Annotated in this window: 51 protein-coding genes (2 of these 51 only partly in view); 24 read left to right on the forward strand and 27 right to left on the reverse strand. The window is 72.6% G+C overall.

The annotated features are described in order from the left end of the window. From AB0H83_RS10385 to AB0H83_RS10400, 4 genes are all read right to left on the reverse strand, one after another. On the reverse strand, position 1 holds a 1-nt sliver of the coding sequence (locus AB0H83_RS10385; RefSeq protein WP_360090126.1) for a hypothetical protein. The gene continues 740 nt to the left of window position 1, outside the view; only 1 of the gene's 741 nt is visible here; only part of the start codon is in view: it crosses the left edge, with 1 base visible at position 1; its stop codon lies beyond the left edge, outside the window. A 41-nt stretch (positions 2-42) separates the two neighbouring features. Further along, positions 43-699, reverse strand: coding sequence for a hypothetical protein (locus AB0H83_RS10390; protein WP_360090129.1), 657 nt, complete (start codon positions 697-699; stop codon positions 43-45). Between the two features lie 70 nt (positions 700-769). Continuing rightward, positions 770-1,600, reverse strand: coding sequence for a hypothetical protein (locus AB0H83_RS10395; RefSeq protein WP_360090132.1), 831 nt, complete (start codon positions 1,598-1,600; stop codon positions 770-772). Next, positions 1,600-2,199, reverse strand: coding sequence for an RNA polymerase sigma factor (locus AB0H83_RS10400; RefSeq protein ID WP_360090135.1), 600 nt, complete (start codon positions 2,197-2,199; stop codon positions 1,600-1,602). The genes AB0H83_RS10395 and AB0H83_RS10400 overlap by 1 nt, the downstream gene beginning before the upstream one ends. Before the next feature lie 116 nt (positions 2,200-2,315). Here AB0H83_RS10400 and AB0H83_RS10405 point away from each other — a divergent pair, with 116 nt between their 5' ends. Beyond that, complete coding sequence (locus AB0H83_RS10405; protein WP_360090138.1) at positions 2,316-2,666, forward strand: STAS domain-containing protein; 351 nt, start codon at positions 2,316-2,318, stop codon at positions 2,664-2,666. A gap of 97 nt (positions 2,667-2,763) precedes the next feature. Here AB0H83_RS10405 and AB0H83_RS10410 read toward each other — a convergent pair whose 3' ends face one another. Continuing rightward, positions 2,764-3,423: a DUF3159 domain-containing protein gene (locus tag AB0H83_RS10410; protein ID WP_360090141.1), complete on the reverse strand. Its 660-nt coding sequence runs from the start codon at positions 3,421-3,423 to the stop codon at positions 2,764-2,766. 211 nt (positions 3,424-3,634) lie between these two features. Then, positions 3,635-4,843 carry an aromatic acid exporter family protein gene (locus AB0H83_RS10415; protein ID WP_360090144.1) on the reverse strand — a complete coding sequence of 403 codons (1,209 nt, stop codon included), beginning with the start codon at positions 4,841-4,843 and terminating at the stop codon, positions 3,635-3,637. Between the two features lie 39 nt (positions 4,844-4,882). On the opposite strand from AB0H83_RS10415, the gene AB0H83_RS10420 reads away from it, so the two are divergent. Both AB0H83_RS10420 and AB0H83_RS10425 read left to right on the forward strand, forming a co-directional pair. Further along, the gene (locus tag AB0H83_RS10420) at positions 4,883-5,614 is read left to right on the forward strand and encodes a tyrosine-protein phosphatase (protein ID WP_360090147.1); all 732 of its coding nucleotides are present in this window, start codon (positions 4,883-4,885) and stop codon (positions 5,612-5,614) included. A gap of 88 nt (positions 5,615-5,702) precedes the next feature. Beyond that, positions 5,703-7,184, forward strand: a complete 1,482-nt coding sequence (locus tag AB0H83_RS10425; protein WP_360090150.1) for a DUF2252 domain-containing protein — start codon at positions 5,703-5,705, stop codon at positions 7,182-7,184. Between the two features lie 546 nt (positions 7,185-7,730). On the opposite strand, the gene AB0H83_RS10430 is transcribed toward AB0H83_RS10425, so the two are convergent. Next, on the reverse strand, positions 7,731-9,629 hold the full coding sequence (locus tag AB0H83_RS10430; protein WP_360090153.1) for a transposase: 1,899 nt from the start codon (positions 9,627-9,629) through the stop codon (positions 7,731-7,733). A gap of 397 nt (positions 9,630-10,026) precedes the next feature. Here AB0H83_RS10430 and AB0H83_RS10435 point away from each other — a divergent pair, with 397 nt between their 5' ends. The 3 genes from AB0H83_RS10435 to AB0H83_RS10445 are packed head-to-tail and all read left to right on the forward strand — an operon-like array spanning position 10,027 to position 12,702. Then, positions 10,027-10,920: a septum formation family protein gene (locus AB0H83_RS10435; RefSeq protein ID WP_360090156.1), complete on the forward strand. Its 894-nt coding sequence runs from the start codon at positions 10,027-10,029 to the stop codon at positions 10,918-10,920. A 1-nt stretch (position 10,921) separates the two neighbouring features. Then, positions 10,922-11,809: a septum formation family protein gene (locus tag AB0H83_RS10440; RefSeq protein ID WP_360090159.1), complete on the forward strand. Its 888-nt coding sequence runs from the start codon at positions 10,922-10,924 to the stop codon at positions 11,807-11,809. Between the two features lie 2 nt (positions 11,810-11,811). After that, positions 11,812-12,702 (forward strand): septum formation family protein, encoded by an 891-nt coding sequence (locus AB0H83_RS10445; RefSeq protein WP_360090163.1) that lies wholly within the window; start codon positions 11,812-11,814, stop codon positions 12,700-12,702. Positions 12,703-12,719: 17 nt separating this feature from the next. On the opposite strand, the gene AB0H83_RS10450 is transcribed toward AB0H83_RS10445, so the two are convergent. Together AB0H83_RS10450 and AB0H83_RS10455 are read right to left on the reverse strand one after the other, a co-directional pair. Then, entirely contained in the window at positions 12,720-13,793 is a 1,074-nt protein-coding gene (locus AB0H83_RS10450) for an FAD-dependent oxidoreductase (RefSeq protein ID WP_360090166.1), read from the reverse strand. A 57-nt stretch (positions 13,794-13,850) separates the two neighbouring features. Beyond that, positions 13,851-15,758, reverse strand: coding sequence for a hypothetical protein (locus AB0H83_RS10455; protein ID WP_360090169.1), 1,908 nt, complete (start codon positions 15,756-15,758; stop codon positions 13,851-13,853). A 216-nt stretch (positions 15,759-15,974) separates the two neighbouring features. Between AB0H83_RS10455 and AB0H83_RS10460 the strand changes: the two genes are divergently transcribed. From AB0H83_RS10460 to AB0H83_RS10470, 3 genes are all read left to right on the forward strand, one after another. Then, on the forward strand, positions 15,975-16,967 hold the full coding sequence (locus AB0H83_RS10460) for an aminoglycoside phosphotransferase family protein (RefSeq protein WP_360090172.1): 993 nt from the start codon (positions 15,975-15,977) through the stop codon (positions 16,965-16,967). A gap of 27 nt (positions 16,968-16,994) precedes the next feature. After that, positions 16,995-18,764, forward strand: coding sequence for a PAS domain S-box protein (locus AB0H83_RS10465; protein WP_360090175.1), 1,770 nt, complete (start codon positions 16,995-16,997; stop codon positions 18,762-18,764). A 99-nt stretch (positions 18,765-18,863) separates the two neighbouring features. Beyond that, entirely contained in the window at positions 18,864-20,045 is a 1,182-nt protein-coding gene (locus tag AB0H83_RS10470; RefSeq protein ID WP_360090178.1) for a metallophosphoesterase, read from the forward strand. Between the two features lie 694 nt (positions 20,046-20,739). On the opposite strand, the gene AB0H83_RS10475 is transcribed toward AB0H83_RS10470, so the two are convergent. From AB0H83_RS10475 to AB0H83_RS10505, 7 genes are all read right to left on the reverse strand, one after another. Further along, positions 20,740-21,180 carry a universal stress protein gene (locus AB0H83_RS10475; RefSeq protein WP_360090181.1) on the reverse strand — a complete coding sequence of 147 codons (441 nt, stop codon included), beginning with the start codon at positions 21,178-21,180 and terminating at the stop codon, positions 20,740-20,742. Positions 21,181-21,256: 76 nt separating this feature from the next. Beyond that, complete coding sequence (locus AB0H83_RS10480) at positions 21,257-21,637, reverse strand: GtrA family protein (RefSeq protein WP_360090474.1); 381 nt, start codon at positions 21,635-21,637, stop codon at positions 21,257-21,259. 3 nt (positions 21,638-21,640) lie between these two features. After that, positions 21,641-22,711: a PQQ-dependent sugar dehydrogenase gene (locus AB0H83_RS10485; RefSeq protein WP_360090184.1), complete on the reverse strand. Its 1,071-nt coding sequence runs from the start codon at positions 22,709-22,711 to the stop codon at positions 21,641-21,643. A 54-nt stretch (positions 22,712-22,765) separates the two neighbouring features. Further along, entirely contained in the window at positions 22,766-24,049 is a 1,284-nt protein-coding gene (locus AB0H83_RS10490) for a cytochrome P450 (protein ID WP_360090187.1), read from the reverse strand. Between the two features lie 554 nt (positions 24,050-24,603). Beyond that, complete coding sequence (locus AB0H83_RS10495; RefSeq protein WP_360090190.1) at positions 24,604-26,094, reverse strand: MFS transporter; 1,491 nt, start codon at positions 26,092-26,094, stop codon at positions 24,604-24,606. 124 nt (positions 26,095-26,218) lie between these two features. Further along, positions 26,219-28,429: a choice-of-anchor J domain-containing protein gene (locus tag AB0H83_RS10500; protein WP_360090194.1), complete on the reverse strand. Its 2,211-nt coding sequence runs from the start codon at positions 28,427-28,429 to the stop codon at positions 26,219-26,221. A gap of 207 nt (positions 28,430-28,636) precedes the next feature. Next, positions 28,637-29,842, reverse strand: a complete 1,206-nt coding sequence (locus AB0H83_RS10505) for a hypothetical protein (RefSeq protein ID WP_360090197.1) — start codon at positions 29,840-29,842, stop codon at positions 28,637-28,639. 149 nt (positions 29,843-29,991) lie between these two features. On the opposite strand from AB0H83_RS10505, the gene AB0H83_RS10510 reads away from it, so the two are divergent. The 4 genes from AB0H83_RS10510 to AB0H83_RS10525 all read left to right on the forward strand — a co-directional run bounded on the left by AB0H83_RS10510 (position 29,992) and on the right by AB0H83_RS10525 (position 32,515). Beyond that, entirely contained in the window at positions 29,992-30,144 is a 153-nt protein-coding gene (locus AB0H83_RS10510) for a winged helix DNA-binding protein (protein ID WP_360090200.1), read from the forward strand. 77 nt (positions 30,145-30,221) lie between these two features. Further along, on the forward strand, positions 30,222-30,914 hold the full coding sequence (locus tag AB0H83_RS10515) for a carbon-nitrogen hydrolase family protein (protein WP_360090203.1): 693 nt from the start codon (positions 30,222-30,224) through the stop codon (positions 30,912-30,914). Beyond that, complete coding sequence (locus AB0H83_RS10520) at positions 30,911-31,594, forward strand: FCD domain-containing protein (protein WP_360090206.1); 684 nt, start codon at positions 30,911-30,913, stop codon at positions 31,592-31,594. Before AB0H83_RS10515 ends, AB0H83_RS10520 begins: the two co-directional genes overlap by 4 nt. Before the next feature lie 78 nt (positions 31,595-31,672). After that, positions 31,673-32,515: a fumarylacetoacetate hydrolase family protein gene (locus AB0H83_RS10525; protein ID WP_360090209.1), complete on the forward strand. Its 843-nt coding sequence runs from the start codon at positions 31,673-31,675 to the stop codon at positions 32,513-32,515. Here the strand turns inward: AB0H83_RS10525 and AB0H83_RS10530 are convergent. Further along, on the reverse strand, positions 32,512-33,336 hold the full coding sequence (locus AB0H83_RS10530; RefSeq protein WP_360090212.1) for a class I SAM-dependent methyltransferase: 825 nt from the start codon (positions 33,334-33,336) through the stop codon (positions 32,512-32,514). The genes AB0H83_RS10525 and AB0H83_RS10530 overlap by 4 nt on opposite strands. Before the next feature lie 83 nt (positions 33,337-33,419). Between AB0H83_RS10530 and AB0H83_RS10535 the strand changes: the two genes are divergently transcribed. After that, a complete protein-coding gene (locus AB0H83_RS10535) occupies positions 33,420-34,124 on the forward strand; it encodes a helix-turn-helix domain-containing protein (RefSeq protein WP_360090215.1) in 705 nt (234 codons plus the stop codon). A 362-nt stretch (positions 34,125-34,486) separates the two neighbouring features. On the opposite strand, the gene AB0H83_RS10540 is transcribed toward AB0H83_RS10535, so the two are convergent. The 7 genes from AB0H83_RS10540 to AB0H83_RS10570 all read right to left on the reverse strand — a co-directional run bounded on the left by AB0H83_RS10540 (position 34,487) and on the right by AB0H83_RS10570 (position 44,317). Beyond that, positions 34,487-34,840, reverse strand: a complete 354-nt coding sequence (locus tag AB0H83_RS10540; protein ID WP_360090218.1) for a DUF4406 domain-containing protein — start codon at positions 34,838-34,840, stop codon at positions 34,487-34,489. Continuing rightward, positions 34,837-35,712 (reverse strand): DeoR/GlpR family DNA-binding transcription regulator, encoded by an 876-nt coding sequence (locus AB0H83_RS10545; protein ID WP_360090220.1) that lies wholly within the window; start codon positions 35,710-35,712, stop codon positions 34,837-34,839. The genes AB0H83_RS10540 and AB0H83_RS10545 overlap by 4 nt, the downstream gene beginning before the upstream one ends. A gap of 76 nt (positions 35,713-35,788) precedes the next feature. After that, positions 35,789-36,820, reverse strand: coding sequence for a lysylphosphatidylglycerol synthase transmembrane domain-containing protein (locus AB0H83_RS10550; RefSeq protein WP_360090223.1), 1,032 nt, complete (start codon positions 36,818-36,820; stop codon positions 35,789-35,791). Positions 36,821-37,128: 308 nt separating this feature from the next. Further along, complete coding sequence (locus AB0H83_RS10555; protein ID WP_360090226.1) at positions 37,129-41,166, reverse strand: glycoside hydrolase family 38 C-terminal domain-containing protein; 4,038 nt, start codon at positions 41,164-41,166, stop codon at positions 37,129-37,131. Continuing rightward, positions 41,163-42,026, reverse strand: a complete 864-nt coding sequence (locus AB0H83_RS10560; RefSeq protein WP_360090477.1) for a carbohydrate ABC transporter permease — start codon at positions 42,024-42,026, stop codon at positions 41,163-41,165. The genes AB0H83_RS10555 and AB0H83_RS10560 overlap by 4 nt, the downstream gene beginning before the upstream one ends. Before the next feature lie 26 nt (positions 42,027-42,052). After that, positions 42,053-43,030, reverse strand: coding sequence for a sugar ABC transporter permease (locus tag AB0H83_RS10565; RefSeq protein ID WP_360090229.1), 978 nt, complete (start codon positions 43,028-43,030; stop codon positions 42,053-42,055). 18 nt (positions 43,031-43,048) lie between these two features. Beyond that, positions 43,049-44,317, reverse strand: a complete 1,269-nt coding sequence (locus AB0H83_RS10570) for an ABC transporter substrate-binding protein (RefSeq protein WP_360090232.1) — start codon at positions 44,315-44,317, stop codon at positions 43,049-43,051. Positions 44,318-44,809: 492 nt separating this feature from the next. On the opposite strand from AB0H83_RS10570, the gene AB0H83_RS10575 reads away from it, so the two are divergent. After that, complete coding sequence (locus tag AB0H83_RS10575; RefSeq protein ID WP_360090235.1) at positions 44,810-45,571, forward strand: UDP-galactose-lipid carrier transferase; 762 nt, start codon at positions 44,810-44,812, stop codon at positions 45,569-45,571. On the opposite strand, the gene AB0H83_RS10580 is transcribed toward AB0H83_RS10575, so the two are convergent. Then, positions 45,534-45,809 (reverse strand): SDR family oxidoreductase, encoded by a 276-nt coding sequence (locus tag AB0H83_RS10580; RefSeq protein ID WP_360090238.1) that lies wholly within the window; start codon positions 45,807-45,809, stop codon positions 45,534-45,536. The genes AB0H83_RS10575 and AB0H83_RS10580 overlap by 38 nt on opposite strands. 29 nt (positions 45,810-45,838) lie before the next feature. Beyond that, positions 45,839-46,348: a hemerythrin domain-containing protein gene (locus tag AB0H83_RS10585; protein WP_360090241.1), complete on the reverse strand. Its 510-nt coding sequence runs from the start codon at positions 46,346-46,348 to the stop codon at positions 45,839-45,841. 47 nt (positions 46,349-46,395) lie between these two features. Here AB0H83_RS10585 and lysX point away from each other — a divergent pair, with 47 nt between their 5' ends. From lysX to AB0H83_RS10625, 8 genes are all read left to right on the forward strand, one after another. Continuing rightward, complete coding sequence (gene lysX, locus AB0H83_RS10590; protein ID WP_360090244.1) at positions 46,396-49,644, forward strand: bifunctional lysylphosphatidylglycerol synthetase/lysine--tRNA ligase LysX; 3,249 nt, start codon at positions 46,396-46,398, stop codon at positions 49,642-49,644. A gap of 43 nt (positions 49,645-49,687) precedes the next feature. After that, positions 49,688-50,416 (forward strand): IclR family transcriptional regulator, encoded by a 729-nt coding sequence (locus tag AB0H83_RS10595; protein WP_360090247.1) that lies wholly within the window; start codon positions 49,688-49,690, stop codon positions 50,414-50,416. A 33-nt stretch (positions 50,417-50,449) separates the two neighbouring features. Next, the gene (locus AB0H83_RS10600) at positions 50,450-50,932 is read left to right on the forward strand and encodes a cation:proton antiporter regulatory subunit (RefSeq protein WP_360090250.1); all 483 of its coding nucleotides are present in this window, start codon (positions 50,450-50,452) and stop codon (positions 50,930-50,932) included. Positions 50,933-50,940: 8 nt separating this feature from the next. Continuing rightward, complete coding sequence (locus AB0H83_RS10605; RefSeq protein ID WP_360090253.1) at positions 50,941-52,116, forward strand: cation:proton antiporter; 1,176 nt, start codon at positions 50,941-50,943, stop codon at positions 52,114-52,116. 158 nt (positions 52,117-52,274) lie between these two features. Next, positions 52,275-53,012 carry a hypothetical protein gene (locus tag AB0H83_RS10610; RefSeq protein WP_360090256.1) on the forward strand — a complete coding sequence of 246 codons (738 nt, stop codon included), beginning with the start codon at positions 52,275-52,277 and terminating at the stop codon, positions 53,010-53,012. 92 nt (positions 53,013-53,104) lie between these two features. After that, positions 53,105-53,530, forward strand: coding sequence for a MarR family transcriptional regulator (locus AB0H83_RS10615; protein ID WP_360090259.1), 426 nt, complete (start codon positions 53,105-53,107; stop codon positions 53,528-53,530). Continuing rightward, complete coding sequence (locus AB0H83_RS10620) at positions 53,527-55,248, forward strand: MFS transporter (RefSeq protein ID WP_360090262.1); 1,722 nt, start codon at positions 53,527-53,529, stop codon at positions 55,246-55,248. The genes AB0H83_RS10615 and AB0H83_RS10620 overlap by 4 nt, the downstream gene beginning before the upstream one ends. 860 nt (positions 55,249-56,108) lie before the next feature. Then, entirely contained in the window at positions 56,109-56,258 is a 150-nt protein-coding gene (locus AB0H83_RS10625) for a hypothetical protein (protein WP_360090265.1), read from the forward strand. Between the two features lie 58 nt (positions 56,259-56,316). Here the strand turns inward: AB0H83_RS10625 and AB0H83_RS10630 are convergent, their stop codons facing one another. Further along, positions 56,317-57,273: a helix-turn-helix domain-containing protein gene (locus tag AB0H83_RS10630; protein WP_360090268.1), complete on the reverse strand. Its 957-nt coding sequence runs from the start codon at positions 57,271-57,273 to the stop codon at positions 56,317-56,319. Between the two features lie 62 nt (positions 57,274-57,335). Between AB0H83_RS10630 and AB0H83_RS10635 the strand changes: the two genes are divergently transcribed. Next, positions 57,336-57,457: the beginning of an amino acid permease gene (locus tag AB0H83_RS10635; protein ID WP_360090271.1), read on the forward strand. The gene runs 1,159 nt beyond the window's last position; only the first 122 of its 1,281 coding nucleotides appear in the window; it begins with the start codon at positions 57,336-57,338; its stop codon lies beyond the right edge, outside the window.

Consider the following 57,457-nt stretch of genomic DNA (forward strand, 5'->3'; position numbering starts at 1 on the left):
TGACCGCGGACCGTAGCAGAAACGATCACCGCGGGCGGTCCCTCACGGCTGGGGCTGGAACACCGGCAGCATCCTGGCCAGCTCCTCGCGCATCAGCGCGGCCGCCTCGTCGAAGGTCTCCACGACGGTGGCGGTCTCGCCGGTACCCTCGCTGCCGGCGAAACGCCACGAACCGTCGGTCGCCGAGGCGAGGGTCGCCCGGGACGGGGTGGTGCCGCGGGCCACGTCCTGCGCGGTCGAGGCGTTGAACGTGGCGACGGCCGGGCGGTGCCGGTGCAGGAACCGGTCGGCGATCGCCAGCAGCGGCTCCCGCACGTCGACGTCGGCGCCGATCGGGGTGATGTCGTAGCAGCGGTACGCCCGCGCCGCGACCAGGAACCGGGTCATCTCCGCCTCGAACAGCAGCGCCCCGTCGGCGTGGTCCTCCGCGGTGAGCCCGACCTGGACGAACGCGCGGGGCCGGTGCAGCCCGGCGGCGACCGCGGCGACCGCCGGCGCCATCTCCAGCTTCTGCCCGTCGACGGGCGCGGCGAGGTGGCGCAGCAGCAGCGACCCGAGGCCTGCGCTGAGCACCGCGTCGGTGCGGTCGGCGTCGGTGAGCCCGAGCAGCCGCGGCGCCTCCCCCGCTGGTCCCCCGCTGGCCAGCAGGAACGACAGTTCGGCCGCGGTCATGCTGAGCTGTTCGGTGGTCCCGTCCATGGCGTCCATCCCGTCGCGCGTCGTCCGTCGTCGTGGTGCTCAACGCCGGGCGCGCGCTCACGTCACGCGTTCAGGGGCGGCTCGCCTTTTTCGACTTGGTACCCGACGGCGGCCCCTGCTGCGCGGGCGCGGATCCGGTGGGGGTCAGCCCGCAGAACCCCTCGATCCGGTCCGCCCCGCCCGCGGCGGCGGTGAGGGCCCGCAGATCTTCCGGGTCCATCGGCTTGCGGCGCGGGTCGTCGCGGGTCTTCTCCCACTCCTTGCACAGGCGTTTCACGTCCACGGCGGCGGCGGTGATGGTGGTGGTGGTAGGGGCGGGGGCCGGGGTGACCGCCGGCGGCTGCACCGGCGGCGAAGTCGGCGACCCGGCGCGTCCCGTCCGCCCCGGTCCGGGCTTCTTCTGGTCCTTCTGGTCGTCGCCGGGCTGCGGGACCTGGTCGATCCAGTCGTGCGCGGCCTGCTGCAGCGGCGCGGGCAGCCGGCCGGCGCCCGCGGCGACCCCGGTGCCGGCGACGACGCCGACGGTGAGGGCGGCGGCGAGCAGCCCCGCCCGGGCCCGGGCCGGGCGCGACCGCCGCGGCCGCCCGCCGGGGCCCCCGGCTGCGCCGGTGCCGGCATCAGCGCCGGCCCGGGCGCCCGGCCGGGCCTCAGCCTGGGCGTCCGTCCCGGCCTTGGCGTTCGTCCCGGCCTGGGCGTTCGTCCCGGCCTGGGCGGTGAACTCGGCGATGTACGCCTGGCGGAACGCGGCGACCGCCTCCCGCTCCCCGGCCAGTTCGCCCGGGCGGGCCGGACCGGCCGCCGCGCGCAGCAGGGCGGCCACCGGCGAGTCGCCGGCGCGGCCGTCGAGCAGCGCCTGCGCCTGCGCCCTGGCCTGGGCGCGGCGCCGCCACCAGGCGCGCATCAGGCACCTTCCAGGTGCGGATGTGGCAGGTCGGCGCCGGTCGCGCCGACCGGGACCCGGCGGGAACGCACCTGCGGGTGCGCGGCGAGGCGGCGCAGCCCCCGCATCGCGGCGATCCGGACCGCGCCGGGGCGCTTGCCGAGGACCTCGGCGGTGCCGGCGACGTCGAGGCCCGCCACGACCCGCAGCAGCACCGCTTCGGCCTGGTCGGGTGGCAGCTCGCCGATGAGCCGCAGCGCCCACTCGGTGCCGGCGTGCTCGATGACCTCCGCGGCGGCGTCCGGCGCGGGCCGGCCGGGCTCGATCTGGTCGCGGCTCTCCTCCCGGCGGCGCCACGCCCGCCGTCCGTCGTCGATCGCGCGGTGCCGGGCGACGCGGAACAGCCACACCCGGAACGCCGTCGCGTCCCCGGCGAAGCGGGGCAGGTCGCGCACCACCTGGAACCACGTCTCGGAGGCGACATCCTCCGCCGCGTCGCCGCACACGGCGTGCAGGTACCGTAGGAGCGCCGGCTGGAGGGCCCGCCACAGCACGGCGAAACCGGTCTCGTCACCGCCGGCCGCGGCCCGCAACGGCGCGGCGAGGTCGGCGTCATCCACCGGCGTCACCGTCCGGGTGTAACGCGCCGTGAGCGCGGTCCGCCCCTTCGGGGACGAGCACCATCCGCACGGCACCGAAGGGGACCACCATTGACGCACCGACTGCAGGAGCGGACATGACCGACGCCATCGCGACCGGGACGGTCGACGGCTGTGTCGTGGTCACGCCCACCGGCGCACTTGACGTCGCCACGTCGCCCGCGCTGCACACGTGGGTGCACCGCTGCCTGGACGAGGGCGCGACGCTGCTGGTGCTGGACCTGTCGGAGGTGGAGTTCATCGACTCCACAGCATTGCGGGTCCTCGTGTCCGTGCACAAGCGGCTGCGGGAAACCGAATCGGGTGGTTTCGCCGTGGTGTGCCCGCATGCCCGGATCCGCCGGATCTTCGACCTGACGGCGCTGGACCGGGTCCTCACCCTGACCGACACCGTCGACGAGGCCGTCATCGCCCTCAAGGCATCCTGACCAGGCCTGGCCCGCTCAGGCCGCCCGGGGCACAACGGGCCGCCCTGGGCCGCACCGTCTCCGGCGGTGCGCCGACCGGAGCCGGCGCGCTCGGCGGTCACTGGCCGCCGATCCCTGCCTCCGACGGCACGGGCCGGGGGTGGCGGATGCCCGGGTGGCCCGGTGGCAGGCTGCGGCGCAGCACCCACCAGCTCGCCGCCAGACACGCCGCGACCAGCGGCCAGGTCAGCACCACCTGCGCGGTGGCGAGCCACACCACCTGCCCCGCCCACCACAGCGGCACGAAGACCAGCAGGCGGATGAGGTACTGCACGACCCAGACCCAGCTCGCCGCCTGGTACGCCCGCAGCAGCCCCGGATCCCGGCGCCACCTGGTCTTCTGGCCCAGCACGGTGCCGGCGATCAGCCCGAGGAACGGCCACCGCACCAGGACGCTGCCCGCCCAGGCGAGCGCGCTCGCGGCGTTGGTCAGCAGCCGCACCAGGAAGAAGTCCTCGGCCCGGCCGGTGCGCAGCGCGACGATCGCGCCGAGGCACACCAGCAGCAGGCTGACCACGGTCGCGGCCGGTGCCCTGCCCTGCCGCAGCCGCCACACCGCGACGGCCGCGCCGGTGAGCACCGCGATCCCGGCGCCGAGCGCGATCGACCGGCCGCCGGCGAGCCACCCCGCGGCGAACCCGGCGACGGGCAGGACGCTGTCGAGCGCGGCCCGGCGCCCGCCGAGCAGGTCGGCGAGTGACTCGTCCCTGTTGCGCACGTCCACGCCCTCCAGCAACCGTCCGCGCCCACCGGACCAGGGCGACCCGGCACCCTGCCACGACCCGGTAGCCCAGGTTAGCCTGCCCTACCGCACCCCGCGCGACCCGGCGGACCGGCGCCGTGCCGCGGGCTGCTACCGCGCCACGGGCCGCGACCGCGCCGCAGGTCGAGCCGGGCCGGGACCGTGCCGCGGGCAAGCCGCCGGCGGGTCACGACCGGGGCAGGGTGTCCGGGTCGATCAGGGCCTCGGCGTCCTCGCCGACGATGTCCTGGCGCAGCTGGTCGAGCCGGCCCAGCAGGCTGACGGAGTCCAGGACTGCGACCGCGCTCGGGAACACCGTGTGGGCCCGCTCGGCGGCGGCGATCAGTGCCTCCCGCAGCACCGCGTCGTCGAGCTCGGTGCCGTCGAGCCGGTCGCTGAGCAGCGCCGCCAGGGCCCGCAGCAGCGCGGCGAGGGCCGCCCGGTCCAGCACCGGCGGCTGCCCCGGCCGGTCGTACAGCCGATCGGTGGCCAGCGACACGGACCGGATCTGCAGCGTGACCCGGACCAGGAACACCTGGTCGTCGCGCAGGGCCGCGACCTGCTCCCGGTGCCGGCCGGCCGTGACGTTGAGCCGGACCGTCTCCTCGACCCCGGCGATCTCGGCGGCGGCGGCCGCGCTGAGGTTGGTCAGCTCCCGTGCCTCGGCGACCCAGTCGTGCCGCTGCGCCTGCGTCGCCATGGGCGGCTCCCCGCCGCGGTGGTCGAGCTCGTCGGCGATGTCCAGCAGGGTCGTCACGCACGCCGCCGCCCACGTCCGCAGCGCGTCGCCGGCGTGCCGCAGCCGGGGGCGCTCCGGCACGACCACGGCGACGAGCAGCCCGACGACGCTGCCGATGGCGACGTCGGCGAAGCGCCACTGGCCGTACCCCTTGGCGACCGGGGCGATCACCAGCACCGCCACCATCGCGATGGTCACCTGGTTGCGGGCCAGCGACGTGTTGGTGACCTGCCGCGCGACGGCCAGCGCGGCGAACGCGCCGAGCGCCAGGGACCACCAGGTGAGCCCGAGCAGCCGCACCCAGCCGACGGCCAGGGCCGTGCCGATCAGGTTTGCGAACAGCAGCTGCAGGCCGGTGGCGATCGAGCCGTACACGCTGGCCTGCAGCGTCAGGATGGCCACGATCGGCGCGAACAGCACCGCGACGTTGTCCCCGAGCTGCCGCGCCAGGGTCCATGCCAGGGTCGCCGCGACCGTGGTCTTGACGACGGTCAGCCAGCTCGGCCGGCTCTTGGGCACGCTCGTCAGCAGCGCCCCGAGCGGCTCCGTGACCAGCGCCCCGGGTCTGGCCAGGGACTGCGGCAGCGGCTTGCGCCACGGCTTCGTCCAGCGTGCCGCCGGCGGCTTCGGGCTGGGCTCGGACGGGGCAGGATCCACGTCCGCCAACGCTACTGCGACACCCGGTAGGGTCGCAGCGTGCGCAGCTACGACCACCCGAACCTGTTCAACTTCCGCGACCTCGGCGGCTACCGGGGGCGCGGCGGCCGCACGGTGCGCTGGCGGCGGCTGTTCCGCTCCGACTCGCTGAGCCGCATCGACCCGGCCGACGCGGCGTCGTTCACCGCGCTCGGCGTGCGCACCGTCATCGACCTGCGCCGCCCCCGGGAGGTCGCCCGCGACGGGCGGGTGCCCGAGTTCGCCGGGCTCAGCTACCACCACCTGCACCCCGAGCACGCCGAGTGGGAGGACGCCACCGACCACGACGAGCCCAGCGACGCGCGCTGGTTGGCCAACCGCTACCTGGACATCGCCGGCTCGGGTGCCGCCGCGGTGGTCGCCGCGGTCGGGGTCATCGCCGAGGCCGACAACGCGCCGCTCGTCGTGCACTGCGTCGCCGGCAAGGACCGCACCGGGGTCGTGGCCGCCCTCACGCTCGCCGCGCTCGGCGTCGCCGAGGAGGACATCGCCGAGGACTACGCGCTGACGGCCACGGCGACCGGCCGCGCCATGGAGCACCTGCGCCGCAGCAACCCGCACCTGGCGACGATGCCGGAGCGGTACCTGGTGTGCCCCGCCGAGGCGATGCTGCTGTTCCTGCGCGACCTGGACCGCCGGCACGGCTCCGTCCGCGGCTACCTGCTGGAGCACGGCCTGACCGGCGCGCACCTGGAGGCGCTGGACGCGCACCTGCTGGAGGATCCTGCGTGAGGGTGGGCACCTGACCAGGCTCGCCGCCCGGGGACGTGGCCTGTATCCGACACCTGCGTGAGGGTCTCCGGCCGTTACCGTGAGGAGCATGATCGGCTCCACCGGATCGCCGGCACCGCTCGACTCCGCGGCGCCTGACATCGCCTTCGCCACCGCCCCGGCCGCGCTCTCGGGCCGCGCCGTCGGGCCGGCGGTGCCCGACGTGGTCCGGGCCACCGGGTGGTCGGCGCCCGAGGCGCTGCGCTCCGAGGGGGCCCGGCGCCGCGCCGCTACGCCTGTCAAGGCGCTGACCGAGCTGCGCCCCGCCGCCGGCCGCGACCCGGTCGCCGTCACCGCCGCGTCCAACGCCGAGCGCGTCGCGGAGCTCGTACCGATCCGCATCGGCCGCATGATCAGCTCGCCCTTCGCGTTCCTGCGCGGCTCCGCCGCCGTGATGGCCGCCGACCTCGCCGCCGTCACCGCCGGCACCGGCCTGCACGGCCACATCTGCGGCGACGCGCACGCCGCCAACTTCGGCTTCTACGCCTCCCCGGAACGCCGCCTCGTCATGGACGTCAACGACTTCGACGAGACCGTCGTCGGCCCCTGGGACTGGGACCTCAAACGCCTCGTCGCCAGCATCGTCAGCGCCGGCCGCGAGGCGGGCCTGCCCGGCGACGAGTGCCGCGACGCCGCCCGCGACTGCGCCACCGGGTACCGCACCGCCCTCGCCGAGCTCGCCGGCATGCCGTTGCTGGACGCGTACTACCTCACCACCGACCACTCCACGCTGGAACACTTCGGCATCGGCGACCTCGCCGACACCTTCGACCGGGTCCGCAAGAAGGCGAAGAAGAACACCAGCCGCCGCCTGGCGCAGAAGTTCACGCAGCGCCTCGACCACGACGCGTGGCACTTCACCCCGGACCCGCCGGTCCTGATCCCGCTGGGGTCGGCCGACGCGTACCCGGTCATCGAGTCCCTCGACGGCTACGCCGCCACCCTCGACGAGGAGATCCGCGCCCTGTTCGGCCGCTACGCCGTCGTCGACGTGGCGCACCGCATCGTCGGCCTGGGCAGCGTCGGCTACCGCTCGTACGTCGTGCTCCTGCACGGCAACGGCGACGAGGCCCTCGTCCTGCAGGTCAAGCAGGCCCGCGCCTCCGCCCTCGCCCCGTTCCTGCCGCCGGCTCCCGACCAGCACGCCGGCGAACGCGTCGTGCGCGGCCAGCGCTGGATGCAGACGGTCAGCGACGTCCTGCTCGGCTGGACCAGCATCGACGGCCTGCCGTACCTGGTCCGCCAGTTCCGCGACATGAAGGGCAGCATCGACCCGACCACGCTGCGCGCCGGGCAGCTCGACGACTACGCCCGCGTCTGCGGCGTCGTCCTGGCCCGCGCCCACGCCCAGTCCATCGACCCCCGCATCCTGTCCGGCTACTGCGGCGCCCCCGGCACCGCCGACGGCGAGGAGTTCGACGCGGCGTTCGCCACGTTCGCGGTCGCCTACGCCGACCAGACCGAGGCCGACCACGCCGCCCTGGTGGCCGCCGTCGCGGCCGGCACCCTGCCCGCGACGACCGGCATCTGAGCAGTTACTAGCTTCGGCGCGGCTGCCGCCGCGGGCCGGCCGAGGGGTTCCCACCCCGGAGCCCCCCATGCTCGCTGGCGCTCGCACTGCCTGCGCTGCGCGCGGCAGCCTCACGCGCGTGCGCGCGGCATCGCCGGTGGTCGCCGCCCACCCGGCCGGATCACCGTGGTGATCGAAGGCGCGGGGTGGTCGCCAGGACGACCACGACACGACTTCGATCAACCAGGCAAGATCACCAGCGAGCCGGTCGCGGCGGATGCGCTCGCACTGCCTGCGCCAGCGCACGGCAGCCTCACGCGCGCGCAGCATCCGGAGGCCGCCACCCCGCTCACCGAACCACCATGATGATCCAAGTCGCGTCTTGGCCATCCGGGGACGGCCACGGGGCGACTTGGATCACGAGATCCTTGATCAAAGGCGCGGAGTGGTCGCCCGGGAGCCTGTCGCAGGATTGGTGTGGCGGTGGGTGGGTGTGGTGATGGTTTGAAAGGGCGGTGGGGGTTCAGCGTTCTGCGCTGGACCGTCACCGTCCTTTGTCTTGTGGTGTTAGGTCTGGGTGGTGAGGTGGGTGTGGAGGCGGAGGAGGTTGGTGACGGCGGCGGCGAGGTGGAGTTCGGCGTTGGCGGCGGTGAGGCCGCGCATGCTGTGGCGGCGTAGGCCGCGTCGGTCTTGGAGGTGGGCGTTGACGGGTTCGACGGTGGCGCCGCGTTTGCGGTAGAGGGCGCGGGTTTCGGGGTTGGTGAGGCGCCAGGCCATGTGGTCGCGGGGTGTGGCGGTGTCGGGTGGTGGTTGGGTGGGTGGGGTGGTGCCGGCGGTGTGGCGGCGGTCGCCTTGGGCGATGAGCCGGTCGGGGCCGGGTAGTTGCAGGTTGGCGTCGCTGTTGTAGCCGTTGTCGAACAGCAGGGTGCCGATGCGCAGGTCGGGGTTGCGGGTGGTGTTGCGCAGGACGGCGGCGCCGGTTTCGGCCTTGGCGATCATGGTTTCGGCTTGTTCGGCGTCGTTGGGGTCCTGGCAGGTGTGCACGGCCAGGACGAGGTGGTCGGCGGTGACGGCGTTCTGGCTGTTGTAGCCGGCGGTGTAGGCGCCGTCGTGGCGGAGCATGAGGCGGCAGTCGGGGTCGGTGGTGTTGATGGAGCGGGTGGCGTGGGTGGTGGTGGTGACGGCTCGGTCGAGGCGGGCCTGCGCGGCGTTGACCCGGGCGGTGGCGCGGCGGACGCGGTTGTGTTGCTCGGTTGGCACGGGTCGTGGCCCGGGCTGGCCCTTGCCGCCGGCGTCGATCAGTGCCTGGTGCCGCTGCTGCCAGGCGGTGTGTGCGGTGTTGAGCTGTTCGATGGTGCGGGTGAGCGCGGTCAGGGCCTGGTGCAGGCGGGCCCGGAGCGGGGCCAGGATCGGCTCTGCCGCGGCTGCCTGCCGGGCCAGCAGCGCGTCGTAGCATTCCAGGGTCCGGCGCAACGCTCGGACCGCCCGCAACCGGCGTCCCCGCCGGTCCGGGTCCGGATCCGTCCGTGCCAGCCCGGCCAGCCGCGCCAGTTCCACCGCCCGCGCCCCCTCCACCTGCACCGGCTCCACCGGCTCCACCGGTTCGGCTGCCCGGCCGGTGACCGCCTCGACCGGCTCGACCGCCGCGGCTGGTTCGGCCGGCTCGACCGCCGCGGCTGGTTCGGCCGGCTCGGTCGCCGGTTCGGCTGGTTCGGCTGGTTCGGTGTTCTGGCCTGTGGTGGTGGGTGGCGTGTGCTGCAGCAGTTCGGTGATGCGTTGCTGTCGTTGCCGGGGCTCGCGCAGGTCGGGCGGCAGGTCGTTGCCGGAGTCCGGGCCGTGACGTTCGTCCTCGGCGGCGTCGTCGGCCTCGGCCTGCGCGACCAGCCGCCGCACCGTGCGCCGCAGTCCGTCCACGTCGCTGAACGCCGCTTTCGACGCGTTCGCAGCGGTTTTGAACCCGTCGATCGCCACATGCGCCAGCCCGCCCATCCCGGCCCGCCCGCACAGCGTCAGCACCTGCGTGAACAGGACCTCGAACGCGGCGAGATGATCGCGACGGAACCGGGCGATCGTGGCGTGGTCCGGGCGGGCCAGCCCGGACACCACCATGAACGCCACATCCTCCCGGCAGCGCCGTTCGATCTGCCGGGACGAGGTCACCCCACCCGCATACGCCCAGATCAGCAACGCCAGCAGCATGTCCGGGTGATACGGCGCCTGGCCGGCCCCACCCAACCGCGCCCGACGGTGAAACGCCGACGTGTCCATCTGCGCGACCGCGTCGATCACGAACCACACCTGATGACCGACCGGTAGCCAGTCCAGCACACTCGGGGGCAGCAGGAACTGCTGTTCCCGGTCAACCGGCTTGAACGTCTTCGCCACCCGTCTAGTATCGATCAAAATCGATACTAGACGTGACCGCCACGCCGAACCCGATTCTGCGACAGGCTCCCGGACAACCACGGCGCGACTTCGATCAACCGGGCAAGGTCACGAGCGGGCCGGGCGCGAACGCAACGGCATCGGCCACTCGCCGCCTGCTCCCTGGCGCTCGCACTGCCTGCGCTGCGCGCCGCATCACGGTGGTCACCGTCCGTTCCCTGCGTCCCGCGGCTTCGTGAGCAAAGTCGCGTTCCGGCGGGCGGGGCGGCGGGGCGGGCGGCCGGAGGGGCGTTTTCGCAGCCGGGGGGGCCATTGCCGGGCTTTGATCAGGGTGCAACGGTCGGCGGGGAGTGATCGAAGGGTCACGCTGGCCGACGGGGGCAGGGAGGCGGCAGGCGACGGAATCGTAAAGGCTCTTGTGATGGTGCACCGCTGCTGCAACACTGCCCGAGCGCTCGTTCGCGGGGGAGGCAGAGACGTGGTGCGTGACAAAGTGGTGGCCGTGCTGGCCCTGGTGATGGTGGCTGTGGCCGGGTGCAGCCGGGTGCCGGCGGGCGTCGACAAGGACCTCGTCGACGAGTGGCCGATGATGGCCGAGGCGAAGGTGCCCGAGCCCGTGGCCGGGGCGTGCTGGACCTCGTTCGCCGACGACGTGTGGGACGTGGTCGGGGTGACGGTGGCGGCGGCGCCGGTCGCGTGCGACGCGAAGCACATCATCGAGACGGTGCACGTCGGGCACTTCACCGGGGCGCAGGCCGAGGCGGACCGGCCGCCGTCGGTGGACCAGATGACCGACGCCTACGCGGCGTGCGACGCGGAGCTGACGAAGTTCCTCGGGGCGTCCTGGCAGCTCGGCCGGGCGCGGATGCTCGTGTTCCCGCCGACGACGACGCAGTGGCGCGGTGGCGCCAGGTTCTACCGGTGCGACGTCGCGTCGCTGCGCAGCATCAACGGTGACATGGAGGAGCGGACCGCGTCGCTGAAGGGCAGCCTGCAGCCCGGCGGCGACCGGCTGCTCGGGTGCGCGGTGCGCACCGGGACCGAGGACTCGTGGTCGGACATGACGCCGGCGGCCTGCACGACGCCGCACGACCTGGAGTTCCTCGGCATCGTCGGGTCGAAGTCGGCCACGGAGCCGGCGGGGGTGGACGCGTTGAAGGCTGCGTTCGGCATCCCGTGCCTGGACCAGCTGCGGGCCTACACCAAAGCCTCGGACAACACGCTGGCGAAGGCGAAGGTCCGCTACGGCTACCAGCAGATCGCCGCGGGCGTGCCGGAGTGGAGCACCGGCAACCACAACGCGTACTGCTTCGTGCTGCTGCCGAAGAAGATCACCCGGTCGCTGAAGAACAACGGGAACGCGGCGATCTGAGATGCGCACACGGACGGCGGCGGTGCTGGTGGCGGTGCTGGCCCTGGCGGCCGGCTGCGCGCCGGCGCCGAGGGGTGCGGACCGGGACCTCGTCGACGACTGGGCGATGCTGGCCGCGGCGAAGATACCCGAGCCGAAGGCCGGCGACTGCTGGACCACCGACGCCTCCCAGGTGGACAACGTCATCGGCGCGCCCGGCCGGGTGGTCGGGGCGCCGTGCGAGAACACGCACACCATCGAGACCGCGCACGTCGGGCACTTCACCGGCGCGCAGGCCGACGCGCTGCAGCCGCCGGACCCCGGTGACCTGGCCGAGCAGTACAAGGTCTGCGACATCGAGACCACCAACTACCTCGGCGGCGGGTGGGCGTCCGGCCGGACCCGCCTGCTGGTGTACGTGCCGGCGTCCAGGCAGTGGGTGGCCGGCGCCCGGTTCTTCCGGTGCGACGTGGCGGCGCTGCGCTCCGAGGCCGGCATCCTCGACCCGCGCAAGGAGACGCTGCGCGGCACCCTGGCGCCGGGCGGCCCGATGCTGCTGGGCTGCAGCGTGCGCGTCGGCGCCCTGGCGAGCTGGAGCGACCTGACCCCGGTCGCCTGCACCGCGCCGCACGACGTGGAGCTCGCCGGCGTCGTCATGGCGAAGACCGGCACGTACCCGGCGGACGACAAGGGCATGGAAGCGGCGTACGACGACGCCTGCTGGGACAAGATCCGCGCCTTCACCGGCAGCCCCGCCAGCGTGCTGGACACGGCGGACGCCGGCTACGGGTACTGGATGATGAGTGACGAGGACGAGTGGAAGTCGGGCCTGCGCGCGGCCCGGTGCTACGTGATGCTGAAGAAGAAGATCACCCGGTCACTCAAGGGCAACGGAAGCGCGGCGATCTGAACATGCGGGTGCGGCTGACGGCGGTACTGGTGGCGGTGCTGGTCCTGGCGGCCGGCTGCGCGCGGACACCGCAGGGCGTCGACAAGGACCTGGTCGACGACTGGGCGATGATGGCCGCGGCGAAGGTGCCGGAGCCGGAGCCCGGCGACTGCTGGACGACGCAGTCCAGCCGGATCGGTGACATCGCCGCCTCGCCGGTCGCGGTCGTGCAGACACCGTGCGAGATGTCGCACGTCGCTGAGACCGCGTACGTCGGGCAGTTCACCGGCGCCCTCGCCGACGCGGACCGGGCCCCGTCAGCCGACGGGATGGCCGAGACGTACAAGGCCTGCGACGCGCAGGTCGCCACGTTCCTCGGCGGGTCGTGGCAGGACTCGCGGCTGCGGATGATCGTGTACCCGCCGACGACCACCCAGTGGCGCGGCGGCGCCCGGTTCTACCGCTGCGACGTGGCGGCGCTGCGCACCGAGCGCGGCATCCTCGACCCGCGCACGCAGACGCTCAAGGGCGCCCTGCAGTCCGGCGGCGAGCTGCTGCTGGGCTGCGGCTCGAAGGTCGAGACCGGCGGCAACTGGACCGACGTCGATCCGGCGGCGTGCACCGCCCCGCACGACACCGAGTTCGTCGGCGTCGTGGCGGCGGCCGGCGCCGTCTACCCGGCCGACGCGAAGGCGCGCTCGGCGGCGTGGGGCACCGGCTGCCTCAACAAGATCCGCTCGTACACGGGGATGCCGGACAGCACCCTGGCCAAGGCGAAGGCCGGGTCAGGCTACTGGCAGATCGCGCTCAGCCAGGACGAGTGGAAGGCCGGCAACCGCAGCGCCCGCTGCTACGTCACGCTGCCGAAGAAGATCACCCGCTCACTGAAGGGCGCCGGCAACATCACGATCTGACCGGCCCGCCGTAGGCATCAGCGGGTCGCGGCGGCCGGCTGCCCGCGGCCCGGCGCCGCGCCGGCGGCGAGGGCCCGGGACAGGGCGAGCGCGGCGGTACGGCCGGCGCGGTTGGCGCCGACGGTGCTGGCGGAGGGGCCGTACCCGATGAGATGGACGAGGGGCTCGCGGACCGTGGCGGTGCCGTCGAGGCGGATGCCGCCGCCCGGCTCGCGCAGGTGCAGCGGCGCGAGGTGGGTGAGCGCGGCCCGGAAGCCGGTCGCCCAGATGATCGCGTCGGCGGGCTCGACCGTGCCGCCCCACACGGCGCCGGCCGGGACGAGCCGGTCGAACATCGGGCGGCGGTCCAGGGCGCCCTTGGCCAGGGCGGCCCGGACCAGGGTGGTGTAGCCGAGGCCGGTGACGCTGACGACGCTCTGCGGCAGCAGGCCGGCGGCGACCCGTTCGGTGACCCGGGCGATGACGGCGCGGCCGCGGTCCTCGGTGAACTCGCCGTCGTGGAAGACCGGCGGGCGGCGGGTCACCCAGCGGGTCGACGCGGCGACACCGGCCAGCTCCGACAGCACATGCACGGCCGAGTTGCCGCCGCCGACGACGATGACCCGCAGGCCGGCGAACTCGTCCGGGCCGCGGTAGGCGGCGTAGTGCAGCTGCCGGCCGGCGAAGTCCGCGGCGCCCGGGTACACCGGGAGGTACGGCCTCGTCCAGGTGCCGGTCGCGTTGATGATCGCCCTGGCCCGCCACACGCCCGCGTCCGTGTCGACGACGAAGCCCGGGTGCACGGCGTTGACCCGGACCGGCCGGCGCACCGGAAGGTCGAACTGCCGCTCGTACCGCGCGAAATACGCCGGCACGACAGCCGCGGCGCTGCCCTCCAGGTGCGGCTCGAACGGCATGCCCGGCAGGTCGAAGATGCGGTGCAGGTCGCCGGCGCCCAGTGACGGCGCCCGGTGCTGCCAGGCGCCGCCGGGTGCGTCGTCGGCGTCGAGGACCACGAAGCCGAGGCCGAGCCGGCGCAGGTGGTAGGCGGCCGACAGGCCCGCCTGCCCGGCGCCGATCACCACGATGTCCTCACCGGAGTCCGCGTCCACGATGGGGGCAACCCCACCGTGGACGCGGATCTTCCTGCTGGTGACCGAGCTAACGGGTCACTTGGCCTTACCCTTGGTGAGGCCCCAGGCCGTGGTGTTCAGGGTGTCCTCGATGCCGGCGAGACCCTCGTCGGGGAAGAACTCGTCGTCGCCGAAGTCGTAGTCGACGTCGTCGGCGGTGCCGCCGGCGTTGTCCGGCCCGACCCCGAAGAGGCCGGGGAAGGCACCGCCGGCGTCCATGAGGTTCGGGGTGCCGTTGAGCGGGTCGGTGTGGAAGTTGCCGTAGAGGTGGCCGCCCTCGTGGGCGATGACGTTGGCCAGCGCCCGGCCGATGAACTTGATCTTGTTGCTGGCCGGGGTGAGGTACGTGTTGAGCGACGCCGCGCCGCTCGGGGCACTGAGCACGTCGAGCAGGACGATCGCGCTGTCCTCGGCGGCGTAGTTGCCCGGGTCGATGAACTGGGCGATGCCGATGGTGTCGATGCCCGATTCGGCGATCGTGCCGCCGACGACGATGCGGTGCACGTTCGGCTGGCCGAACGGGTCGGCGTGGTCACGGCTGTTGAGGATCCGCAGCCCGAAGCGCGGGTTGGTGCCGCGCTCCTTCAGGTCGTTGACGATGTTCTCCTTGACCGCGGCGATGACCTCGTTGATGACCTTGTTCTCGTCGGCGGCGGTCAGGCCCCACTTGCCGAGGAAGCCCGCGAGCGGCGACAGGGTGCGCACCCCGGGGCCGCCGAAGATCGCGGTGTTGATCCGGGCGCCGTCGAAGTCCAGGTACAGCGTCTGGACGGTGCCGTTGTCCTGCGCCTCGGGGCCGGGACGGTACGCCTCGAGGGTGATGTCGTACAGGCCGGCGGAGCCGCCCACCTCGACGGTGAACCGGCCGGTGGTCGCGGCGACCTGCGACACGACCGCGTTGCCGCCGCCGGGCAGCGGCGAGGACGGCGCGTAGATGAAGCTCGCGTCCTGCTCGGAGCCGAACACGACCCGCCCGGACGGGTCGCGGACGGTGAGCCGGGTGCCGACGCCGGTCACCGACGCGCCGAGGACGTCCCCGGCGAGCAGGTCGACGGCGTAGAAGTCGCGGTCGGGGAAGGCGAGGGTGGCGTTGAGCAGGTACGGGCCCTCGCTGCCGGAGCCGAGGCCACTGCCGGAGTCGAACGGGTCGGCCGGGAACACGGTGCCGACGCCGAACCCGGAGATCAGCAGGTAGTAGGTGCCGGACGTGGTGAACGTGAAGTCGAGCAGGCTGTCCAGGCCCGGGCCGCCGTCGTCGTCGGTGCCGACGAGGACGCCCGTGGCGTCGTACAGGCCGATGACGGTGTCCAGCGGCCCGCTCGGGGTGTCGGTGCCGGCGAGCAGCTGCTGGCCCGCGCTCGCGGTGATCTTGATGAAGTCGAAGTCGCCGGTGTCGTCGCCGGCGCTGCCGTGCGGCCCGTCACCGATCTCGCCGCTGGTGGCGACGCCCTTGCGGCCGGCGCCGAGCAGCACGTCGGAGGCGATCGGGATCGCGCCGTTGTCCTCGGCCGGGGCGGAGACCGTGCTCAGGCTCACCGTCTCCGGCGACAGCTGCCCCAGCACGCGCGACCGGTTGTTGAGCTTCTTGCCGGTGCCGAAGCCCTTGACCAGCTCGGCGGTGGCGTGGCTGTCGTTGGAGCCGAACGTGCCGCGCGGCTCGGCCTCGTCGTGCAGCAGCGGAGACGTCGCCGCCGCCGTCAGCGAGTTCTTCTTCAGGTTGGCCCGGGCGGCCGCCTGGGTCTTGGCCACCTCGGACCAGTAGTACTTGTCGACCTTGCTCTGGTCCTTCAGCAGCGCGGTGTACGGGTTGACGGCGTTCTGCGGAGCCTTCAGCGTCGACTGCTGCTTCGGTACCACCTGGATGCCGGCGGCGAGCTGGCGCTTGATGCCGTCGCTGAGGTCCCCGGACGGCGCCGCCGCGGCGGGACTCTGCGGCAACGCCACCAGCGCCGCACCTACCAAACCCGCGACAGCGAAACTTGCGAGCCTTTTCCTCACGTGGCCTCCCCATTGAGTCAGGCGTTTCGTGCACGCTATGGCCTGCAAGGTCGTCTACACCAGCCTTGACACTTGTCAATACAGGATTTAACAGATCGAATGATCAACGCCTATGTCGATCGCGCGTCCCCGGCGCCCGCCCGGCTCACCTAGAGTGTCGGTGTGCCGAACGCCGTCAGCCCCACGCAACGCACGCTCACCGCCGGCGACCTGACCGCCCTGCTGCGGGAGCGGGCCGGGCTCACGGCCGTCCACTGTGGACCGCTGAGCGGGGGCACGTTCGCCGCCGTCTGGCGGGCGGCCCTGGACGACGGGCGCGACGTCGTGGTCAAGGTCGGGCCGCCGGCCGGGGTGCCGCTGCTGCGGTACGAGCGCGGCGTCATCGCGGCCGAGGCGCGCTACTACCGGACGGTCGCCGCCGCGACGCCCCTGGTGCCGGTCCCGCCGGTGCTGCACGCCGACGACGACGTGGTGGTCGTGGGGCTGCTGCCCGGCCGGCCGCTGACCGAGCTGCCCGACGGTGCCGCCGCCACGGCGGTGCGCGAGCAGCTCGGCGTGGCGCTGCGGCACCTGCACACGGCGACCGGCCGGCACTTCGGGTACGACGGCGACCACCGGACGGGCGGGCCGACCTGGCGGGCGGCGTTCACCGCGATGACCGCCGACCTGCTCGCCGACGCCGCCGACTGGGAGGTGCCGCTGCCCGTCCCCGCCGACGAGGTCCTCGCCACGATCGACCGGCATGCCGACGCGCTCGACGAGGTGGAGCGCCCGGCGCTGGTGCACTTCGACCTGTGGGACGGCAACGTGCTGTGCGAGGGCGACCGGCTCACCGGCCTCGTCGACGGCGAGCGGTACTTCTGGGGCGACCCGCTGTACGACTTCGTCGCCCCCGCCATCCGCCGGCGCATGGAGGAGCTGCCGGAGCACCCGGTGCTGCGCGGGTACCACGGCCGCCCCGGCCCGCACGGGTTCACCGGCCCGCAACGCCGCCGGCTGATGCTCTACCGGCTGCAGTTCGCGATCCTGCTGCTCACCGAGATGCCCAGCCGCGGCATGGCCGGCGAGGAGGCCCGGCAGCGCCGTGCATGGGTGGTCCCGCAGCTGCTCGCCGACCACCGGGATCTTGGGTTCACCGGCCACAGTGTGGTATAGAGGACGCTACATACCGTAAGGATGTCGATGGACAGACGGCAGGTCCTGATCACCACGGTGTATGCGGCGCTGATGGCGGCGCTCGGCTCCGCGGTGTTCCTCGCGCCCGGCCTCGACTCGGTGGCCTGGGCCGGGATCGGCCTGTGCGGTGCCGCCGCGATGGTCGTCGGCATCCGGCGGATCCGGCCGCGGCGCCCCGCCCCGTGGTGGGCCCTGGCCGCCGCGCTCCTCGCGATGGCCTCCGGCGACTTCCTGTTCGGGCTGACGACGGACGCCGGCGGCGACCCGCCGCTGCTGGCCGACCTGTCCTACCTGGCGATGTTCCCGTGCGTGGCGGTGGCCCTCATCGGCCTGACCCGCACCTCGTCCACCTTCGACGGCCGCACCGGCCTGCTGGACCTGCTCGCCGTCGGCGGCGCCGCCCTGCTCGCCGCGTGGGTGTTCGTCGTCGGCCCCCGCCTCGACGGCGGGATGAGCGCCACCGAGTGGTCGGTCCAGGCCACGTACACCCTCGGCGGCGTGATCGTGCTCGTCGTCACCGTCCGGCTGGTCGCTGCGGCGCCCCGCAACCCGTCCGCGGTACTGCTGGCCGTCGGCGCCGCCGGGATGCTCGCCGGGGACGTGGCGTACGGCATCGGCCAGGCGCACGGCGGGCTCGCCCCCGGCGGCCCCGCCGACCTCTGCTACATCGTGCTGTACGCGTCGTGGGGCGCGGCGGCGCTGCTGCCGTCGATGGCCGCACTGACGGACCCGTCGGCCCCCGCGCCGTCCGGCGACGCGCCGGTCCGCGGCCTGGGCATGGTGCCGCTGTTCGCCGCGGTCGCGGTCGCCCCCGTCGTGCTGATCGCCCAGGCGCTGACCGGCCCCGTCCACGACGGCCCGGTGATCGCCGTCGCGTTCGGTATCAGCCTCGCGCTGCTGGTCACCCGGCTCAGCGACGCCGTGCACCGGCACGCGGAGGCGCTGCGCCGCGAGCGGACCCTGCGGCACGCCGGCACCGTCCTGGTCAGCGTCACCGACGCCGGGGCGGTCGCGCTCGCGGTGCGCACCGCGGTCCGGGAGCTGCTGCCCGCCGACACCGCCCACGTCATCGTCGTGGACTCCAGCCTCACCGACCTGCTGCCGCTGAACGAGCTGTCCACGCCGCGGATCGTGCCGGTCCACCTGGTGCCGCCGCTGTGGCAGGACCGGCTCGGCGAGTTCGGGCACGTGCTGGTCTGCCCCCTGGACGCGGCGGTGCTCTACGTCGCCGCCGAACGCCGCGACCTGCGCACCGTCCAGGACGCGGTGACGGTGCTGGCGGGGCAGGCCGCCCTCGCGCTGGCCCGCCTCGCGCTCACCGAGGCCGCCAGCCGCCGCGACAGCGACAACTACCTGCGGGCGGTCGCCGAGCACACCAACGACGTCGTGCTCGTCCTCGACGACGACGAGCGCATCCGGTACACCAGCCCGTCGGTCACCGACCTGCTGGGGATCTGCCCGACGCCGTTCGCGACGCTGCGGGAGATCGTCTCCCCCGCCGACCGCGAGCAGGTCGACGCGACCCTCGGCGTGGCCCTCACCGGCGGCCGGGACGGCACCCGCGACACGTGGAGCCTGCGCCGCCCCGACGGCACCCGGGTCCTCGTCGAGGTCAGCTTCCGCGACCTGCGCGACGACCGGCTCGTGCGGGGCATGGTCATCACCATGCGCGACGTCACCGACCAGCGCCGCCACGAGCTCGACCTGCTGCGCCGCCACTGGGAGGACACCCCGGGCGCCGCGAACCGGGACAACTCGGCGCGCAAGTACCACTGACACCTTTGCCGACGGGGCCTCGGTGAGGCTTCGGCGGAGGGCTGAGAGGCGTCACAGGATCGCTTGGTCGCTGGATGGCACTGCGTGCCATGCTGAAGCGTGGCTACCACTGAAGCGGTCCCTGTCGCGCGGCGCCGATCGCTGCTGCGCCCCCTGCTGTTCGGGTTGACGCTGGTCACCGTCCTGGGCCTGCTGTTCGGCGTACCGTGGTGGTCGCTGGTGCAGTCGGGCAACGCGTGGCCCGCCCCGGTGCGTGTCGCCGGCACCGCGGTGTTCGCGCTGGCTCTCGTCGGGTTCCCGGTGCTGATGATGCTCGGCCACGGGCGCCGGCACCTCGACTGGGCGTCCCGGGTCGCCGACACCACGCTCGGCGTGGTCTGGCAGCTGTTCGTCTGGGCCGTCGCCGGCGACGTGCTGCGCCTCGCCCTGCTCGCCGGCGGGGTCGACGACCCGCTGCGCTCCAGGATCGTCGCCGGCTTCACCGGGGTCGTCGCCGTGGGGCTGCTGCTGTGGGGGTACGTCGAGGCGATGCGCGTACCCCGGGTCCGCCGCGTCGAGGTCGCGATCCCCCGGCTCGGCGCCGGCCTGGACGGGCTGAAGGTCGTGCTGATCACCGACACCCACTACGGCCCGATCGACCGGGTCCGCTGGTCGAAGGGCGTCACCGAGGTCGTCAACCGCCTCGACGCCGACATCGTCGCCCACACCGGCGACATCGCCGACGGCACCGTCGCCCAGCGCACCGCCCAGGCCGCCCCGCTCGGCGACGTGCAGGCCCGGTACGCCCGGGTGTACGTCACCGGCAACCACGAGTACTTCGGCGAGGCCGAGGGCTGGCTGCAGCGCATGGGCGAGCTCGGCTGGGAGGCGCTGCACAACCGCCACCTCGTCGTCGAACGCGGCGGCGACCGCCTCGTCGTGGCCGGCGTCGACGACCGCACCGCCGCCGGCACCGGCCTGCAGGGCCACCGCGCCGACCACGCCACCGCCCTGGCCGGCGCCGACCCCGACCTGCCGGTCCTGCTGCTGGCCCACCAGCCGAAGCAGATCACCGACGCCATCGAGCACGGCATCGACCTGCAACTGTCCGGCCACACCCACGGCGGCCAGATGTGGCCGTTCCACTACCTGGTACGCCTCGACCAGCCGGTCGTGCAGGGCCTGACCCGCCACGGCGAGCGCACCCAGCTGTACACCAGCCGCGGCACCGGCTTCTGGGGCCCGCCGTTCCGCATCTTCGCCCCGAGCGAGATCACCGAGCTGACCCTGCGCACCGCCTGACCCCGGCGCCCGGCGCCGGCCCTGACCCAGGTGCCCGGCGCCGGGCACGGCCACCGCCGGCAGCGCCGCCCGCTCGTCGGCGTGTCATCACCCTGCGTCGGCGCCGCGCCGCAGGTCGCGGCAGGTGACCGCTCCAGTCCCGGCCGCCACGGCTCACTTGCGACCATGCCCGCTTGATCGAAGTCGCGCCGCGGCCGTCCAGGAGCCTGTTGCAGAATGGGCACCTCACGGAACGTATTGACAAAAGCACGGCCGTGCTGGCCGCTCGCGGACGATCTGCATCCGTTGAGGGTCGCAACGACCCTCGGCGGACGTGACTTCCGCGATTCTGCAACAGGCTCCCAGACGACCAGCACGCGACTTCGATCCCCACGGCGGTCCGACGAACGTCCGGCCAGCGATCCGACCGACGTCCGGCCAGCGGTCCGGCCGGCAATCCGACCGGCGGAACGGCCGGCGCGACGGCGACCACCGGACGCCGCGCACACGCGCGTGAGGCTGCCGCGCGCAGTGCAGCCCACCGCGACCAGCCCACTTGCGATCATGCCCAGTTGATCGAAGTCGCGCCGTGGCCACCCAGACGACCAGCACTCGACTTCGTGGATCGCGGCGGCGGAACGCCGAAAGGCCGGTGGCCTGCCGGCGCGGTTCCCGCGATGTAGTCCTTGCCGTTGGCGTGGTGGCCGGAGCGCGATCAGGGGACCACGGTGACGGGCCACTTGCCGGCCTTGACGAGGCGGACAGCCAGGGAACCGACGAACCGGTGGCCGAGGCGGGACGAGGCGCCGACGACGACGGCGTCGGCGCGCAGCTCGGTCGCCACGCGGATGATCTCGGCATACGGGTCGCCGCGGGTGGCGACGAACTCGGCGCGGATGCCGGCGTGGACGGCGCCGGCTTCGACCTGGCGGCGCATGTCCTCGGTGGCTTCGGTGATGGCCTGTTCGACGGCGGCGGCCGCGCCCGCGACGAAGAGGCTGGCGGTGGGGGTGCCGGCGACGTAGACCACGACGAGCCGGGCGCCCTGGCGGCGGGCGAGGCCGGCGGCGTACGCACCGGCGCGCAGGGACGTGTCGGAGCCGTCGACGCCGACGACGATGACCTTCGGCCCGTCCGTGCCCAGTTCGAAGACCACGGCAACAGCATGCCGCAGCCCCCAGCGGATCCACACCCGGGGGCCACGGCACAGCACCGCGGAACGCCAAGCAGCGTCAGGCCGACTCCGGCACCGGACGGTAGATGAACCGGTCCGTGATGCCGAACCGCAGGCCGAAGGCCAGCACCAGGGTCACGAGGTTCGCCGCCAGTTCGTCGCTGCCCGCCCAGGAGACCAGCGCCGCCAGCAGCGGCAGCCGGACCGCGAGGTCGAGGTTGTTGAGGACCACGAACCTGGCGAGCCGCCCGGCCCAGTGCCGGCCGCGGCGGCTGCGGAACACGACCAGGTCGACCAGGACGAAGTTCCAGCAGATGGCGACCTCGGTCGCGGCGACCGCGGCCGGGAGATAGTGCAGGCGCCAGTGGTCCACGAGCAGCCACATGACCGCGAGGTTGGGCAGGACGCCCGAGGCCCCGACGGCGCCGAACCCGGCCAGGCGCTACACGGTGCCGTCCGCGGCGACCGCGGTCGGCGGCGCGGCGATCTCGCGTTTGAAGCCGGCGACGCCGTGGACGGTGTCCGGCGACGGGATGGGCACGCCGTCGAGGGTCAGGCCGAGGCCGGGCGGGTTGGTGGTGAACGTCTGGTTGTACGCGTGCAGCGGCTCGCGGTAGCCGGCGCAGGTGGTGGCGCAGCGGCCCTCGTGGACGGGCCAGCCGTAGTTGCCGCCCTTGACGATGAGGTTGAGCTCTTCCCACGTGTAGTCGCCGACGTCGCCGCCGTAGAGGCGGCCGGTGGCGCCGTCGAACTGGAAGCGCCACGGGTTGCGGAATCCGTATGCCCAGATCGCACCGAGTTTTCCGGGCTGCCCGGCGAATGGGTTGTCGGGCGGAATCGAACCGTCCGGGTTGATCCGCAGGATTTTGCCGTGCGGGTTGGTGAGATCCTGCGCGTTCGGTGGATAGCCATTGTCGCCGACGGCGAAGTAAAGCTTTCCGTCGGGCCCGAACCTGATGCTCCCGCCGACGTGCAGCAACTGCGACGGTGATTGTGTTTGAAATATGGTGTACGGCCCGTCGGTGCCGACGTCGCCGGACGCGTCGAAACGCACGAGGTGATTCAGCAGGTCATGCCCGGTGTAATAGAAGTAGACGTGGTGATTCGCGACGCCGAACGCCGGGTCGAACGCGACACCGATGAGACCCCGGTCACCGGAGGCCTCCGAGGGCAGGTCAGCGAAGGGTTCCGGCAGCAGCCGGCCGTCCTTGAAAATCTTGATCTTGCCGGTGCGCTCGAGGATGAATATGCGCCCGTCGGGGGCGATATCAAATCCGGAAGGGCCGTCCAGACCGGCACCGAGCACCAGTTGTGTGGTGAATCCGGCAGGGGTCGCGGCGACCGCCGGCGACACCGGCCCGACCAGCGTGGCAACCAGTGCCAGCACGGCGGCGAAAGCCAGGTACCTGCGCAACGTCCCACCCCACACTCGTCCCTCGGCGTGCATCCTCGGGTCGCCATGTGATGCGGGAATAGCAATTTCGCTTCGGCATTGTTCGGACTCGGCGGTCATTTCAAAAAGCGACGATGGTGCGACTTCCGTGTTCTGCGGGAAACATGAACGAGGTCAGACGGTCACCGATGCCGCGACCGGCAGCGACGCGTAACCGCGCAGCACCCGGGTGCGCCGCCGCTGCGGGGCGCCGTCGATGACCAGCCCGGGATGGCGATCGAACAGCGTCTTCAAGCCGATCTCGCCCTCCAGGCGGGCCAGGGCGGCGCCGAGGCAGTAGTGCACGCCGCCGGAGAACGACAGGTGGTCGCGGGCGTTGGCCCGGGTCACGTCGAAACGCGCCGGGTCCTCGAAGACGGCCGGGTCCCGGTTGGCGCCGCCGAGCATCGGCACGACCACGTGCCCCGGCTGCAGCGGTACCCCGGCGATCTCGACCGGCCGCTGGCAGATCCTGGCCGTGTTCTGCACCGGCGAGTCGTAGCGCAGCATCTCCTCCACCGCGCCCCGCCACCGGCCGGGGTCCTCCTGCAGCTTGCCGAGCTCGTCCGGGTGCGTCATGAGCAGCGCCGCGCCGGTGCCGAGCAGGTTCACCGTCGTCTCGAACCCCGCGGCGAGCAGCAGGCCCGCGGTCGCCAGCAGCTCGTCGTCGGTGAGCTGCTCGCCCTCCAGGTGCACCAGCTGGCTGAGCAGGTCGTCGCCGGGGTTCGCGCGCAGCCGCTCGAAGTGCCCCCGCATCCAGGCGTTGCTGCGCCGGATGCCGATCTCGGTGCGCCGGTACTGCCGGTACGTCAGGCCCAGGTCCAGCGTCGGCGCCGCCATCGTCCCCCAGTCCAGGAACTGCCGCCGCATCCCCATCGGCACGCCGAGGATGTCGGCGATGACCGTGACCGGCAGCAGCGCCGCGTACCGCTCCACCAGGTCGAACCGCGGCCCCAGATCGCTGAGCAGCTCCTGCGCCGTCTGCTCGATCTTCGGCCGCAGCCCTTCGATCGCCCGGGCGGTGAACACCTTCGCGACCAGCCGCCGGTACCGGGTGTGGTCCGGCGGGTCGGTGACCAGCATCGACGGCGGGTCGACCGGCCCGATCGGCGTGGTGCGCCGGCCCAGCCGCCACAGCAGCGCCACCGGCGCCGGCAGCCGCCGGTCACTGAACCCCACGCCGAACGCGTCGCTGCGCAGCACCGCCGACGCCACGTCGTGCCGGGCCGTCGCCCACATCAGGCTGCCCCGCACCAGCGGGCCCTGCTCCCGGATCCGGTCGTAGAAGGGGTACGGGTCGGCCCGCACCGCCGGATCGACGAAGTACCGCGCCTGGATGTCCCCTTTACGGGCGGCCGCACTGATCCCCAGCCGCGCGAACCCGTGCTTGGTAGCCCACCGCACCACCGTCCCACTCATGGTACTAGACAGTACCGTGCCGAGCTGGCCGTGTTGACCGTGTTGACTGTGTTGGCTCCGCTGGCTCCGTTGGCTCCGCGCCGCAAGCGGCGCGGGGCGGGGGTTCCCACCCGCACCCCCATGCTCGCTGCCGCTCGCACTGCCTGTGCTACGCGCGGCAGCCTCACGCGCGTGCGCGCAGCATCCGGTGGTCGCCGCCCCGCTCACCGGACCACCACGATGATCCAAGTCGCGTCTTGGCCATCCGGGGACGACCACGGGGCGACTTGGATCACGAGGTCCTTGATCAAAGGCGCGGGGTGGCCGCCCGGACGACCACGACACGACTTCGATCAACCGCGCAAGATCACCAGCGAGCCGGTCGCGGTGGGTGCGCTCGCACTGAGGGCCGGACAGGGCGGGGCCGACGTCACCGCCGGGCCTACGGCACCCAGCGATCGCCGTCCCGCTGCCCGCGTCGCCGTGGTGATCGAAGTCGCGTCCCGGTCGTCTGGATGACCACTCCGCGACTTCGATCAACCGAGCAAAAGCACCAGCGCACAAGGTCCGGGTGGTCAGCCGGTGGCGCGGGGACGGGTGGTGACGGCGGACAGGGGGCTGGCGACGTCCTCCAGGGACTTGCCCTCGGCGTCGACGCCGAGGACGGCTTCGACCACGCCGCCGATGATCATGACGGCAGCGCCGATGAGGTAGCCGATGAAGAGTTTGCCGGGGTCCTCGCCCTCGCCGATCAGCCAGCCGTAGAAGATCGGGCCGATGGCGCCGAAGCACTGGGCGATGGCGAAGAACACCGCGATCGCCTGGGCCCGGACCTCGAGCGGGAAGATCTCGCTGACGGTCAGGTACGCCGAGCTGGCGCCGGCCGAGGCGAAGAAGAAGATGATGCACCAGGCGAGGGTCTGCGTGAACGCGTTGAGCATGCCCGCGTCGAACATCCAGGCCGTGATCGCCAGCAGGACGCCGGAGAGGATGTACGTGCCGGCGATCATCTTGCGGCGGCCGACGGTGTCGAAGAGGTGGCCGAGCAGCAGGGGGCCGGCCAGGTTGCCGAGGGCGAAGGCGATCAGGTAGATCGGGGTCTTCTCGGCGTCGACGTCGTAGAACTTCGACAGGACCAGCGTGTACGTGAAGAAGATCGCGTTGTACAGGAACGACTGCGTGATCATCAGAGTCGCCGACAGTGCCGAGCGGGAGGGGTACCGGCGGAACAGCACCTTGAGCAGCGACAGGTACCCGTGGGACTCGGACGGGCGGACCTCGATCGCGGCGCGCTCGTCGACCGGGGCGAGGGTCTGACCGGAACGCTCGACGTCGCGCTCGATCGACGCGATGCTCTCCTCGGCCTCCTGCTCGCGGCCGTGCATGATGAGCCAGCGGGGACTCTCCGGCAGGTGCTTGCGCAGGTTCCAGATGGCCAGACCGATGATCGGGCCGATGAGGAAGCCCAGCCGCCAGCTGATGTTCAGCGAGATGTGGTTGAGCAGGATGTACGTGCCCAGGGTGCCGATGATGGCGCCGCCCCAGTAGGTGCCGTTGACACCGATGTCGACGCGGCCGCGGTACTTCGCGGGCATCATCTCGTCGATCGCCGAGTTGATCGCCGCGTACTCCCCGCCGATGCCGGCGCCGGCGATGAATCTCGTCAGGTACAGAAAGATCAGGCTCAGCGTGCTGTTACCCCAGGTCAGCGCGGTCAGGGCATTGCCGGCGAGGTAGACGCCGAGGGTGACCACGAACAGGTTCTTGCGGCCCAGGGCGTCGGAGAGCCGGCCGAAGAGCAGCGCACCGAAGACCTCGCCCAGCAGGTACACGGTGGCGATCGCGCCGACCTGCGTGCTGCTGAGACCGAGGGTTTCCTGCTTGTTGAGCACCGCACCGACGGCGCTCGCGATGGTGATCTCCAGGCCGTCGAGGACCCAGGCGGTGCCCAGTGCCAGCACCATTCTGGTGTGAAACGGGGCCCAGGTCAGCCGGTCGATCCGGGCGGGGATGAGGCTGCGGATGACGCCACCGGTCGGCGCCGGGGCAGACTGCGTGTCGGACAAGGTGCACCTCCCAGGATTCCCTTCCCGCCCCGTGCCCTCATCGGTGAGCCTCAAAACGCGGCTCCTGACCCGGGCAGAGCAACGGGCACCCCTGCGAACAGGGGTGCCCGTCACCGTTGGTGCGTCAGGCGCTGCCGCCCGGCTGGACCACACCGTTCACCGTGAGGGTGTACGGCGCGTACTGCTGGACCTGCTCCGTCGGCTCGTCGTACGCGACGACCGCGACGACCTTCGGGAACAGCGACAGCAGCGCCAGCTGGATCCAGTTCAGCGAGAACGTGTTCTTCCCGGTGAACTCGAACTGCCAGGCGAGGTGGTTCGCCTCGTCGATGCCGACGAGCTTGATGTGCCAGTTGTGGACCTCGACCGGGTTGATCTCCGTCGGCGAGTCGAACGGGGCCAGGCTGGACCCGTCGCTCAGCGTGGTGCCGCCGAGGGTGATGTCGTCGATGAGCAGGCCGCCCTCGTTGACGCCGCCGTCGCTGACGTAGCGGAAGCCCAGCAGGATCGACTTGCCCGCGTACGCGGACAGGTCGAAGCTGTGCGCCTCGAAGCCGTTCGTCGTGCCGTTCAGGCCGGGACCGTACGGCGCCGCGACGGTCTTGTCACCGGGGATCGCGGTGTAGGTCGTGCCCCCGTCGGTGGAGACCACGACGTAGCCGTAGTCGTACCCGAGCTCGGCGCCGTACTTCGCCTGGAAGGTCAGCGTCGCGTTGGAGGCGGGGACCGTCACCGGGAGGACCGCGGTGGCGTCGGTGTTGTTGGCGTTGCCCGAGAACAGCACGGAGTTGCCCGGCCGGTCGGGGTCGTTGTTCACCAGCGTCCAGGCCAGCGGCACAGCCGGCAGCTGGGCGGCGCCCGTGAACTTCAAGGACCGCAGGTCCTTGCCCTTGATGGCCGTGCCGTTCTTCTGCAGCAGCACGTAGTCGGCACCGTTCGGGGCCGCTCCGGGCACGCTGTAGCTCTGCGTGTTCGCGAGGTTCACCGAGGAGCGGACGCTCTTCGACGTGACCTTCTTCTTGTCCGCGCCGAGCACGATGCTGAACCGCGAGTCGTCGAGGAGCTTGTCCAGCAGCACCGACGACTGGTAGTCGTGCAGCACCGTGTACACGTCCTTGGCGCCCTCGGCCTTCACCGCGGCGTCGAGGCTCACGAGCCCCTGCAGGTCGCCGTCGCGGTGCAGCCGCTCGATGATGTCCTGACCGTAGTGGTCGTAGAGGTAGAGCATCAGCTGGTACGCGTTGCCGTAGTCGGCGAGCACACCGGCGCCGCTGCCGCCCTCGCCCCAGAGGTTGAGCGAGTTCTGGGGGCCACCGCAGTCACGCGGGTTGGGGTTGAAGGGTGTCTGCACCGGGCCGTAACCCTGGAAGCAGTACAGGTGGCTGTCGCCGCCCTTGTCGTAGACCGTCTTCGTGCCGTCCACGTACCCGGTGAGCGTCTGCGCGAAGTCCGCCAGACCCTCGTTCATCCAGGTCGTCTCGTTCGGGTCGACGTACGACAGCAGCAGGTGCTGCCACTCGTGCGCGAACGTGCCCTCGTAGAGGGTCGGGCGCGCCGGGCGGCTGGTGCACACGTCGCTGCTCGGCGCGTCGACGGGGTTGGCACCGGTGCGGTGCTCCCAGTCGTACGCGTCGATCGTCATGACGTTGCGGTCGAACAGCTCGTTGAACTGCGTCGAGAAGAAGCCGGCGATGTAGGTCGTCGCGGCCGGGAACGTGTAGTAGTTGTCGTCCCGGACGTTGTCGACCAGCGTCACCGTCTTCTCGCCGCCGCCGGTGTACACGCCGCCGTTGCCGTTGGCGTCCGGGCCGAGCAGCGCGTTGCTGCCGTCCCGGTTCGGCGGCGTGCTGAAGGCCGCGGTCTCCTTCGGGTACATGTTGGTGTCGAACTCGTGGATGAAGTTCGCCACCTGCGCGTCGGTGACCGTGGTCGTGTTCGGCACCGCGTTACGGCAGTCGCCCGCCGGGAACGAGGTGTCGACCGCGACCCAGACCTCGATGTGCTCACCGACGCCCCGCAGGACGTAGTCCTTGCGGTACAGCCGGCCTTGGTAGTCGTCCGAACCCAGCCACTGACGGACCGTGCCGACGGCCGGGGTCTCCCCCGCAGCCAGCGCACGCCTCTGCGCCGGCTTGGCCATCTTCGACGTGTCGACCAGCTTGCCGTCCAACGTGAAGTTCGTGCGGGTCATGTGCCGCGTGTCGGACGTCTTGCTCGCACTGGACGCCGCAGGCGCCTTGACCGGGGCCGCCGACGCCGGGGAACCCGGCAGGGCGACGAGCACCGGCGCGGCGAGGACGACGACCGCGGTCGTGACCAGGCGTTTTCGCACCATGAAGCCTCCTCAAGTCGGCCTGCCGCACCGGGCGGGGTGACCGCAACCGGAACCGGGCAGACCGAACCCGTGATGATATTGACAACGCACACTATCGCCGGGGCATCCATCGGCAACCGTCGCATCGAAGTGCGAGGGTGTCGACGAGGGCACCCGATGATTCAGTGCGATCAATGTACTGATTCGCCCCGGCCCGGCCGCGGCGCCTCAGCAGGCGGGTGCGGCGCCGGAGGTCGAGGAGATGTACGCGTGGCTGACGTACTGCCCGGCGCCGACGCGGTCCCAGCGGGTGGTCGTGCCGTAGGGCCCGGCGATGGACTGCCCGGTGACCCAGCACTCGATCGGCACCTGGGCGTACGTGGCCGCGTACCCCTTGCTGGCGAAGCTCGAACCGGCCCCGGCGCGGATGTTGAGCGGCCCGCTGCCGATCACGCCGCGCGGCCCGCCGCCGGTCCACAGGTAGGCGACGTCGACCCACGCGTTCGTGGCGAGCTGCAGGCCGTCCCAGAAGACGCCGTCGGCGAGGTCGATCCCGGCGGGGTTGGCCACGGTACGCCCGAACTGGTCCTTTCCTCCGTTGTAGCCGCTCTGGTACGCCGCCTGCGCCTCCGGCAGGCCCTGCGGCAGGTCCTTCCACGACTGCCGGGTCGCCGGCGGGTTCCAGTAGTCGTCGGTGGTGTTCCACGGCCCGACGTCCCAGACCGGCGCGAACTCGCACCGCGCGCCGCTGGTCGTGCAGACCCGCACGGTGTAGTCGCCGGTGCCCTTCGGCGCCAGGCCGCGCCGTGACGGCAGCGCCACGAAGTGGTCCCGGCTGGTGATGACGTGCCCGTTGGCGGTGGTGCCGCCGACCAGGCCCTCCCGGGTGGCGTAGACGCGGTACACGGCACCGGCGGCGGCGAGCGGCCTCGGGGCGCCGGCCGTGCGGCCGGCGGTGAGCCGCACGGAGGTGACGGACGCGGCGCCGGTCAGCACCACCCGGACCTGCACGGTGCCGACCGGCTCCGGCAGCGCCGCGCCGGCCGCCTGCCACTCGGTCCACCGGTCGCCGGCCTGGCCGCGGTACTCGACCTCGACCCCGCCGGCGGGGCCGGCGACCTGCGCCGTGACGTGCGCGGCGACCTGGTCGGAAGGGGTCGCCAGGGTGTGCGGCGCGGTCAGCAGCAGACCCTGCGGGACCGGGGCGCGCCGCCCACCGGGTGCTGCGGCCGGGTCGGCCAGCCGCAGCGCGCCGCCGGACCAGGTGACGTTGACGTCGTCGCCGCCGACCGCGCTCAGCGCCGCGGACCACGTGTCGGACGCCTCCGCGACCGCCTCCGGCTGGCCCGGGGTGGCATGGGCGGGGGCGGCGGGCAGGGCGCCCAGCAGCGCGAGGCCGCAGGCCGCGAGGGTGAGGAACCGGCGGGTCGACACCCCCGCAGCCAATCATCGATATCAATGAGTGTCAAGCCGCCGGCAGCGCCGGGTAGTCCGTGTAGCCGGTGTGGTCGCCGCCGTACGCCGTGCTGTAGTCGGGCACGTTGAGGTCCGCACCCGCCCGCAGCCGGTCCGGCGCGGCGAGCATGACCCGCGGCGTCCAGCGCCTGGAGCGGGCCGGCTACGTCCGCCGCGTCGCCGACCCCGCCGACGGCCGGGCCGCCCTGGTCGAGCCGACCCCGGCGAGCCTCGTGCTGCGCGAGCGGATCGAGGTGCTGTGGTCGCGGCTGGAGGCCTGAGCCCCGCCGAGCAGCGCGCCACCCTGCGGGCGTTGCACCGCCTCGAGAACAACCTGCCCGGCACGTAGGATTCACGGATGCTGCTCACGGTCGCCGTCGCCCAGCCGGTGTGCGTGCCGCACGACGTGGCCGCCAACGCCGCCACCCATGCCGCCGTCGTCCGCGCCGCCCAGGCCAGGGTCGTGGTGTTCCCCGAGCTGTCGCTGACCGGGTATGAGCTGGACGCCGCCCTCGTGCCGCCCGACGACCCGGCGCTCGCGCCCCTGGTGGCGGCCTGCCGGGACACGGGGACCCTGGCCCTGGCCGGCGCGCCCGTCGACGGCCCGTGCATCGGGATCCTCGCCGTCGACGGCGTCGCGGGCACCGTCACCGTCGCGTACCGCAAGCTGTATCTGGGCGACTCGGAGCAGTCCCGCTTCCGGCCCGGCCCCGAGCCGGAGGTCATCACCGTCGAGGGCCGCCGCCTCGGGCTCGCCGTCTGCAAGGACACCGGCGTGCCGGAGCACCAGGCCCGCACGGCCGCGCTCGGCATCGACGGGTACGTGGCGGGCACGCTCATGTTCGCCGAGGAGACCGCCGAGCAGGACGCCCGCGGCGCCCGCATCGCCGCGGCGCACGGGGTGTGGGTCGCGTTCGCCAGCTTCGCCGGCCCCACGGGCGACGGCTACACCCACACCGCCGGCCGGTCCACGATCTGGGCGCCGGACGGCGCGGCCATCGCCACGACGGGCGCCGCGCCGGGCACGTTCACCGTCGCCGGCCTGCCGTGAACGGCCCGGGGTTCGTGAAGCTGCGGCGCACGTCGGCGGCGGCGGACGCGGCCCGCAGCATCCAGCAGATGATCGTCGACGGCCGGCTCGCGCCCGGGCAGCGGCTGCCGGCCGAGCGGGAGCTCAGCGAGCTGCTGGGGATCAGCCGGCCCACGCTGCGCGAGACGATCCGCTCCCTCGTCGGGCTCAACATCCTGGAGAGCCGGCACGGCGCCGGTACGTTCGTCGCGGCGCTGGACACCGCGACCCTGCTGGAGCCGATGCAGTTCGTGATGGCGCTCAACGAGCGCACGATCGGGGAGCTGTTCGAGGCCCGGCTGCTGCTCGAACCGGCCCTCGCCGCGCTCGCCGCCGAGCGGGCCACCGCCGCGCAGGCTGCGGCGATGCGGGCCGCGATGGCCGGCGCCGACCAGATCGAGGCCGACCTGCTGCTGCACCGCCTGGTCGCCGAGGCCTCCGGCAACGCGCTGCTCGCCGCGATGCTCGAGTCGCTGTCCACCCTGGGCCGCTCCAGCCGGTCGATCACCGCGGCCCGCCCGGGCGTGCGCCGGCGCACCGCCGCGGACCACGAAGCGATCGTCGCCGCCGTGGAGCGCCGCGACCCGGACGGCGCCCGCGCCGCGATGACCGCCCACCTGGAGCACATCGCCGCCGCCGCCCGGGCCTCGCCGCCGCCGTAGCCGGTCGCCACCCCATGCGGGCCCCGCCCGTTCGATTGGCTTGACCACTTGGCCACTTTGGTCGTACCGTGGCAGCCCATGAAGCTTGCCCGGCTCGGCCCTTCAGGTGCGGAACGACCCGTGGTGCTGGACGCGGACGGCGTCGTGCGCGACCTGTCCGGCCTGACCCGCGACATCGACGGCCCATTCCTGGCCGCGGACGGCATCGGCCGGGTCCGCGCCGCCCTCGACGCTGGCACCCTGCCGGTGCTCGCGGACCCGCCGGCCCGCACCGGCGCGCCCGTCGCCCGGCCCGGCAAGGTGGTCTGCATCGGCCTCAACTACCGCGCCCACGCGGCCGAGTCCGGTGCCGAGCCGCCCGCCGAGCCGGTCGTGTTCATGAAGGCGCCGGACACCGTGGTCGGCCCCGACGACGACGTGCGCATCCCGCGCAACAGCGTCAAGACCGACTACGAGGTGGAGCTGGCCGTCGTCATCGGGCGGCAGGCGCGGTACCTGGACAGCCCCGCAGACGCCGCCGACTGCATCGCGGGGTACGCGGTCAGCAACGACGTCTCCGAGCGGGAGTTCCAGCTGGAGCGCGGCGGCCAGTGGGACAAGGGCAAGTCGTGCGAGACGTTCAACCCGCTCGGCCCGTGGCTGGTGCCCGCCGGCGACCTGACGGTGCCCGAGCTGCGGCTGCGCTCCTGGGTCAACGGCGAGCCCCGCCAGGACGAGGTCGCCGGCGACATGATCTTCGACGTGCCGCACGTGATCTGGTACCTGAGCCAGTTCATGGTGCTGCACCCCGGCGACGTCGTGAACACCGGCACGCCCGCCGGGGTGGCGATGGGCCTGCCGGGCCAGCCGTACCTGCGCTCCGGCGACGTCATGGAGCTGGAGATCGACGGGCTGGGCCGGCAGCGGCAGCGCCTCGTCTAGCGGGTGCGGCCGACGTACAGCAGGTACTCCCAGTCCATCGCGCCACCACCGAGATCGTGCCGGCGGGCGAGGTCCAGCAGGGCCTCGTCCAGCGCCGCGACGGCGTCCGGGCGGTCGGCGACGGCGCGGTAGACGGCGATCGTCGGGCCGTACGTGCGCTTGAAGAACTCCAGGAACGCCTCCGCGGTCGCGAACACCCCGACGCGCAGCATCCGCCGCTGCGCCACGACCTCGGTGACCGCGTCGCCGAACAGGCCCCGGACGTGCGCCTCGCTGCCCCACAGCGGCGGCGGCTGCGCACCGGGCGGCGGGGGCGGCGCGTAGGGCTTCATCGTCGCGAACATCTGCCCGATGAACCCCTCCGGCGTCCAGTTGACCAGCCCGACCGTGCCGCCGGGCCGGCACACCCGCACCAGCTCGCCGGCGCTCACCGCGTGGTGCGGCGCGAACATCACCCCGACGCAGGACATGACGGTGTCGAACGCGCCGTCGCCGAACGGCAGCGCCTCCGCGTCGGCCACCTGCCACGCGAGGTCCACCTGCCGGCGCCGCGCCAGGTCCGCGCCCACGTCGAGCAGCTCGGGGCACAGGTCGGTGGCCACGACGTCGGCGCCGGCCTCGGCGGCCGGGATCGCCGCGTTGCCGGAGCCGGCGGCGACGTCCAGGACCCGCGTGCCGGGCCCGGCCCCGACGGCCTCCACGAGGGCGGGCCCCAGCGACGGGATCACCTCGGCGGCCACGGCCGCGTAGTCCCCCAGCGCCCACATGGCCCGGTGCTTGCTCTTCAACGCCTGGTCGGCGGTCATCTCAGCGGTCTGCATACGTTCGACCGTAGAAACCGCCGGCAGCGCGCAACTAGTACAGGATCTGTACCAGTCGCGCAGCCGACAGCTACGGTGCGCGCATGGGAGCGTCGTACTACCAGTTCTGCCCCGTGGCCAAGACCATGGAGCTGCTCGACGAGCGCTGGACCCTGCTCGTGGTCCGTGAGCTCGTCGGCGGCGACCGGCACTTCAACGACCTGCGCCGCGGCCTGCCCCGCATGTCGCCGACGCTGCTGTCCAAGCGCCTGCAGCACCTCGTCGCCGCCGGCATCGCGGAGCGGCACAAGAGCGGCAGCGAGGTGCGGTACCGCCTCTCCCCCGCCGGTCAGGAGCTGGCCCCGATCGTGAGCGCGCTCGGCGAGTGGGGCATCCGCTGGATCGGCCACCTCGGCGACCAGGACCTCGACCCGAAGATCCTGCTGTGGGACATGCACCGCCGGGTCGACCACGCCGCGGTGCCGGCCGGCCGGACCGTGATCCAGTTCCAGTTCCCGGCCGCCCCGGCGCCGCAGCGCAACTGGTGGCTGGTGCTCACCCCCACCGACGCCGACGTGTGCGACGCCGACCCGGGCTTCGACGTCGCCGTGCGCGTCACCGCCGACCTGCGCAGCATGGTCGAGGTCTGGCTCGGCGACCTGGCCTGGTCCGACGCCCTGCGCAGCGGCGCCGTCGACATCCAGGGCCCCGAGGACCTGCGCCGCGGCGTGCCCGCCTGGTTCAAGCTGATCTCCTTCGCCGGCGTCCCCCGCCCCACCCGCCGCCAGCGCCCCGTCGGCCTGCCCTGATGCCCCCGGCGCACCGGTGATCTTGCCCGGTTGATCGAAGTCGCGTCGTGGTCGTCCAGACGACCGGCACGCGACTTGGATCACCACGGTGGTCCGGCCGGCAGGCAACCCCCAGTCGGTCAGCGGGACGGGCCGGCCCAGTGTGCGCGGCCCATGCCGCCACCTCCGCTGCGCTGCGGGCCGGTCATGCCGCCACCTCCGCTACGCTCCGGCGCCGGCCTGAGCCCCACCCTGAGCCCACGACTCGCAACCCTCCGCTACGCTCCGGGCCGCTCATGCCGCCACCTCCGCTACGCTCCGGCGCCGGCCTGAGCCCCACCCTGAGCCCATGACTCGCAACCCTCCGCTACGCTCCGGGCCGCTCATGCGGACGGGACCTCGGTGAGCGCGGTGTAGATGTGCTTGCCCTCGGCGCGGGCCTGGGCGACCATCTCGTCGGCGCCGGCGGACGGGCCGCCGATGCGCAGGACCGCGTCGCAGCGGGTCAGCAGGCGAGCCGAGATCGGGTGGAAGATCTCGTCGAAGACGGGGTCGCCGACGGTGGTGGAGCCGGCGCGTTCGATCAGCGGCAGGGCCAGGGCCTCGCCGGTGACCGGCAGGTGGCCGGCGCGGAAGAGGTGGACGGCGGCGTCGTTCATGGCGTCGACGTTGGCGCGCAGCTTGGCGGGGTCGTCGCCGGTGCCCGAGCGGTACGGGCCGGCTACCAGGATCATCATGGGGATTCCTCGGGGGTTTCGATGGTGATGACCTCGACGCCGGAGGTTCGCAGCGCCGAGAGGGTGGCGGTGGCGGCCTCGCCGGTGAGGGAGGCCGTGCCGGAGGTGACGAACGTGTCGGCCGCATCGAGCGGGGCGACCCGGGCGAACGCCTGGACGCCGAGCTTCGTGGCGTCGGCGACGACGACGGTCCGGCCGGCGCGGCGCAGCGCGGCCCGCTTCACGGCGGCGTCGTCGAGGTCGAACTCGGACCAGCCCAGGTCGTGATGGACCGCGCCGATCGACATGACGAACGTGTCGAAGCGCAGCTGCTCCAGGGCGCTCAGGGCGAGGGGGCCGACCAGGCTGCGCTCGCCGGCGCGGGACTCGCCGCCGAGGATGAGCAGCCGGATGCCGGGCTGGTCGGCGAGCCGCACCGCCGCCTGCAGGCTCAGCACCGCCACCGTCAACGGCGCCCCTGAAGGCGCCCCTGAAGGCGCCCCTGAAGGCGCCCCGGCCGGCGCCCCTGACAAAACCCCGGCGGCGCCGAAGCGGGCGGCGATCGCGGCCGCGACCGCGGCCGTCGTGGTGCCGGCGTCGAGCAGCACGGTGCTGCCCGGGGCGAGCAGCTCCGCGGTCGCGCGGCCGAGCCGGGCCTTCGTGGCGGCCTGCCACTGCTCGCGGACCGCGAACCCGGCCTCGTCGCCCGGGACGTCCAGGGCGACGGCGCCGCCCCGGACCCGCCGGACCAGGCCCTGCTCCTGGAGCTGGTCGAGGTCGCGGCGGACGGTCATCTCCGACACGCCGAGGCGGCCGGCGAGCTCCGCCAGGGTCAGCCGGCCGCTGCCGCGGACCAGGCGCAGGGTCAGGTCGAGTCGATCCGGTACGTGCACGGACCGAACCTAACACCAACGTGTGAAGTTTGAAAGATCTTTGTTAGCTCCACGCCACAGCTTCACGCCGCCAGCTTCACGCCACGGGAGTCGGGTGGTGGTGGGGCTCGGGCTCCGGCACAGGCGTCCCGCGGCCGCGCAGGGTCGCGTACGCCAGCGCGCCGAGCGGGATGATGATCCAGCAGGACAGCAGCCGGTAGACCAGCATCGCCGCGGCGGCCGGGCCGTTCGCCGCCCCGGCGGACACCAGGCCAGCGAGCAGCGCCACCTCGACCACGCCGATCCCGCCGGGGCTGATCGGCACCTGTCGGACCAGCTGCACCGTCAGGTACACGGTCGCGAGGGCCACCGGGCTCACGTCGATGTCGAACGCGGCCACCGTCGCGGCCAGGCACGCGAAGTCCAGGCCCCAGTTGACGGTGGCGTGCATCAGCGAGAGCACCCACGAGCGCGGCGGCAGGTGGCGCAGGTCGGCCACCGTGCGTGCGACCGACGCCCGGCCGCGCTCGATCAGCCCGGGCCGCGGGCCCGGCGGCGGGTCGTCGGCGGCGAGGTCGGTGGCGGGCGCGGGCGGGCGGCGCGACAGCAGGAAGTCCAGGCCGAACACCACGGTGGCGATCACCAGCAGCGCGATCACCAGCACGAGCGTGTCGGCGTTGCCGGTGGCGCCGCCGCGCGGGATGAGCACGACCGCGCCGTACATGAGGACCAGGGCGACCCCGGACAGCACGGAGGACAGCACGGCCACGGCGCCGGCGGTGCGGCGGCTGGCGCCCGCGGTGCGGAACTGGCGGAACGCGAACCCCGCCGACATCGCGGAGCCGGCGGGCAGGCTGAAGGAGATCGCGGAGCGGGTGACCGTGACGGCGACCGCGCGGGGCACCGACATCCGCACCCCGAAGCCGGCCAGGAGCCGGCGCTGCTGCAGGGCGAAGTGCCGCAGGGACGTCATCTCCGCGGCGGCGGCCAGGACCAGCCACCACGGGGCCGCCGAGGTGATGGTGGCGGCGATCTGCGCCGGGTCCGGCAGCTTGTCCTTGAGCGTCAGCGCGGCGACGCCCAGCACGACGAGCAGTGCGACGATGCGCAGCGCCCGCTTCGTGCTCATACGGAGTACTGTCGCACCTCCGCCGGGGGATGCACCCGGCGAACGCGTTACAACGTGAGCTGTGCCGCTGATGCCGTCGCCGTGAGCCGGCGTGGCAGGCTGATGACCATGAAGCGGCCGTCGAAGGTCGACCTCGGTGACACGTTGCCCACGGACGAGGCGGTGGCCCGGCTGGAGGCAGGCGCGGCTGCGCCGGCTGCGTGACGGACCCGGGCGGGTCGGCACCGCCGAGGCGCCGCCGGCTGGGTGCTGCTGGCGTTCGTCCGGCGGGAGCCGGTCACCGGTTCACCGGCTGCGGCGGGCCCGGATCAGGAGGCGGCGCGCACGACGATGCGGACGGGTTCGCTGTAGGCGATCCGGCCGAAGGCGCTGATCTTCGGCTGGGCCCAGAACTCCCCGGGTGGCGTCCCGACCGGGACGGCGACGGGAAACTCGACGTTCAGTGTGGACCCGGGCGCGACGGTGAAGCCCCGGGTCGGCTCGCCCGTCAGCGGCCAGATGTAGTGCGGGGTGATGAGCTGGGCGTACCCCTGCAGCGGCGTGCGCAGGTCGTGGCTCACCCGCACCCGGACGTGACCACGTGCCCCGGGGGCCAGCGTGAGTTCCCTGACGTCGGCGTGCGCGTGCAGCAATGGCCCCGGCGCGGGCCGGCCCACGGGCACGACGAGGGCGTCCTGCAGCTGCTGGCCCCGGTGGGTGATGCTCGCCGCGACCGCGTACCAGCCGGGTTCGGCGTCGTCGGGGGCCGTGACGGTGACCGGCACGCTGACGTGGCCACCCGCGGCGACGGTCACGGACCTCGATCGGGGGCTGGCGGCCCACCCTTGCGGCGCCCCGACGAGCAGGTCCCCGTCGTAGCCGGCGTCGGCGTCGTCGCAGACGATCTGCGCGCACAGCCGTACACCGGCGTCCTGCGGCTGGTCGTCCGGCCGGAGGGTGAGCGTGACCGGCAGGTTCCCCATGGGGGCGGGGCCGCAGTTGTGCAGCCAGTAGCGGGTGAACACGGGCTGCACGGGTTCGGTGCCCGCCGCGAGTGCCGTCCTGCCCCGTTCGGCGCGAGCCGGTGACAGGGCCAGCGACGTGATCCGGTACCCCTCGACGTCGACCCGCAGCCGCCGGCCGTCGTGCCCGACGGGCGTGCCGGGGCGGTCGAGCAGGTCGGCGGTCGTGGCCGAGGCGATACCGCCGGCGAGGCGGATCGCGACGCTGCCGGAGCGGCCGTGGGGCTCGTAGCCGCGGACGATCAGGCTGTCGCACGCGTCGGCGGGCACCGCGGAGCCGGTGGCGAGCGGCTCCCCCCGCGGCTTGACCGCGGTGACGACGAAGTCCCCGGCGGGCTCGACGCTCAACAGGGATCCGGTGGCCGGCAGCGCCCCGTCGCCGGCCGGTGCGGCGGTGGCGGCGAGCGGATGGTTGACCGACTGGCCGGCGGCGACGAACCCGGCGGCACGCCATCCGCCGGCGCCGCTCACCAGGTGGTACTCGAAGCGTCTGCTGGTCTGGTGCTGGAAGCTGCGCCCGCCCGGTGCGTTGCGGTCCGGGAAGTTGATCGCGGTTCCGGTGGGCCAGCCGGTGCACGCGCGGGTGAGCGACATGTTCAGCGTGCCGTCGGGCTCGACCGCGAAGCCGGGGGTGCCGCGGTTGAGCAGCGCGACGGCGTAGTCCTCGACGGCTGTCTCGCCGTGGTGCAGGTCGGACGGTTGCGTGACGTGCACGGTCGCGTCGCGGACGTCGTCGAGGAAGTCGGTGAGGGCGTTGCGCTCGGCGTCCGCGTCGGCGCCGGCGATCAGCAGGACGGGCAGGTCCCGGATCGAGCGCACGTCGGCGCCAGGCCGCCAGACCTCGCGCAGCGGCCGCTCGGCCGGTATCCAGAGGCGGGCCGTGCCGGTGGCCGCGAGCTGGGCGGCCAGTTCGGCGGCGTACGGCGCCGGCACCTGGTCGAGGAGTTCGGCGACGAACGTGTTGCGCTGCGGGGTGCCGACCGCGACACGGCAGTCGGGGAGGTTGGAGTCGGTGTCCAGCGCGCCGTACCGGTTTCCCGTCGCGTTCGTCACCGTGGCGGTGACACCCGCCCGGGCCAGCGCGACGGCGAGCCGCCGGGTCGAGGGCCGGCCTTCGTCGCCGTCGGCGACGACGATCTCGGCGACGGACACCGCTCGCGAGCGCCCTGCGCGCCCTGAGGGCTCCTGCGGATCGTGCAGGTGGACGGTCAGTGCGGCGGCGAGGCCGAACCACTGGTGCGCGGTGTTGTCCAGCGTCCGGGGGTGCTCGGCCGCGTCGGCGTCGAGCAGGGCGTAGCCGCGGCCGATGGCGGCGGCGGCGGTCTCGCTGACGGGCATGCCGCCGGGGATGTCGCAGGGCATGCGCACCCGCAGGAGCCGGTCGGTGGCGGCGAACCCGTCGATGTCCGTGGCGAAGTCGATGCGGTCGATGCCGTGCCACAGCGTGGTCCGCTGCGTGTAGCGACATCCGTCGACCGTCGCGGTGGCCGTGATGCGCTCACCGATCGGGCAGTGCTCGACGGTGACGGTCGCCGCGGTGTCCGCGCTGCGCCAGGCGACGGCGTGCGGCAGCAGGTGCCACGGGCCCTCCCCGAAGTCGGGGTGGTCGCGGTGCTCGGCGACGCAGACCAGCTCGTTGCCCACCCGGCCCGGCGGCAGGATGTCCCGGCCGGCGGCGAGGTCGGTGATCTCGGTCAGGGCGCCGCCCCGCGCGGGATCGGCACGGACACGGTAGCGGTCGTTGGCGATGCCGGTCGCTTCAACGACCTGCCACGTGGCCGCCGATGACCGCACGGTGCCGGGCAGGAGACGGTAGGTGCGGTAGCCCATCGACGGCACGTCGCGGGCGACCCACCGCAGCCGCGCCCGGCCCGGCCGGTCGCCGGCGGCGTGCGCGAGGACTTCGGTGAGGCACGGGACCGGGACCCCGACGTCGTCGGTGACCGTGACCGCCGCGGCCGGGTCGAGGTCGATCTCCAGGCAGACGGTGTCCGTGCGGGGATGTGACAGCGGGTTGAACACGACGACCGCGGTGCCCGCTCCGCGGGTGTCGACGTGCCGGGCCAGGTGCCGGCGGGCCGCCCGGTCCACGTCGGCGGCCAGGTCGTGCGCCTCGCGCCAGCCGGCGACCAGGTCGAGGTAGACCTGGTCGGACTGGGTGCCGGTGACCGCGTCGTGGTGCGCGCCGAACAGCAGCAGCCGCCACGCCTTGTCGACGGCCGCAGCGGGGTAGGCGGCGCCGTGCAGCGCGGCGAACGTGGCCCACTTCTCGGCGTCGAGCAGCAGCGTCTCCACCAGGCGGTGGGCCTGCTTCGTGTCGATCGCGGTGACGTCCTTACCGGTGTAGATCGGGTTCATGTCGCGGGTCTGTGGCGTGGCGTGCACACCCCTCGCGGCGAGCTCGTCCCGCACGGCGGCGAAGAAGTCGCGGGGCAGGCCGCACCGCAGCCGCACCTGCGGGTACCGCTGCTCCCAGGCCGCGTGCAGATCGGTGACCCAGCGCATGGGAGGGCTGAAGTCGCTGCCGAGCGGGATCATGACGTTGCGGGTCGCGGCGGCCGGGTGCAGCTGGGTGAACAGCTCGTGCAGCTGCGCCGCGGCCGTCTGCGGATCCTGGGCGGCGTCGAGGCTGAAGCCGGCCGAGTAGTGCCCGGCCATGTAGTGGGTGAGCAGGCCGTCGCCGCCGGGCGACACCCACTCGAACTCGGTGGGGAACTGGACCGGCGCGAACGGCTTGCGATGCTCGCGGATGTCCCAGCTGGTCAGCATGGGCCCCCACTGGTGGTAGGGGCCGCGGGCGAACGCGATCGAGGTCAGCCCGGCGCCGGCCATCACCTGCGCGAACTGCGGGTCGTGGCCGAAGACGTCCAGTTGCCACGCGGTGGACGGGACACCACCGACGACGTGCCGCTGGAACCCGATGCCGTGCACGGCGTTGCGGATCGTCGTCTCGATGCCGGTGAGGTTGGTGTTGGGCTCGTTGTAGGTGCCGCCGACCAGCTCCAGGCGGCCGTCCGCGATCAGTCGCCGGATGAGTGCCCGGTCCTCCGGATATGTGTCCCAGTACGGCTTGAGGTAGTCGACCTCCGCGAGGACCACGCTGTACCGCGGATCCTCGCGGATCTTCGCCAGGTGCGCCTTGACGAGGCTGAACGCGCTGTGCCCGGGCCAGGCGTAACACGCCTCGCCCGCGACGGGGGCGTGCGGCTGGTCCTGCGGCTGGTCCTGCGGCTGGTCCTGCGGCTGGTCCTGCGGCTGGTCCCAGGTCTGGGTGTACGCGGACTGGGTGTTCCACCACACCGGGTCGTAGTGGAAGTGCGGGATGAGCCAGACGGTCCAGGTCACGCCTTCACCGCCCCCTGCATGATCCCGCCGATGATCTGCTTGCCGAGCAGGAGGAACACCAGCAGCACGGGTGCCGTGCTGATCAGGGTTCCGGCGAGCACGAGCGAGTAGTCCATGTAGTAGCCGCCGGCCAGGGAGGACAGTGCGACCTGGGCGGTCGGGTTGCCCTGGCCCAGCGCCAGCAGCGGCCAGAAGAAGTCGTTCCAGGCGTTCATGAAGGTGAACAGCGCGAGGACCGCGGCGATGGGCCGCGCGGCGGGCAGCACGACGTGCCAGTACAGCCGGTGCGTCGAGCATCCGTCCATCCGGCCCGCCTCCAGCAGCGCGTCGGGCAGCGCCTCGGACAGGTACTGGCGCATCAGGAAGACGCCGAACGCGGACGTGGCCGCCGGGACGATGACCGCCTGCAGGTGCCCGGTCCAGCCCAGCCACTGCGACATCATGATGTACAGCGGGATGATGCCCAGCTGGGCCGGCACCATCATCGTCACGAGCAGGAACCCGAGCAGGGCGTTGCGGCCGCGGAACCGCAGCTTCGCGAACGCGAACCCGGCCAGGGTGCTGGTGAGCACGACGCTGACCGTGACCACGGTGGCGACGATCATCGAGTTGAGCAGGGCGAGGCCGAAGTTCGCCTGGGTGTACGCCTGTTGCAGGTTCTGCCACAGGTGGCTGCCGGGCAGCAGCCGGGGTGGCCAGCTGCCCGCCGTGGCGTTGTCGTTGGACGCCGCGACGAGCGACCAGTACAGCGGGAACGCCGACACCACGGTGATGAGCCCGAGCAGCAGGTAGGTCCTCGTGCTGGCGCGGCGCTTGCCCGGCGCGGCGGTCCGCCCGCGGCCGCGGCGAGCGCCGGTCATGGCCCGGGAGACCGGGATCAGGGTCGTCATGCGGAGCTCCGGATGCGTCGGGACAGCAGGTAGTTCCCGCCGACCGCCAGTACGATGATCATGAACATGGCCCAGGAGACGGTGGCGGCGTAGGAGTACTTGCCGTGGGTCCAGAACTGCTCGTACACGTACATGGCGAGGGTCTGGAACTGGCGGGAGTCGCCGCCGGTCGGGCTCATACCGGGGTTGAACATCAGTGGTTCGGTGAACAGCTGGATCGTGCCGATCGTCGACATGATGACGGTGAAGATGATGGTCGGGCGCAGCGCCGGGACGGTGATGGTCCAGAACTTCCGGAACTGGCCGGCGCCGTCGAGGTCCGCCGCCTCGTAGAGGTCGTCCGACACGGCTTGCAGCGCGGCGAGGTAGATCAGGGCGTTGTAGCCGGTCCAGCGCCAGGTCAGGATGACGGCCAGGGCCAGCCACGACTGCCAGGTGCCCCCCTGCCAGTCGACCTTGCCCAGGCCGACCAGGCTGAGCACCCAGTTGATCACGCCGACGTCCCGCCCGAACAGCTGGGCGAAGATCACTCCGACGGCGGCCACCGAGGTGATGTTGGGCAGCAGGACGCCCATCCGCAGCAGGGTGCGGGCGCGCATCCGGCGGTGCAGCAGGTGGGCGATCCACATCGCGAACAGCAGCTGCGGCACGGTGCTCAGCACCCCGATCACGGCGGTGTTGCGCAGCGCGTTCCAGAAGTATTCGTCGTGCAGGAGCCGCGCGAAGTTGCCCAACCCGACGAAGGTCTGATCACTGCCGGGTATGTCGCGGTTCCACTGGGTGATGGCCATCCATCCGGTGTAGAGCAGCGGGAACAGGCCGAACGCCGCGAACACCACGAAGAACGGTGCGATGTAGAGGTATGGGGTGCCACTCAGGTCGAATCTGTGGCGCAGGCCGGGCCACCGCTTGACCTTCTCCGGCACGGCGTCCGGCCGCTCGGGCAGCACCGGCGCGGGTGCGATCACTGCCATCAGGCTCGTCGTTCCTTTCTACGGCTCGGTGGCATTCGCGACGTCCTTGAGGACCTGGCGCCACGCCTGGTCGGGTCGTTGCTTGCCCTTGTCGACCCGGTTGATCCCGAGGCCGATCAGCGGTCCGATGTCGCCGTCCTTGGGGCCCTGGTACTGCGGCCGCAGGGTGCTCGCCGACTCGGTGAAGATCCGGCCGGTAGGCGCGTCGTTGAAGAAGGCGTTGGTGTTGCCGAGCACCGCGGGGTCGTCGTAGAGCGCGGCCTGGCTGGGCAGGTGACCCTGGGTGCGGAAGATCCGGCTCGCCTGCTCGGGCGCGGTCAGGAACCTGGCGAGTTCGGCGGCCTCCTTGCGGTGCTTGCTCTGCTTGGGCACGGTCAGGAACGAGCCACCCCAGTTGCCGCTGCCGCCGGGGATCTTGGCGATGTCCCACTTGCCGCTGGTCTGCGGCGCGTTCTGCTTGATGGTGTCGGTCATCCACGCCGGGCAGGCCACGGTGGCGAAGGCTCCTCGCTGGAATCCGGCGTTCCACTGCTGGCTGAACGTCGCCAGCTTCGCCGACTCGCCGGCCTGCACGGCCTCGACCACGAGGTCGAACGCCTCCTTGACGGCCGGGTTGTCCGCCACGACCACCTCGTTGTCGGGGTTGGTGTAGCCGACCGGCGCCTGGCCGATCATGGCGTTGAAGATGTTGGAACCGGAGTCGAACCAGGCCACGCCGTCGGGCGCGTTGGCCTTGAACCGCTTGCCGGTCGCGATGTACGACTGCCAGTCCGGCCACAGCGCGGCCACCCGGTCGCGGTCGGTCGGCAGGCCGGCCTGTGCGAACAGGTCCCGGCGGTAGCACATCGCCAGGCCGCCGATGTCGGCTCCCAGCCCCATCAGGCTGCCGTCCGCGCCGGTCGCCTGCTGCGACTTCCACGGTAGCCACTGGCCCGGGTCGGCGCCGTACTCCCGGAAGTCGACGAACTTGTCGGACATGACCTTGAACTTCGCGATGTAGCCACCGTCGATGGCCTCGATGTCGCCGGTTCCCGATCCGCCCAGCAGGCGCGCCTGCAGGTTCTTGTGGTGGTCGTCGTACGAGACGACGTGCTCGACGATCTTGATTCCGGGGTGGCTGCGCTCGTACTCGGCGTACAGGTCGCGGTATCCCAGGTCGCCGAAGATCTCGACCACGAGCGTCGTCTGGCCCGGCTTGGCGGAACCGCACGCGCCGAGCGACGTGGCGACGAGCGCGAAGCAGCCCAGCATCAGCGCGGCCAACGCTGCGGGCCTGCGGGTACGCATCGGATCTCCTTCAGGTGTTCGGGCTGCTGGCAGGATCGGACGCGAGGAACGCAGCGCGGCAGCACCGCACGACGAGTGCGTCATCGAATCCGGATTCGGCCGAGGGGCCGTCGCCGGCCCGGTCGACCCGGGCACGGGCGCGAGGCCGCGGCGGAGGCGCTAGCAGGACGACGGCTTCGTGCAATGCGGTCAGAGCGCAGTGCACCGGGCCTTCGCGGCGGCGGCCGGCACCGGCCGCAGCGAACTTCGCGGGAGCGGCACCGACTGCCGGAAACACTAGCCCGCTCACTTTGACCTGTAAAGCCTGAATTGCGGGAAACTTTCGCATTGTCCACTTAGCAACTATTGCGTGATCAAGTTTGCCCGTCCTCATCGGACGCCGGATCCCGGCCGACAACGGCGGACCCGCCACGACCAGGAACAGCACTTCGCCGGCGACCCGTAGGCTGTACGCAGCCACAGACGCCCGGGACAAGACGCGAGGATCGCAGCATGAGCCGCCTCTCCAAGGTCGATCTGGCGGTCGACCTCTCGAAGAAAGAAGCCCGAGATCGTCTCGAAGCGGCCCAGCAACGTCTGCTGCGGCTACGCCTGCTCCTCGGCGGTCAACTCGGCGATCACAACATCGGACCTCCCCTGTGCGTCGTGTTCGAAGGCTGGGACGCCTCCGGCAAAGGGGGCAGCATCAAACGCCTCGTTGCCCCGCTCGACCCCCGCCACGTCCGAGTCGCGCAGTTCGCCGCACCCACCTACGACGAAAAGAGGCATCACTTCCTCCAGAGGTTCTGGGCCGTGCTGCCCGGCTGGGGAGGCATGAGCGTCCTCGACCGCTCGTGGTACGGACGCGTCCTTGTCGAACGCGTCGAAGGCTTCGCCACCGCCAAGCAATGGACGCGCGCCTACGACGAGATCGTAGAATTCGAACGCACCCTTACGGCTGAAGGCATGATCCTCATCAAATTCTGGATGCATGTCTCCGCCGACGAGCAACTACGCCGCTTTCAGGACCGCTCGAGCGATCCGCTCCGATCCTGGAAGCTCACCGACGAGGACTGGCGCAACCGTGAACGCCGAGCAGAGTACGAATCCGCGGTCGAGGACATGCTCGAGAAGACCGACAAACCCCGCGCCCGCTGGCACGTCATCGCCGGCGACAGCAAGCAGTACGCCCGGGTCGCCGTCGTCGAGCAGGTCTGCCACACCATAGAAACCGAACTCACCAAACGCGGCTACAACCTCCACGACGCCGACTGACAGCGCGGCCGGCGTTGTTGACCGCGATGTCCAGCGAGCCGAAGCGGGTGACAGCGTCCTCGACGAGCTGCCGGACGTCGCCCTCGCGGCGCACGTCGGCCTGCATGAAGACGGCGCCGCCCGGCAGGTCGGCGTCGTGGCGGCCGGCGACCACCACGTCCGCGCCCTGCTCGGCGAACGCCGCCGCGGTGGCCCGTCCGATGCCGGTGAGGCCACCGGTGATCAGCACAGTTGTCATGGGCCGGTAGGTCCCCCGCAACGCGCCGGCTATTCCTTGCTGTGCTCCTGGATGTAGCGCTGCGGGTCCTTGTCGCGGAACGTGAGGCCCTTGCCGCTGGGGTGCTCGCCGTAGAACGTGAGCCACTGCGCGCCGAGGTCGATGCGCAGCCGCATGTCGGCGTGCCTGCGGAAGTCGGGCAGCACCTCGTCCTCCTCCTCGGCGAGGTGCTCGCTGTTCTCGGTGCGGGCCGCCCAGACGGCCTTCCACCACTCGTCGGAGCCGACCTTCGCGCGCCCGGCGGCTTCGATCGCGTCACGGATCTTGTTGTGGTCGCGGATCGCGTCGTCGGTCTCCTCCTTGGTCTCCTCGGAGGGGGAGCGCTTGAGCAGGTGCGGGTACAGGATCCGCTCCTCGGCCTCGGCGTGGATCTCCAGGTGCAGGGCCAGGGCATCCCACACGGCGGTGAGCTGCTCCTCGCCCCGGGCGTCGTCGAGGCGGGCGAACCCGCGGCGGAACGCGTCGTGGTCGTCGAGGATGAGCGCGGTGATGTCGTCCATGCCCGCATCATCACCCGGCGCGGAGATTCCGAAACGCGGCGCGCATCATGGCTGGCGTGAAGACGCTGCATGGCAGGCTCCCCGACTGGCTCGCGGGCGGGCTGCTCGCCGTGGCGGCCCTGTGCGCCGTCGCCGCCGTCTCCGCCGCCCTCGGCTCACGGGTCCACCCCGTCCGGGTCACCGTCGACGCGCTGCTGATGCCGGCGCCGGCGAACCTCGGCTACGCCGCGATCCTGGCCACCCTCGCCGCCGCGGTGCACAACCGCAAGCGGGTCATCTTCTGGGTGCTGCTGGTGTTCCTCGGGCTGCAGGGCATCTTCGACGTGTCCGTGCTGCTCGGCGGCGCCGAACGCGGCGAGGAGGCGCGCGAGCTGCGGCTGCCGTGGCACGGCGCGGCGGCCGGCCTGGCCAACGTGCTGATCACCGCGGTGCTGCTCGCCCTGCTGTGGCTGGCCCGCGACGGGTTCTCCGCCCGGGTGCAGCGGGCCAGCCTGCCCAAGGCGGTCGTCACGCTCGGCGCGCTGCTCGCGTTCGGCATCGCCGTCGGCTGGGGCCTCGTCGAGCTGTTCCCCGGCTCGCTCGGCGCGGGTGCGGGGCGCCTGGCGTACAGCGGCCAGACGGTCCTCGGCGGCGCCTTCGGCTTCGACGTCGGCCGGCAGGGCCGCGCCCCCGGCTGGGTCAACCTGATCCTCGGCGCGTTCGGCGCGGCCGCCCTGTTCGCCGCGGTGTTCGCGCTGCTGCGCTCCCAGCGGGCGACCGCGTCGCTGGACACCGACGAGGAGCGGCGGGTCCGGCAGCTGCTGGCCGAGCACGGCCGCCGCGACTCGCTCGGCTACTTCGCGACCCGCCGGGACAAGGAGGTCATCTTCTCCCCCAGCGGCCGCAGCGCCGTCACGTACCGGGTGGTCTTCGGCGTCTCCCTGGCCAGCGGCGACCCGATCGGCGAGCCCGACGCGTGGCCGCCGGCGATCGAGGCGTGGCTGCGCGAGGCCCGCGACTACGCGTGGACGCCGGCGGTGATGGGCGCCGGCGAGGAGGGCGCGACCGCGTACGCCCGCGCCGGGCTGCGGGTCCTCGAGCTCGGCGACGAGGCGATCCTGCACGTGCGCGACTTCGACCTGGAGGCGCCCCGGCTGCGGCAGGTGCGCCAGGCGGTGCACCGGGTCGAGCGGGCCGGGTACACGGTGCGCATCCGCCGCCACGCCGACATCGGCGCCGCGGAGATGGCGCGGATCATCGAGCTCGCCGCCCGGTGGCGCGACACGGAGACCGAGCGCGGGTTCTCGATGGCGCTCGGCCGGCTCGGCGACCCCAACGACGGCCGGTGCGTGCTGGTCGAGGCGCACGACCGCGAGGGCCGGGAGGTCGCGCTGCTGTCGTTCACGCCGTGGGGCACCGACGGGCTGTCGCTGGACCTGATGCGCCGCGACCGCGCGTCGGACAACGGCCTCGTCGAGTACATGGTGGCCACGCTCATGCGCGAGGCGCCGCGGCTGGGCGTGACCCGGGTGTCGCTGAACTTCGCGGTGTTCCGGGCGGTCTTCGCCGACGGCGCCCGCATCGGCGCCGGTCCGGTGCTGCGGCTGTGGCGGGCGCTGCTGCTGTTCGCGTCGCGCTGGTTCCAGCTGGAGTCGCTGTACCGCTCCAACGTGAAGTACAGCCCGCAGTGGCTGCCGCGGTTCCTGTGCTTCGAGGACGTGCGGGACCTCGCGAAGGTCGGCCTGGCCTCGGCGGCGGCCGAGGGGTTCCTGGTCGTGCCCAGCCTGCGGACCCTGCTGCGGCGCGGCACGCCGGCGCCGGCGGACGCGCCGCGGGAGCTGATCGGGCTCGACCCGCAGCCCTTGGCCGGGCGCAAGGTGCCCGAGCAGGTCCGGGTCCGCCTCGACAAGCTCGACGCGCTGCGCCGCGACGGCGTGGAGCCCTACCCCCCGGGGTACGCCCGCACCCACAGCCTCGCGGAGGTCCGCGCCGCGCACGCCGGCCTGCCGCCGGACACCCGCACGGCCGAGCGGGTCGGCGTCGCCGGCCGGGTGGTGCGGCTGCGCGACCACGGCGCGCTGTGCTTCGCCACGCTGCGCGACTGGTCCGGCGACCTGCAGGTACTCGTCACCGGAGACCCGTCGTTCGCCGCCACCGTCGACCTCGGTGACCACATCGGTGTCGGCGGCGTCGCCGGTACGAGCCGGCGCGGCGAACTGTCCGTCTTCGCCGACTCGTGGCAGCTCACCGCGAAGTGCCTGCGACCGCTGCCGGACAAGCACCGTGGGCTGGCGGACCCGGAGGCGCTGGTCCGGCAGCGGCACGTCGACCTGATCGTCAACCAGGCGCCCCGCGACATGGTCCGGCTGCGCTCCGCGACCGGCTTCGCGCTGCGCAGCGCCCTGCACGGCCGCGGCTACGTCGAGGTGGAGACGCCGGTGCTGCAGCCGGTGCACGGCGGAGCGAACGCCCGGCCGTTCGTGACCCACTCCAACGCCTACGACATGCGGCTGTTCCTGCGCATCGCCCCGGAGCTCTACCTCAAGCGCCTCGCCGTCGGCGGGGTCGAGCGGGTCTTCGAGATCGGCCGCAACTTCCGCAACGAGGGCGTGGACGCCACCCACAACCCCGAGTTCACGATGCTGGAGGCGTACGAGGCCTACGGCGACTACACCTCGATGCGGGTCCTGGCCCGGGAGCTGATCCTGGCGGCCGCCGAGGCGGGCCCCGGCCCGGTGCTGACCCGCGACGGGCACACCGTCGACCTGCGCGACGAGTGGCCGGTGGTCGGCGTGTACGAGGCCGTGTCGCGCGCCGCCGGCGCCGAGGTCACCCCGGCCGACCCGGTGGACGCGCTGCGGACGCTGTGCGACCGGCTGGGCGTCGCGTGGCAGGACGGGTGGACCCACGGCCAGCTGGTCCTGGAGCTGTACGAGCACCTGGTCGAGGGCGTCACCGTGCGCCCGACGTTCTACACCGACTTCCCGGTCGACGTGTCGCCGCTGACCCGCGGGCACCGCGACGACCCGCGCCTGGCGGAGCGGTGGGACCTGGTCGCGTTCGGCATGGAGCTGGGCACCGCGTACACCGAACTGGTCGACCCGGTCGAGCTGCGGGCCCGGCTGACGGCGCAGTCGCTGCGGGCCGCCGCCGGCGACCCGGAGGCGATGTCGCTGGACGAGGACTTCCTGGACGCGTTCGAGTTCGCGATGCCGCCCAGCGGCGGGCTCGGCCTCGGCGTCGACCGGCTCGTCATGCTGTTGACCGGGCGTTCGATCCGCGAGACGCTGCCCTTCCCGCTGGTGAAAAAAGGGTGAGATCTGATGTTTGAACGCGGCGCGGATGGGAAGCAGAGATCGAATGTCCATCGCTGAGGACAGCCCCACGCTCGATGTGCTGGAGCGCCTGTCGGCCGCTACCGACCGGATGACCTTCGACTCCCTGCTCCGTCAGCTCAACCTGCCCGAGGGCGTGCTGCGCGGCCGGCTGCGCAGCCTCGTGGACCGCGGCTGGGTGCACGCCGAACCCGACGACAGCTACACGATCGGGGTCGGGGCGCTGCGGCCCGGCAGCGCGTACCTGCTCACCGACCGCACCGTCCGGCTCGCCGGGCCGCTGATGGCGCAGCTGCGCGACCGGCTCAGCGAGGCGGTGCGGCTGGTGCGCCTGGACCCGCCGGGCATCGTGTGCATCGCCAGCCGGGAGGCGCCGCACGACGTGGTCGGCTCCGCCGTCGGGCGGCGGATGCCGGCCTACGCCACCGCCAGCGGCAAGGCCATCCTCGCCGGGCTGCCCCGGGAGCGGGTCGTGGAGCTGCTCGACCGGGGCGTCGAGGCGCACACCAGCGACTCCGTCGTGGACCGGGCGGCGCTGTTCGAGGAGCTCGCCGAGACCCGCGCGCGCGGCTGGGCGTACGAGCGCGGCCAGTTCCAGCCCGGTGTCGGCTGCGTCGCGGCGGTCGTGCCCGGCACCGCCGACGCGATCAGTGTCGGGGTGCCGCTGGCCCGGCTCACCGACGACCACGCCACCGAGATCGCCGCCAACCTGATCCGCACCACGGACGAGCTCGGCGAGGCGCTGCGCCGCTGACCTGACATTGATCCATCTCCGGTATCATGGGGTATGCACGTCGAGCGCACGAACCTCCCCGGCATCGGCACGAGCCACGTGGTGACCACCGCCCGAGGCCGCCGCATCGGCATCGTCTCCCACCGCAGCGGCAGGCGCGACCTTGTCATCTACGACAAGGAAGACCCCGATACGAGCGTGGTGTCCGTCGCGCTGTCCGCCGAGGAGTCCAACGCGCTCGCCGAGTACCTCGGCACGGCGCGCATCGTCGAGCACCTCGCGGAGCTGCAGCGGCAGGTGACCGGGCTGGTCACCGAGCAGCTGGCGATCGGGCCCGGCTCGCCGTACGACGGCCGCACCCTCGGTGACACGCAGGCGCGCACCCGCACGGGCGCGTCGATCGTCGCCGTGCTGCGCGGCGGCACCGTGCACGCGAGCCCCCGCCCCGACTTCGGCCTGCTCGCCGGCGACACCATCGTGGTCGTCGGCACCGCCGCCGGCACCGAGGGCGTCGCGACGCTCCTCACCGACGGATAGGGGACGGCGTGCACCACGACACGATCCTCATCGAGCTCGGTGCGGTCATCCTGGCACTCGGCCTGCTCGGTGCGCTGTCGCTGCGGTTCTCCATCTCCCCCATCCCGCTGTACCTGCTGGCCGGGCTCGCGTTCGGCGCCGGCGGCGTGCTGCCGCTGACCACCAGCACCGAATTCATCTCCGCCGGCGCCGAGATCGGCGTCATCCTGCTGCTGTTCACGCTGGGGCTGGAGTACACGGCACCGGAGCTCGTCGGCACGCTGCGCTCGTCCGCCCCGGCCGGCCTGATCGACCTGGTGCTCAACGCCGCGCCCGGGGTCGCCGCGGCGCTCATCCTCGGCTGGGGCCCGGTCGCCGCGGTCGCGATGGGCGGCATCACGTACGTCACCTCGTCGGGCATCACCGCGAAGGTCCTCGGCGACCTCGGCTGGCTGGGCAACCGCGAGACCCCGGTCGTGCTGTCGCTGCTGGTCTTCGAGGACCTGATGATGGCGCTGTACCTGCCGATCCTGACCGCCCTGCTGGCCGGCGTCGGGGTGCTGGGCGGCGCCGTGACCCTCGCCATCGCCGCGGCCACGATCAGCGTGATCCTGGTCGTCGCGCTGCGCTACGGGCGCATCGTGGAGCGGTTCGTCGCCTCCGACAGCGACGAGGTGCTGCTGCTCAAGGTGCTCGGCCTGACCGTGCTCGTGGCGGGCGTCGCCGACCTGCTGCAGGTCTCCGCCGCGGTCGGTGCGTTCCTCGTCGGCATCGCGCTGTCCGGGCCGCTCGCGCACACCGCGCGGGAGCTGCTGAGCCCGCTGCGGGACCTGTTCGCCGCAGTGTTCTTCGTCTTCTTCGGCCTGCAGACCGACCCGCGGGCGCTGCCGCCGGTGCTGGGCGTCGCGGCGCTGCTCGCGGTCGCCGGGATCGCCTCGAAGATGGCGACGGGCTGGCTCGCCGCGCGGCGGGCCGGGGTGGCGATCACCGGCCGGGTCCGCGCCGGCGCCGCGCTGCTGCCCCGGGGCGAGTTCAACATCGTCATCGCCGGGCTCGCGGTCGCCGCCGGCACCAACGCACGGCTCGGTCCGCTCGCCGCCGCGTACGTGCTCATCCTCGCCGTCGCTGGGCCGCTGGTCGCCCGCAGCGTGGAGCCCCTGGTGCGCTTCTACCTGCGCCGGCGCAGCAGGCCAGCAACCACGTAACGGCTCGACAAGTCTGCCCGAAATACGGAATTTCCTCGAACTGTCCGCCTTTGCGCAGGTCAGCGTGTTTGGCTCTGCGCGGAGGTTGCCACGGCAGCGTAGCCGTGGCGGACAGGGGGATCACCATGTTGCAGCGCACTCGAACCAGGCGCACGACCATGCGCGGGACGCTGTCGGCGGTCGGTGCCGCGGCACTGCTCGCGACGCTCGTCAGCGCGCCACCGGCGGCCGCCGCCGGCGTCTCCGGCGCCGGGGCCGCGGGCGGCCCGGGCGGCACGGGCAGCGCCGGGATGGCGGGGACGGCGGGGATGGCGGCGATGGCCAAGTCCAAGGGCGGGGCGAAGAAGGTCTGCAAGGAGCTGACCGTCAACGGCGGCTTCGAGCAGCCGAAGATCGGCAACGCCGGCTGGAAGCTGTTCGACGAGGACGACGTACCGGCCTGGGGCACCGACGACCCCGACGGCCAGATCGAGCTGTGGAACGGCGGCATGGGCGTGCCGGCCCGCTTCGGCACGCAGTTCGCCGAGCTCAACGCCACCGGCTCCGGCAACTCGATCTACCAGGACATCAAGACCAAGCCGAACACGAAGATCTACTGGTCGTTCTGGATCCGGGCCCGGGACACCTCGGACGGCAAGGACGTCGACGCGACCCAGATCCACTTCGGCCGCACCCCGAAGAACGGCGGCAGCGTCAACGGGGTCGGCTCGACGTTCGCGTACCTGAACTCGGCCAGCGACGCGTCGTGGAAGCGGCTGTACGGCTGGTACAAGACCGGCCCGAACCAGACCTCGACCCGGGTGACGCTGACCGCGGTGGAGAGCGCCTCGACCGACGAGGGCTACGGCAACCTGGTCGACGGGCTGACCATCGTCGAGCACCAGAAGTGCATCTGACCAGCTGAGGTGGCGCCGGCCGACGCCGGCGCCACCTTTTCTGTGACCTGATACATAACATGCTTTTATAAGTGCGTGATACAAATTGGCTCATGCCCGCCGCCAAGACCGCGCTGGACCCCGCGCGGCTCACGACCGCCGTGGAGCGGCTGTTCAGCGTGCTGCGACACGGGAACCCACCCAACGACATCAGCCTGACCGCCGCCTCGACGCTGCGCCGGCTCGAGCGGGAAGGCCCCCGCCGGCTCACCGACCTCGCCGCCGCCGAGGGCGTCACCCAGCCGGCGATGACCCAGTTGGCGCAGCGCCTCGAGCGCGACGGCCTCGCCGAGCGCACCACCGACGCCACCGACGGCCGGGTCGTGCTGGTGCGGGTCACCCAGGCCGGCCGGGACCTGCTCGCCCGCCGCCGCACCGTGCGCGCCGAGCACCTGGCCGCGCTGCTGCGCGACCTGTCCGCCGAGGACGAGGCACTGATCGCGGCCGCACTGCCGGCCCTGGAGAGGCTGGCGCCGTGACACTGTTGCAGCAAGGCTTCCGTGGCGCCCTGTCCGGCGGCACCGACCACCCGCACTACAAGTGGGTGGCCCTGTCCAACACCACGCTCGGCATGCTGATCGCCACGATCAACTCCTCGATCGTGCTCATCTCGCTGCCCGCCATCTTCAACGGCATCCACCTCGACCCGCTCAGCCCCGGCAACGTCAGCTACCTGCTGTGGATGCTCATGGGCTACATGCTGGTCAGCGCCGTGCTCGTGGTCACCCTCGGCCGCCTCGGCGACATGTACGGCCGGGTCCGCATCTACAACGCGGGCTTCGCCCTGTTCACGGTCACCTCGGTGGCGCTGTCCCTCGACCCGTTCGACGGCGGCAACGGCGCGCTGTGGCTCATCGGCTGGCGGGTCCTGCAGGCCGTCGGCGGCGCCATGCTCATGGCCAACTCCGCCGCGATCCTCACCGACGCGTTCCCCGCCGCCCAGCGCGGCATGGCCCTCGGCGTCAACATCGTGGCCGGCATCGCCGGGTCGTTCATCGGCCTGGTCCTCGGCGGCCTGCTCGCCGAGTGGAACTGGCGGGCCGTCTTCTGGGTCAACGTGCCCATCGGCATCGTCGGCACCCTGTGGGCGTACCGGTCGCTGCACGACACCGGCCTGCGCCGCCCCGGTCGCATCGACTGGTGGGGCAACCTCACCTTCGCCGTCGGGCTCACCGCGCTGCTGGCCGGCATCACCTACGGCATCCAGCCCTACGGCGGGCACAGCCAGGGCTGGACCAACCCGTGGGTGCTCGCCGGCCTCATCGGCGGCGCGCTCGTCCTGGCCCTCTTCGCCTGGGTCGAGACCCGTGTCGCCGAGCCGATGTTCCCCCTCGGCCTCTTCCGCAACCGGGCCTTCGCCTCCGGCAACGTCGCCGGCCTGCTCGCCTCCATCGCCCGCGGCGGCCTGCAGTTCATGCTGATCATCTGGCTGCAGGGCATCTGGCTGCCGCTGCACGGCTACCGGTACGAGGAAACCCCGCTGTGGGCCGGCATCTACCTGCTGCCGCTCACCGTCGGCTTCCTCGCCGCCGGCCCCATCGCCGGGCACCTGTCGGACAAGTACGGCCCGCGGCTCTTCGCCGCCGGCGGCCTGCTCGTCATGGCGCTGTCCTTCGGCGGCCTGCTCATCCTGCCGACCGACTTCAGCTACTGGGCCTTCGCCGCGCTGGTCTTCCTCAACGGCCTCGGCGGCGGGCTCTTCGCCGCGCCGAACACGTCCCTGGTCATGTCCAGCGTCCCCGCCCACCTGCGCGGTGCCGCCTCCGGCATGCGGGCCACCTTCCAGAACGCCGGCATGGTCCTGTCCATCGGCGTCTTCTTCTCCCTCATGGTCGCCGGCCTGTCCACCTCGCTGCCCTCCACGCTCGACACCGGCCTCACCGCCCAGGGCGTCCCCGGCCCGGCCGCGCACACCGTCGCCAACCTGCCGCCCGTCGGCACGCTGTTCGCCGCGTTCCTCGGGTACAACCCGATCGCCGCCCTGCTCGGACCCGGTCTGCTCGGTCAGCTCCCGGCCGCCAACGCCGCCACCCTCACCGGCCGGGAGTTCTTCCCGCACCTGGTGTCCGGCCCCTTCCACGACGGACTTGTCATCGTGTTCTGGCTGGCGATCGGCATGTCGATCGTCGGTGCACTCGCCTCCCTCGTCAAGGCCGGCCGCCGCGCCGAGCCGGCGGAGGAGCCCGTCGCCGGGTGATGCCACGGACCCGGCGACCTCCAGCGGACGGGTCGGCACCTCTTGTGGGAGAGGAGCCGACCCGTCTGCATTGCCCGGCGGCTCCGCCGCCTCCCCGTGGGGGGTTCCCACCCCACACCCCCCATGCTCGCTGCGCTCGCACTGCCGTGCGCTGCGCGCGGCAGCTTCTGCGCGTCCCGCGCGCCATCCCGGTGGCCAGCCCTTCCCGCCCCACGCCGCGCGATCTTGGACAACCCGGTGTCCTGCTGGGGTCAGGACAACAGGGATCCACCGCGTTCCAGCAATCCACCGGGTTGTCCCGCGGCCGACAGCGGCATGCTGACCTTGAACCAACGCCCGGTCCGGCTGGCCTGGAGCAGGAGCCGTGGCAGGGTGCGACGGCACGGGCGGCGGTCACCCGTTCAGGACGCTGGGTACAGACGCTGGGCGATACCCGCGCCGGCAAGGTGACTCGCGTGTGAGCCCTGGTCTTGAGGCGCCCCGTCTTTGTTGGTGCCGCGTAAGAATCCGGTCATGGAATACGAAAAGGCTCTTGGAGCCGGATGTATCTGCCATTGGAGTCGCTGCACCGCGCGCATCGACTTGCTTGATGGCAGCAGCGTCGAAGATACCTGGCACGAACTCGACCGACCCGACCCGAAATGCCCGATACACCGTAGAGCGGAGGGCTGATCTCTGTACCGTCAGCTCGAGCCGCCCGCCTTCGCTTCCGCGCACCATCCCGGTGGCCGGCGTCGTCGCCGCCTGCCGCCCGGCCCGCCGGCTGCGCCCCGCAACTCGGACGCCGCCAACCCCGGCGGAGCCCGGAACGGGAACAAAGCTGCTGGGCGAATGGTGAAAGGATGGGAACGGGTTCAACCATGAGCAGCCCGGTCGAGGTGCTCGATCCAGCCGGCTGTGCGGATGTGGTCACCGTCGCGGAGCAGGAAGCCTGGTACGAAGGCTGGATCAGGACCGTCACCGGATGGCGCTGGCCGCTGTACGCGGTGTTGGGCCTTTTCCGGCGCTGAACGGGTGAGGGTGTGGCACGCGGCGATGCGGTACATGCAGCGGCCCGAACCGCGTTCTTCAGCGGTGGAAGACCTGGCGGTACGTGGTCGGGGTGACGCTGGTCTGGCGGGCGAAGTGGGCGCGCAGGTTGGCCGGGGTGCCGAGGCCGGTCCGGTGGGCGATCCGCTCGATCGAGTCGTCGGTGGTCTCCAGGAGCTCCTGCGCCAGGCGTACCCGCTGACCCAGCAGCCACTGCAGGGGGCTGGTGCCGACCGACTCGCGGAAGCGGCGGGCGAACGTGCGCGGGCTGAGTTTCGCCTCGCGGGCCAGGTCGGCGACGGTGAGCGGCTGGTCGAGGCGGGTGCGGGCCCAGTCGAGGGCGACGCCGAGGGTGTCGGGGGTCCGCAGGCGCTGCGGCGGGTGGGCGAACTGCGACTGGCCGCCGTCGCGGTGCGGCGGGACGACCATGCGCCGGGCGACCTCGTTGGCGACGGCCGCGCCGTGGTCGAGGCGGACCAGGTGCAGGCACAGGTCGATCGCGGCGCCGGTGCCGGCCGACGTGAAGATGGTGCCGTCGCAGGTGTACAGCACGTCGGGGTCGAACGTGACCGCGGGGAAGCGCTGGGTGAAGTCGAAGGCGTTCATCCAGTGGGTCGTGGCGCGGCGGCCGTCGAGCAGGCCGGCGGCGGCGAGCACGTACGCGCCGGTGCAGATCGCCACGATGCGCCGGCCGCGCCGGTACGCCTCCCGCACGACCTCGACGAGCTCCGGCGGGGGCGCGACCTGGGTGGCCCGGGCGAACGCCGGGACGATCACCGTGTCGGCGTCCAGCAGCGACGGCAGCGGGTGCGGCGCGGCGATCGTCATGCCGTTGCGGGCCGGCAGCACGCCGGGGGTGGCGGCGGCGAAGCGCAGCTCGTACCACGGGGAGACCAGGTCGCTGCGGTCGATGCCGAACACCTCGCACGGCACGGCCAGCTCGAAGACGGGCATGTCCGGGGTCGCGGCGACCCCGACGACGTGACGCTCGCTCATGGCTTGAATCTATCCGAGGATGGCATTCCTGCCACTCGTCCGGTCCGGTGCCATCGGGTGGAATGGACGGCATGCTGAACGTGCCGCAAGGGGCGGCTCTCTCGATCGGTGCGGTGCTCGGCACCGGGGTCATCGCGCTGCCGGCGCTCGCCGCGCAGACCGCGGGCCCGGCCTCGCTCGTCGC

Origin of the sequence: Dactylosporangium sp. NPDC050688, from assembly GCF_040654515.1 — a bacterium.
Lineage (GTDB): Bacteria > Actinomycetota > Actinomycetes > Mycobacteriales > Micromonosporaceae > Dactylosporangium.

Excerpts from the sequence above, each read along its gene's own strand:
- AB0H83_RS10390 (WP_360090129.1), bottom strand. The coding sequence starts at position 699 with ATGGACGGGACCACCGAACAGCTCAGCATGACCGCGGCCGAACTGTCG.
- AB0H83_RS10395 (WP_360090132.1), bottom strand. The coding sequence starts at position 1,600 with ATGCGCGCCTGGTGGCGGCGCCGCGCCCAGGCCAGGGCGCAGGCGCAG.
- AB0H83_RS10405 (WP_360090138.1), top strand. The coding sequence starts at position 2,316 with ATGACCGACGCCATCGCGACCGGGACGGTCGACGGCTGTGTCGTGGTC.
- AB0H83_RS10425 (WP_360090150.1), top strand. The coding sequence starts at position 5,703 with ATGATCGGCTCCACCGGATCGCCGGCACCGCTCGACTCCGCGGCGCCT.
- AB0H83_RS10440 (WP_360090159.1), top strand. The coding sequence starts at position 10,922 with ATGCGCACACGGACGGCGGCGGTGCTGGTGGCGGTGCTGGCCCTGGCG.
- AB0H83_RS10445 (WP_360090163.1), top strand. The coding sequence starts at position 11,812 with ATGCGGGTGCGGCTGACGGCGGTACTGGTGGCGGTGCTGGTCCTGGCG.
- AB0H83_RS10465 (WP_360090175.1), top strand. The coding sequence starts at position 16,995 with ATGGACAGACGGCAGGTCCTGATCACCACGGTGTATGCGGCGCTGATG.
- AB0H83_RS10485 (WP_360090184.1), bottom strand. The coding sequence starts at position 22,711 with ATGACCGCCGAGTCCGAACAATGCCGAAGCGAAATTGCTATTCCCGCA.
- AB0H83_RS10490 (WP_360090187.1), bottom strand. The coding sequence starts at position 24,049 with ATGAGTGGGACGGTGGTGCGGTGGGCTACCAAGCACGGGTTCGCGCGG.
- AB0H83_RS10500 (WP_360090194.1), bottom strand. The coding sequence starts at position 28,429 with ATGGTGCGAAAACGCCTGGTCACGACCGCGGTCGTCGTCCTCGCCGCG.
- AB0H83_RS10510 (WP_360090200.1), top strand. The coding sequence starts at position 29,992 with ATGACCCGCGGCGTCCAGCGCCTGGAGCGGGCCGGCTACGTCCGCCGC.
- AB0H83_RS10515 (WP_360090203.1), top strand. The coding sequence starts at position 30,222 with ATGCTGCTCACGGTCGCCGTCGCCCAGCCGGTGTGCGTGCCGCACGAC.
- AB0H83_RS10525 (WP_360090209.1), top strand. The coding sequence starts at position 31,673 with ATGAAGCTTGCCCGGCTCGGCCCTTCAGGTGCGGAACGACCCGTGGTG.
- AB0H83_RS10530 (WP_360090212.1), bottom strand. The coding sequence starts at position 33,336 with ATGCAGACCGCTGAGATGACCGCCGACCAGGCGTTGAAGAGCAAGCAC.
- AB0H83_RS10535 (WP_360090215.1), top strand. The coding sequence starts at position 33,420 with ATGGGAGCGTCGTACTACCAGTTCTGCCCCGTGGCCAAGACCATGGAG.
- AB0H83_RS10540 (WP_360090218.1), bottom strand. The coding sequence starts at position 34,840 with ATGATGATCCTGGTAGCCGGCCCGTACCGCTCGGGCACCGGCGACGAC.
- AB0H83_RS10550 (WP_360090223.1), bottom strand. The coding sequence starts at position 36,820 with ATGAGCACGAAGCGGGCGCTGCGCATCGTCGCACTGCTCGTCGTGCTG.
- AB0H83_RS10560 (WP_360090477.1), bottom strand. The coding sequence starts at position 42,026 with ATGACCGGCGCTCGCCGCGGCCGCGGGCGGACCGCCGCGCCGGGCAAG.
- AB0H83_RS10565 (WP_360090229.1), bottom strand. The coding sequence starts at position 43,030 with ATGGCAGTGATCGCACCCGCGCCGGTGCTGCCCGAGCGGCCGGACGCC.
- AB0H83_RS10570 (WP_360090232.1), bottom strand. The coding sequence starts at position 44,317 with ATGCGTACCCGCAGGCCCGCAGCGTTGGCCGCGCTGATGCTGGGCTGC.
- AB0H83_RS10575 (WP_360090235.1), top strand. The coding sequence starts at position 44,810 with ATGAGCCGCCTCTCCAAGGTCGATCTGGCGGTCGACCTCTCGAAGAAA.
- AB0H83_RS10580 (WP_360090238.1), bottom strand. The coding sequence starts at position 45,809 with ATGACAACTGTGCTGATCACCGGTGGCCTCACCGGCATCGGACGGGCC.
- AB0H83_RS10585 (WP_360090241.1), bottom strand. The coding sequence starts at position 46,348 with ATGGACGACATCACCGCGCTCATCCTCGACGACCACGACGCGTTCCGC.
- lysX (WP_360090244.1), top strand. The coding sequence starts at position 46,396 with ATGGCTGGCGTGAAGACGCTGCATGGCAGGCTCCCCGACTGGCTCGCG.
- AB0H83_RS10595 (WP_360090247.1), top strand. The coding sequence starts at position 49,688 with ATGTCCATCGCTGAGGACAGCCCCACGCTCGATGTGCTGGAGCGCCTG.
- AB0H83_RS10600 (WP_360090250.1), top strand. The coding sequence starts at position 50,450 with ATGCACGTCGAGCGCACGAACCTCCCCGGCATCGGCACGAGCCACGTG.
- AB0H83_RS10610 (WP_360090256.1), top strand. The coding sequence starts at position 52,275 with ATGCGCGGGACGCTGTCGGCGGTCGGTGCCGCGGCACTGCTCGCGACG.
- AB0H83_RS10615 (WP_360090259.1), top strand. The coding sequence starts at position 53,105 with ATGCCCGCCGCCAAGACCGCGCTGGACCCCGCGCGGCTCACGACCGCC.
- AB0H83_RS10625 (WP_360090265.1), top strand. The coding sequence starts at position 56,109 with ATGAGCAGCCCGGTCGAGGTGCTCGATCCAGCCGGCTGTGCGGATGTG.
- AB0H83_RS10630 (WP_360090268.1), bottom strand. The coding sequence starts at position 57,273 with ATGAGCGAGCGTCACGTCGTCGGGGTCGCCGCGACCCCGGACATGCCC.